The organism is Pseudomonas sp. MOIL14HWK12:I1, from assembly GCF_000510705.1.
GTDB classification, from domain to species: domain Bacteria; phylum Pseudomonadota; class Gammaproteobacteria; order Pseudomonadales; family Pseudomonadaceae; genus Chryseomonas; species Chryseomonas oryzihabitans.
Window position 1 is genome coordinate 333 of sequence record NZ_KI783310.1, and the last position, 57,384, is coordinate 57,716.

The 57,384-nt window shown below is 67.5% G+C and carries 45 protein-coding genes; 19 read left to right on the plus strand and 26 right to left on the minus strand.

The genetic code is table 11. The features are described from left to right. Positions 1-313 precede the first annotated feature (313 nt). The gene (locus tag PSEK12I1_RS0123095; RefSeq protein ID WP_027598214.1) at positions 314-2,251 is read left to right on the plus strand and encodes an autotransporter domain-containing SGNH/GDSL hydrolase family protein; all 1,938 of its coding nucleotides are present in this window, start codon (positions 314-316) and stop codon (positions 2,249-2,251) included. A gap of 51 nt (positions 2,252-2,302) precedes the next feature. Here the strand turns inward: PSEK12I1_RS0123095 and PSEK12I1_RS0123100 are convergent, their stop codons facing one another. From PSEK12I1_RS0123100 to PSEK12I1_RS0123120, 5 genes are all read right to left on the minus strand, one after another. Then, entirely contained in the window at positions 2,303-4,627 is a 2,325-nt protein-coding gene (locus PSEK12I1_RS0123100; RefSeq protein WP_027603060.1) for a bifunctional diguanylate cyclase/phosphodiesterase, read from the minus strand. After that, positions 4,614-5,663 (minus strand): spermidine/putrescine ABC transporter substrate-binding protein, encoded by a 1,050-nt coding sequence (locus tag PSEK12I1_RS0123105; RefSeq protein ID WP_027603061.1) that lies wholly within the window; start codon positions 5,661-5,663, stop codon positions 4,614-4,616. The genes PSEK12I1_RS0123100 and PSEK12I1_RS0123105 overlap by 14 nt, the downstream gene beginning before the upstream one ends. 154 nt (positions 5,664-5,817) lie before the next feature. Next, on the minus strand, positions 5,818-6,447 hold the full coding sequence (locus tag PSEK12I1_RS0123110; protein WP_027598217.1) for a phosphatase PAP2 family protein: 630 nt from the start codon (positions 6,445-6,447) through the stop codon (positions 5,818-5,820). A gap of 170 nt (positions 6,448-6,617) precedes the next feature. After that, on the minus strand, positions 6,618-7,808 hold the full coding sequence (gene metK, locus PSEK12I1_RS0123115; RefSeq protein WP_027598218.1) for a methionine adenosyltransferase: 1,191 nt from the start codon (positions 7,806-7,808) through the stop codon (positions 6,618-6,620). 116 nt (positions 7,809-7,924) lie between these two features. Next, positions 7,925-8,923: a metalloregulator ArsR/SmtB family transcription factor gene (locus tag PSEK12I1_RS0123120; protein WP_027603062.1), complete on the minus strand. Its 999-nt coding sequence runs from the start codon at positions 8,921-8,923 to the stop codon at positions 7,925-7,927. A 213-nt stretch (positions 8,924-9,136) separates the two neighbouring features. Between PSEK12I1_RS0123120 and PSEK12I1_RS0123125 the strand changes: the two genes are divergently transcribed. From PSEK12I1_RS0123125 to tkt, 5 genes are all read left to right on the plus strand, one after another. Further along, on the plus strand, positions 9,137-9,778 hold the full coding sequence (locus PSEK12I1_RS0123125) for a paraquat-inducible protein A (protein WP_027603063.1): 642 nt from the start codon (positions 9,137-9,139) through the stop codon (positions 9,776-9,778). After that, complete coding sequence (locus PSEK12I1_RS0123130) at positions 9,775-10,416, plus strand: paraquat-inducible protein A (protein ID WP_115945141.1); 642 nt, start codon at positions 9,775-9,777, stop codon at positions 10,414-10,416. Before PSEK12I1_RS0123125 ends, PSEK12I1_RS0123130 begins: the two co-directional genes overlap by 4 nt. Next, on the plus strand, positions 10,400-12,046 hold the full coding sequence (locus tag PSEK12I1_RS0123135) for an intermembrane transport protein PqiB (RefSeq protein ID WP_027598222.1): 1,647 nt from the start codon (positions 10,400-10,402) through the stop codon (positions 12,044-12,046). Before PSEK12I1_RS0123130 ends, PSEK12I1_RS0123135 begins: the two co-directional genes overlap by 17 nt. Beyond that, positions 12,043-12,642, plus strand: a complete 600-nt coding sequence (locus tag PSEK12I1_RS0123140; RefSeq protein ID WP_027603064.1) for a membrane integrity-associated transporter subunit PqiC — start codon at positions 12,043-12,045, stop codon at positions 12,640-12,642. Before PSEK12I1_RS0123135 ends, PSEK12I1_RS0123140 begins: the two co-directional genes overlap by 4 nt. An 83-nt stretch (positions 12,643-12,725) precedes the next feature. Continuing rightward, on the plus strand, positions 12,726-14,723 hold the full coding sequence (gene tkt / locus PSEK12I1_RS0123145) for a transketolase (protein WP_027603065.1): 1,998 nt from the start codon (positions 12,726-12,728) through the stop codon (positions 14,721-14,723). A 69-nt stretch (positions 14,724-14,792) separates the two neighbouring features. Here the strand turns inward: tkt and tssI are convergent, their stop codons facing one another. From tssI to nrdH, 7 genes are all read right to left on the minus strand, one after another. Beyond that, a complete protein-coding gene (gene tssI / locus PSEK12I1_RS0123150) occupies positions 14,793-16,658 on the minus strand; it encodes a type VI secretion system tip protein TssI/VgrG (protein ID WP_027603066.1) in 1,866 nt (621 codons plus the stop codon). 87 nt (positions 16,659-16,745) lie between these two features. Then, positions 16,746-17,282, minus strand: a complete 537-nt coding sequence (locus PSEK12I1_RS0123155; RefSeq protein WP_027603067.1) for a methylated-DNA--[protein]-cysteine S-methyltransferase — start codon at positions 17,280-17,282, stop codon at positions 16,746-16,748. After that, entirely contained in the window at positions 17,279-18,817 is a 1,539-nt protein-coding gene (locus tag PSEK12I1_RS0123160) for a DNA-3-methyladenine glycosylase 2 (protein WP_027603068.1), read from the minus strand. The genes PSEK12I1_RS0123155 and PSEK12I1_RS0123160 overlap by 4 nt, the downstream gene beginning before the upstream one ends. 506 nt (positions 18,818-19,323) lie before the next feature. Further along, a complete protein-coding gene (gene nrdF, locus PSEK12I1_RS0123165; RefSeq protein WP_284670313.1) occupies positions 19,324-20,304 on the minus strand; it encodes a class 1b ribonucleoside-diphosphate reductase subunit beta in 981 nt (326 codons plus the stop codon). A 10-nt stretch (positions 20,305-20,314) separates the two neighbouring features. Further along, positions 20,315-22,456: a class 1b ribonucleoside-diphosphate reductase subunit alpha gene (nrdE, locus tag PSEK12I1_RS0123170; RefSeq protein ID WP_084627814.1), complete on the minus strand. Its 2,142-nt coding sequence runs from the start codon at positions 22,454-22,456 to the stop codon at positions 20,315-20,317. Beyond that, positions 22,438-22,842, minus strand: coding sequence for a class Ib ribonucleoside-diphosphate reductase assembly flavoprotein NrdI (gene nrdI / locus PSEK12I1_RS0123175; protein WP_027598230.1), 405 nt, complete (start codon positions 22,840-22,842; stop codon positions 22,438-22,440). The genes nrdE and nrdI overlap by 19 nt, the downstream gene beginning before the upstream one ends. A gap of 10 nt (positions 22,843-22,852) precedes the next feature. Continuing rightward, positions 22,853-23,077 carry a glutaredoxin-like protein NrdH gene (gene nrdH, locus PSEK12I1_RS0123180; RefSeq protein WP_007161291.1) on the minus strand — a complete coding sequence of 75 codons (225 nt, stop codon included), beginning with the start codon at positions 23,075-23,077 and terminating at the stop codon, positions 22,853-22,855. A 464-nt stretch (positions 23,078-23,541) separates the two neighbouring features. On the opposite strand from nrdH, the gene epd reads away from it, so the two are divergent. From epd to fba, 5 genes are all read left to right on the plus strand, one after another. After that, positions 23,542-24,585: an erythrose-4-phosphate dehydrogenase gene (epd, locus tag PSEK12I1_RS0123185; protein ID WP_027603070.1), complete on the plus strand. Its 1,044-nt coding sequence runs from the start codon at positions 23,542-23,544 to the stop codon at positions 24,583-24,585. 27 nt (positions 24,586-24,612) lie between these two features. After that, entirely contained in the window at positions 24,613-25,776 is a 1,164-nt protein-coding gene (locus PSEK12I1_RS0123190; RefSeq protein WP_027598233.1) for a phosphoglycerate kinase, read from the plus strand. Positions 25,777-25,781: 5 nt separating this feature from the next. Further along, a complete protein-coding gene (locus tag PSEK12I1_RS0123195) occupies positions 25,782-25,973 on the plus strand; it encodes a hypothetical protein (RefSeq protein WP_007161288.1) in 192 nt (63 codons plus the stop codon). Next, positions 25,970-26,299, plus strand: coding sequence for an MliC family protein (locus PSEK12I1_RS0123200; protein WP_027598234.1), 330 nt, complete (start codon positions 25,970-25,972; stop codon positions 26,297-26,299). The genes PSEK12I1_RS0123195 and PSEK12I1_RS0123200 overlap by 4 nt, the downstream gene beginning before the upstream one ends. Before the next feature lie 118 nt (positions 26,300-26,417). Further along, on the plus strand, positions 26,418-27,482 hold the full coding sequence (gene fba / locus PSEK12I1_RS0123205) for a class II fructose-bisphosphate aldolase (protein ID WP_007161286.1): 1,065 nt from the start codon (positions 26,418-26,420) through the stop codon (positions 27,480-27,482). A gap of 58 nt (positions 27,483-27,540) precedes the next feature. Here fba and PSEK12I1_RS0123210 read toward each other — a convergent pair whose 3' ends face one another. From PSEK12I1_RS0123210 to PSEK12I1_RS0123220, 3 genes are all read right to left on the minus strand, one after another. Then, a complete protein-coding gene (locus PSEK12I1_RS0123210) occupies positions 27,541-29,751 on the minus strand; it encodes a hypothetical protein (protein WP_027603071.1) in 2,211 nt (736 codons plus the stop codon). 151 nt (positions 29,752-29,902) lie between these two features. Beyond that, a complete protein-coding gene (locus PSEK12I1_RS0123215) occupies positions 29,903-30,856 on the minus strand; it encodes a nucleoside hydrolase (RefSeq protein WP_027603072.1) in 954 nt (317 codons plus the stop codon). 56 nt (positions 30,857-30,912) lie between these two features. Continuing rightward, positions 30,913-31,167 (minus strand): YebG family protein, encoded by a 255-nt coding sequence (locus tag PSEK12I1_RS0123220; protein ID WP_007161283.1) that lies wholly within the window; start codon positions 31,165-31,167, stop codon positions 30,913-30,915. A 316-nt stretch (positions 31,168-31,483) separates the two neighbouring features. Here PSEK12I1_RS0123220 and PSEK12I1_RS0123225 point away from each other — a divergent pair, with 316 nt between their 5' ends. Both PSEK12I1_RS0123225 and PSEK12I1_RS0123230 read left to right on the plus strand, forming a co-directional pair. Continuing rightward, on the plus strand, positions 31,484-32,977 hold the full coding sequence (locus PSEK12I1_RS0123225; RefSeq protein ID WP_027603073.1) for a lipid II flippase MurJ: 1,494 nt from the start codon (positions 31,484-31,486) through the stop codon (positions 32,975-32,977). Between the two features lie 286 nt (positions 32,978-33,263). Continuing rightward, a complete protein-coding gene (locus PSEK12I1_RS0123230; protein WP_169886925.1) occupies positions 33,264-34,478 on the plus strand; it encodes an NAD(P)-dependent oxidoreductase in 1,215 nt (404 codons plus the stop codon). Positions 34,479-34,521: 43 nt separating this feature from the next. Here PSEK12I1_RS0123230 and PSEK12I1_RS0123235 read toward each other — a convergent pair whose 3' ends face one another. Further along, positions 34,522-35,214 carry an HAD family phosphatase gene (locus tag PSEK12I1_RS0123235; protein ID WP_027603075.1) on the minus strand — a complete coding sequence of 231 codons (693 nt, stop codon included), beginning with the start codon at positions 35,212-35,214 and terminating at the stop codon, positions 34,522-34,524. A 408-nt stretch (positions 35,215-35,622) separates the two neighbouring features. Between PSEK12I1_RS0123235 and PSEK12I1_RS0123240 the strand changes: the two genes are divergently transcribed. Beyond that, positions 35,623-35,832, plus strand: a complete 210-nt coding sequence (locus tag PSEK12I1_RS0123240; protein ID WP_007161279.1) for a cold-shock protein — start codon at positions 35,623-35,625, stop codon at positions 35,830-35,832. Between the two features lie 87 nt (positions 35,833-35,919). Here PSEK12I1_RS0123240 and mdtD read toward each other — a convergent pair whose 3' ends face one another. Continuing rightward, a complete protein-coding gene (gene mdtD, locus PSEK12I1_RS0123245; RefSeq protein ID WP_007161278.1) occupies positions 35,920-37,353 on the minus strand; it encodes a multidrug transporter subunit MdtD in 1,434 nt (477 codons plus the stop codon). A 71-nt stretch (positions 37,354-37,424) separates the two neighbouring features. Further along, positions 37,425-38,312, minus strand: coding sequence for an acyltransferase (locus PSEK12I1_RS0123250; protein WP_027598239.1), 888 nt, complete (start codon positions 38,310-38,312; stop codon positions 37,425-37,427). A gap of 106 nt (positions 38,313-38,418) precedes the next feature. On the opposite strand from PSEK12I1_RS0123250, the gene PSEK12I1_RS0123255 reads away from it, so the two are divergent. Then, positions 38,419-39,675: an HD-GYP domain-containing protein gene (locus tag PSEK12I1_RS0123255; protein ID WP_027603076.1), complete on the plus strand. Its 1,257-nt coding sequence runs from the start codon at positions 38,419-38,421 to the stop codon at positions 39,673-39,675. A 7-nt stretch (positions 39,676-39,682) separates the two neighbouring features. Here PSEK12I1_RS0123255 and PSEK12I1_RS0123260 read toward each other — a convergent pair whose 3' ends face one another. The 4 genes from PSEK12I1_RS0123260 to PSEK12I1_RS0123275 all read right to left on the minus strand — a co-directional run bounded on the left by PSEK12I1_RS0123260 (position 39,683) and on the right by PSEK12I1_RS0123275 (position 43,906). Further along, a complete protein-coding gene (locus PSEK12I1_RS0123260) occupies positions 39,683-40,297 on the minus strand; it encodes a glutathione S-transferase family protein (RefSeq protein ID WP_037007333.1) in 615 nt (204 codons plus the stop codon). Positions 40,298-40,405: 108 nt separating this feature from the next. Then, a complete protein-coding gene (locus tag PSEK12I1_RS0123265; RefSeq protein WP_027603078.1) occupies positions 40,406-41,782 on the minus strand; it encodes a HAMP domain-containing sensor histidine kinase in 1,377 nt (458 codons plus the stop codon). Then, positions 41,779-42,453: a response regulator gene (locus PSEK12I1_RS0123270; RefSeq protein WP_027598241.1), complete on the minus strand. Its 675-nt coding sequence runs from the start codon at positions 42,451-42,453 to the stop codon at positions 41,779-41,781. Before PSEK12I1_RS0123270 ends, PSEK12I1_RS0123265 begins: the two co-directional genes overlap by 4 nt. A 124-nt stretch (positions 42,454-42,577) precedes the next feature. After that, the gene (locus PSEK12I1_RS0123275) at positions 42,578-43,906 is read right to left on the minus strand and encodes a sorbosone dehydrogenase family protein (protein WP_155951396.1); all 1,329 of its coding nucleotides are present in this window, start codon (positions 43,904-43,906) and stop codon (positions 42,578-42,580) included. A 441-nt stretch (positions 43,907-44,347) separates the two neighbouring features. Here PSEK12I1_RS0123275 and PSEK12I1_RS0123280 point away from each other — a divergent pair, with 441 nt between their 5' ends. Further along, positions 44,348-45,391 (plus strand): glycoside hydrolase family 5 protein, encoded by a 1,044-nt coding sequence (locus tag PSEK12I1_RS0123280; RefSeq protein WP_027598243.1) that lies wholly within the window; start codon positions 44,348-44,350, stop codon positions 45,389-45,391. 77 nt (positions 45,392-45,468) lie between these two features. Then, the gene (gene gcvH, locus PSEK12I1_RS0123285) at positions 45,469-45,852 is read left to right on the plus strand and encodes a glycine cleavage system protein GcvH (protein WP_007161270.1); all 384 of its coding nucleotides are present in this window, start codon (positions 45,469-45,471) and stop codon (positions 45,850-45,852) included. A gap of 79 nt (positions 45,853-45,931) precedes the next feature. On the opposite strand, the gene PSEK12I1_RS0123290 is transcribed toward gcvH, so the two are convergent. From PSEK12I1_RS0123290 to PSEK12I1_RS0123305, 4 genes are all read right to left on the minus strand, one after another. Continuing rightward, positions 45,932-46,246, minus strand: a complete 315-nt coding sequence (locus PSEK12I1_RS0123290) for a DUF2388 domain-containing protein (protein WP_007161269.1) — start codon at positions 46,244-46,246, stop codon at positions 45,932-45,934. Positions 46,247-46,333: 87 nt separating this feature from the next. Then, entirely contained in the window at positions 46,334-50,680 is a 4,347-nt protein-coding gene (locus PSEK12I1_RS0123295; protein WP_027603080.1) for a PAS domain S-box protein, read from the minus strand. A 37-nt stretch (positions 50,681-50,717) separates the two neighbouring features. Further along, positions 50,718-52,499 (minus strand): GspE/PulE family protein, encoded by a 1,782-nt coding sequence (locus PSEK12I1_RS0123300; protein WP_027598246.1) that lies wholly within the window; start codon positions 52,497-52,499, stop codon positions 50,718-50,720. A 189-nt stretch (positions 52,500-52,688) separates the two neighbouring features. After that, entirely contained in the window at positions 52,689-54,038 is a 1,350-nt protein-coding gene (locus PSEK12I1_RS0123305; RefSeq protein WP_027598247.1) for an inorganic triphosphatase, read from the minus strand. A 170-nt stretch (positions 54,039-54,208) separates the two neighbouring features. On the opposite strand from PSEK12I1_RS0123305, the gene argE reads away from it, so the two are divergent. Beyond that, complete coding sequence (gene argE / locus PSEK12I1_RS0123310) at positions 54,209-55,369, plus strand: acetylornithine deacetylase (RefSeq protein ID WP_027603081.1); 1,161 nt, start codon at positions 54,209-54,211, stop codon at positions 55,367-55,369. A gap of 163 nt (positions 55,370-55,532) precedes the next feature. Next, a complete protein-coding gene (gene argA / locus PSEK12I1_RS0123315; protein ID WP_007161264.1) occupies positions 55,533-56,831 on the plus strand; it encodes an amino-acid N-acetyltransferase in 1,299 nt (432 codons plus the stop codon). Positions 56,832-57,384 lie beyond the last annotated feature (553 nt).

The following is a 57,384-nucleotide window of genomic DNA, read 5'->3' on the forward strand; positions in this document are numbered from 1 at the left end:
GGCGCAGCCTTTTCCACTGGGCTCGCTGCCAGGGGGCCCTCACCCCAACCCTCTCCCCGGCGGAGAGGGTGCTATCCGAGCGGGCGATCAGCCTCATCGTCCCGATGAGCGTCGCCACGGATTGACCAGCAGACTCGACAGTCATGGCAGGCCGCTCCGGTCGAATTGCCGACAGCCCTCTGACCTGCCGTTCAAGCCGAACAAATGTCTTCCAGGTTTTTGTTTACACCCAGATACAACGTCACAAAAACCGTCTAGCGTGGGGCCACACGCCCTGACGCGTGCCCCGATAACAACAATCAAGGATGCAGGCATGACATCTTTCCTCAGGCAACGCCTGCCGCTGGCCATCGCCCTGGCCACGGCGCTCGCGGCAACCGCCCAGGCGGCTCCCAATCCCTACAGTGGCTTCACCGTGTTCGGCGACAGCCTGCTCGATGCCGGGCAATTTCCCGATACCGGGGTCACGGGCGCCAGCCTCAGATTCACCAACCGCGTCGGTCCCGGCTACAGCCCGGCCAGCGGCGCGGTGACCGGACCGGTGTCCTCGATCCTGCTCGGCCAGCAACTGGGCTTCGATGTCCGTACCCTGGACGCCTCGACCTCGCTGATCAATCAGCGGATCGGCCTGAGCGATGGCGACAACTGGGCCACGGGTGGCTACACCACGGCGCAGATCCGCGATTCCATCACCGCTCGCAACGGCTCGGTGGTGGCGGTGGGTGGCCTGACCCTGCGCAGCCGTGACGGCTACCTGCCCGGCCTCGCCAGCCAGGGACTGAGCCTGGATCCCAACACCCTGTTCTATATCAGCGGCGGGGGTAACGACTTCCTCCAGGGACTGGTCACCTCGCCGGCCACCGCGGCGGCCGCGGCCAATCGCCTGGGTGACGGCGTGGCTGCGCTGCAGCAGGCCGGCGCCCGCTATATGGTGGTCTGGCTGCTGCCCGACATCGGCCAGACCCCAGCCCTGGCCGGTTCGCCGCAACAGGCGGCCAGCTCGGCCCTGAGTCGGGTCTACAACCAGGCGCTGGTGGCGCGCCTGGCCGGTATCGACGCCGAGATCATCGGTCTCAACGTGCCCCAGCTGCTGGCCGAGGTGGTGGCCGAGCCGGGCCGCTATGGCCTGGCCAGCGGGCAGAATCTGACCGGCACCTGCTTCAGCGGCGACAGCTGCACCCGCAACCCCACCTATGGCCTGGGTGCGGCGGCGGCCGATCCCAGCCAGCTGCTGTTCAACGATCGCGTCCACCCGACCATCACCGGCCAGCGGCTGATCGCCGACTACGCCTATTCGCTGCTGGCGGCGCCCTGGGAGGTCACGCTGCTGCCGGAGATGGCCCAGTCCACCCTCAGGGCGCACCAGGACGGCCTGCACCAGCGCTGGCTGGGCGACTGGCATGCCTGGCAGCCGGTGGGGCGCTGGCAGGGCTATGTGGATACCAGCGCGCGGCGCCTGGACGTCGACGACCAGCGCAGCACCGCCGGCGGCGATGGCAACGGCTACAGCCTGGACCTGGGTGGCAGCTATCGGCTCAGCGAGGAATGGCGCCTCGGCGTGGCCGCCGGTGTCGCGCGCCAGCGCCTGGAGCCCGGCGCGGCCGATTCCAGCTATCGCCTCAACAGCTATCTGCTCAGCGCCTTCGCCCAGTACCAGGGCGAGCGCCTCTGGGGCGATCTCACCGCCACCGGTGGCCGGCTGGACTATGACGACCTGAGCCGCCGTTTCGCCCTCGGCCCGACCACCCGCAGCGAGCAGGGCGACACCGACGGCGATCTGCGCGCCCTCTCGGCGCGGCTGGGCTACGACCTGGCGGCGGCCGGCAGTCCCTGGCACCTGAGTCCCTATCTCAGCGCCGACTATGCCCGCGTCCAGGTGGATGGCTATCGCGAGCGCGGCAACGACGCCACGGCGCTGGAGTTCGACGACCAGTCGAGCACCTCGCGGCGGCTGGGGCTGGGTCTGCAGGGGCGCTGGCAACTCGCCCCGGCCACGGCGCTGTTCGCCGACCTGGGCCGCGAGCGGGAATTCGCCGATGGCACCCGCGACGTGACCATGCGCCTGAACAGCGTGCCGGGTCTGGACTACACCCTGGACGGCTACCAGCCCGACAGCGACCGCACCCGACTGAGCCTGGGCGTGGTCCAGCGGCTGACCCCGGAACTGACCCTGCGCGGTGGCTACAGCTATGCCGGCGCGGGCGATAGCCATCAGCAGGGCGTGGGCCTGGGCCTGTCACTGGACTTCTAACCGCCGCGCTGCGGGCAAGGCCCGCTGACAGGGTGTCAGCGGGCATTGCGGCTAGACCCGGCTGGGATCGCCCAGGCGCTGGCGCTGCCAGTCGCGCAATTCGTCCAGACGGCGCGGCGGGCAAACCAGAAAGCCTTGCAGAAGATCGCAACCGGCCTGTTGCAGGCAGAGCTGCTTGAGTTCGGTGTCCACGCCCTCGGCGATCACCTGGGCGTCGCGGGCATGGCAGAAGGCGATGAGCGCATCCAGGCTGGCCTGGTTGCCGGGCTGGCTGAGGCGCTCGACGATGAGCCGGTCGAACTTGATGGTGTCGGCGGGATAGTCGGTGACCTGCTGGATCGAGGTGTAGCCGACGCCGAAATCGTCGATGGCCACGCGAAAGCCCTCGGCGCGCAATTCATGCAGCAGCCCCAGGGTCCGCTCGTTCAGCTCGGCGGCGAAGGTCTCGGTGAATTCCAGTTCCAGGCGGGCCGGATCGACACGGTGGTGGCGGACCCGCTCGCGCAGATAGGGCACGATGTCGGCCTGATCCAGTTGCGCCGACGACAGGTTGATGGACAGCACCAGGTCGCTGCCCAGAACCTCCTGCAGCGCCGGGTATTCGCGGCAGGCCTGGTCCACGACCCAGCGATCGATCCAGCGAAAGTGCCCCTGGCGTTCGGCGATGGGGATGAATTCCGCCGGTGACACCGGGCCGAGGCGCGGCGAATTCCAGCGCAGCAGGGTTTCGGCGGAACGCACCTGGCCGTTGCTGTCGACCGCCGGCATGTAGACGAGATGGAATTCCTCGTCCGGGTTCATGCGCCGCAGGTGCTCGTCCAGCAGATCCTGGCGGCGCTGGCGCGCGGCCAGTTCCGGGGTGAAGTGCACCAGGCGGTTGCCGCCTTCGTTCTTGGCCCGCTCCAGGGCCAGGTCGGCTTGGGCCAGCAGGTCGGCCAGGTCCAGCGGGGCCTCGGGGGTCGCCAGGCCGATACTCAGGGTCACCGCATAGCGCCGCTCGCCAACCAGGGTGCCGTTGTCGTGGTTCTGCTGCAGCTGCTGGCCCAGGGCGAGGGCGTCGGTCGCCGCCGCCGGGCCGCGCAGCAGGATGGCGAATTCATCGCCCGCCAGGCGCGTGAACACCAGCTCGTTGTCCGCCTGATAGGCTTCCAGCTGCTGCTGGGTCTGCCGGGCCACGGCCTGCAGCAGCTCATCGCCCACTTCGTGGCCGAATCTGTCGTTCACCGACTTGAAGTGATCGAGGCCGAAATAGAGCAGGGCGATATGGCGGCCGTCCGGCTTGCCCGCCAGCCAGGATTCACCCATGAGCTGGAAGTAGCGACGATTGCCGATCTGGGTGAGGACGTCGGTGCGCAGGGCCGTGCGCAACTGCGCCAGGATGGTCAGGTTGTTGTCGTGCAGGCGCTTCATGTTGGCGCCCAGATGGCCGATCTCGCCGGGTTCGTCGCCGGTTTCGAGGGCCTGGCGCTGGCCTTCCAGCACCTCGGTGAGCTGACTGTCCAGCCGCGCGATGGGCCGGGTGATATAGCGGCGGATCAGCAGGATCAGGACCAGGATGCAGGCCAGGGTCACCAGCAGGCCGCCGCTGAAGTAGGCGATCGCCAGACGGCGCAATTCCCGGTCCAGGTGCCCCGGATCCGGGGTCAGGCGTACATAGAGATCGGGCGACAGGCGCTCGACGGCGGTGAAATCGCTGGTGCGGACGGGCAGCGTCCGGCTGAATTCCAGGGGCGCGCCATAGCTTTGCTCGAGGGTACGGCGCATGGCCTCCATCCGGTCCGGGCTGACCGCCAGTTGCAGCGTCATCGCCAGCCCGCGCTGACCCGGCAGGGGCGGTCCGGCGGTGCTCGGCAGCAGTGAAGTGGTCGCCACCAGCAGTGATCGCCCCTGTTCGTCGAGCAGATAGTCGCGCCGCTCCAGCGGACCGCTCGGCTCCTGGGTCAGGCGTTCGAGCAGTTGCCGCTGGGCAGCGCTCAGTTGGGCGAAGGGGTCGCCACTGCGTTCGTAGTAGTAGGCCAGGCTGAGGTCGGGGCGGGCGATGGCCAGGGAGATATGGCTGGGCGCATCGTCGCCGGCCAGCTGGCGCACCGCCAGTTGCAGCTGGGTACCCAGGGCTTCGTTGCGATAGGGCACCTCGGTCTGCCGCAGGAAGTTGCCCAGGGCGGCGCTGTTGGACAGGGCATAGAGCAGGTTGCGGCTGAAGTGGTCGTACTCGCGATAGGTGGTTTCCAGCGCCGCCAGGTCATGGTTGACCCGCGAGCGTTCGAGGCCGATCACCGCTTCGCGCTGGACCGTGTAGCCCAGACCGACCAGGGTCAGGCTGCAGAGCAGGGCGACCGGCAGGATCAGCAGCAGGGCGCGTCTATTGAGCGTCATGGCGACCTACCAGAGCACTGCCGATGCGTTGCCGGGTCTGGAAGGTGTCGGGCGGACCTTCGCGAAAGACCTGGCTGCGGGCGAGCACCTCATCGGGGGGAAACAGGCTGGGATCCTGACGCAGGTCTGCCGACAGCAGCCGCAGGGCGCCGGCATTGGGGGTTGCCAGGTGCAGGTCCTCGGTCGCCAGCACGGCATTGCGCGGTTCGTTGAGGAAATCGATGAAGCGCCAGGCGGCGGCCTGGTGCCGTGAGCTGCTGAGCAGGGCCACGCAGTCCACCCACAGCAGGCTGCCCTCGCGCGGCGTGACGAAGCGCCAGGGCTGCCCGGGCGTCGCGGCATTGAGCAGGTGCTGGTCGCCGCTGTAGCCCAGGGCCAGCTCGATGCGATCGCTGTAGGCCGGATTGTGCAGGGCGCTGACCACATACTGATAGGTCAGCACCGCCGGGGCCTGGGCCTTGAGCAGCGCGAAGCTGCGTCTGAGCAACTCGGGGTCGTCGCTGTTGATGGCGGCGCCGAGGGTGATCAGAGGCGCTACCAGGAGGTCGTCGTGGTCTTCGAGCATGGCGATATGGCCGTGCAGGGCCGGCTCCGGCTGCAGCAGCGGCTGCCAGGACGAGGGCGCCTGGGCCAGGCGATCGCTGCGGTAGAGCAGGCCCAGGGTGCCCCAGACGTAGGGCACGGCATAGTCGCCGCAACTCTGGCGCCAGCGCGGATCGAGCTCGCTCAAATGAGGCAGGCGCTGGGGATCGATGCGCATCAGCAGGCCGTCCTGGCCGAGGCGGGTGGCGCTGACCTCGTTGATCACCACCAGGTCGAGATCGGCATCGCCGCGTGCCAGGGTGGCATCGCGCACGTCGCTACTGTCGAAATGGATTTCCTGCACGGGCGAATGAGCCTTGGCCCAGCGCTGCAGTAGGGTGTCGCTGAAATAGCCTTCCCAGGTATAGAGCCGCAAGGGCTCGGCAGCCGCCACGGGTGACGCGGGCAGCCCGGTGAGCACCAGGCTGCAGACAAGGGGGATGCAGTAGCGCATGCGGACGACTCGGCGGCAAGGACTGACTTAACTAGGAGGGGCCGCAAGGCCCTGACGTTCACCCCGCGAACGTCGGGGCTCTTGCCAGTCTAGGAGTCATCCGCGTATTCGCCAGCCGCGGGCGCCGTCTATTGCACGCGCTGAGTTCTGACCTTCAGTTCTGCAGCGGCGCCACCCCGGCGCGCTGATGGGCGCGGGTCCAGGGATTCTGCTCGTCGGCGAATTTCACCGCCAGACGCTCCAGCACCCGTTGCGTGGGCGCATTGGTGCCATGCAGCAACAGCAGGGGCAACAGCAGCAGGCTGGCGCCCAGCGCGGCCTGACGCGGCTTGAGGTTGACCTCCTGGCCCCGCAGCAGCCACAGCAGGCTGCCGCTGGCGGCGTAGCCGATGGGCAGGCCGGTCACCACTTCCGAGATCGAGTGATAGCCCAGCACCACCCGCGAGACGGCGATGAGCAGGGCGCACAGCGCGCCCAGGGCGGCCGCGGTCAGCCGCAGCGACGGCCGCGCCCGGCTGGCCAGCAGCCAGCCGAGGACCGGCAGCACGCTGCCCACCAGCATGGAGTGACCGCTGAAGCCGGTGAAGTCCAGGCGCGGAATGCCCAGGCCCCAGCCAAAGAAGGCGATCTTCGACAGGGCCACGCTGAGACTGGCCGCACCAAACAGCAGCAGCCAGAGCAGTGCCGCCCGCGCCGACAGACCGGCCAGCAGCCAGAGCGCGATCAGCACGGCGCAGGGAAGCATCACCGAGGAATCGCCGAAGTTGGTGATGAACAGCCACATGGATAAGCACACTCCTGGAGAAGACGAGGCATTCTGACCACCGCACGCCCAGAGGTTGCATCGCCCGTGCCAGCCTGTGGACTGGTGCAAGAAAGCGCTGGGACCCCGGTTGCAGACCCAGAAAAAAGCCCCGGCACCGGAGGTGGCGGGGCTGTCTGCCGGGAGGCGTGTTACAGACCGGCGGCGGCGCGCAGGGCGGCGGCGCGATCGGTGCGTTCCCAGGTGAAGGTGGTGAAGGTGTCATCGCCCACGGTGATTTCCTGGGGATGGCGACCGAAGTGACCGTAGGCCGCGGTGGCCCGGTACATCGGGTGCAGCAGGTCGAGCATGGTGGTGATGGCGTAGGGGCGCAGGTCGAAATGCTCGCGCACCAGCTGCACGATCTTCTCGTCGCTGATCTTGGCGGTGCCGAAGGTGTTGATCGAGATGGAGGTGGGCTGGGCCACGCCGATGGCGTAGGACACCTGGATCTCGCAACGATCGGCCAGGCCGGCGGCGACGATGTTCTTGGCCACGTAGCGACCGGCGTAGGCGGCGCTGCGGTCGACCTTGGACGGGTCCTTGCCGGAGAAGGCGCCACCGCCGTGACGGGCCATGCCGCCGTAGCTGTCGACGATGATCTTGCGGCCGGTCAGACCACAGTCACCCACCGGGCCGCCAATGATGAACTGGCCGGTCGGGTTGATGTGGAACTGGGTGTCCTTGTGCAGCAGCTCGGCGGGGATGACGTGCTTGACGATCAGCTCCATCACGGCTTCGCGCAGGTCGGCGTACTTGACCTCGGGATTGTGCTGGGTGGACAGCACGATGGCGTCGATGCCGACCACCTTGCCGCCGTCGTAGCGGCAGGTCACCTGGGACTTGGCGTCCGGACGCAGCCAGGGCAGCAGGCCCGACTTGCGCGCCTCGGCCTGACGTTCCACCAGGCGGTGGGAGAAGGTGATGGGCGCGGGCATCAGCACATCGGTCTCGTTGCAGGCGTAGCCGAACATCAGGCCCTGGTCACCGGCGCCCTGGTCTTCCGGCTTGCTGCGATCGACGCCCTGGGCGATGTCCACCGACTGCTTGCCGATGATGTTGACGATGCCGCAGGTGGCGCCGTCGAAGCCCACGTCCGAGCTGTCGTAGCCGATGTCGACGATGACGTCGCGCACCAGTTGCTCCAGGTCGACCCAGGCGGAGGTGGTCACCTCGCCGGCGACGATGGCCACACCGGTCTTGACCAGGGTCTCGCAGGCCACGCGGGCGTGCTTGTCCTGGGTGATGATGGCGTCGAGCACGGCATCGGAGATCTGGTCGGCGATCTTGTCCGGATGGCCTTCGGACACGGACTCGGAGGTGAACAGGGAATATTCGCTCATCGAATGGTTCCTAAATTACCAAGGGATAGGGGCCCGCAGGCCGGTCGAGACAGCAGTTTCCTTGCTGGACATGACGCCCTTGAGCGTCGGGTCCACCCGCCACTGGCCGGTTGGCCTCATGACGGGGTGTTTCCCTGATCCGGGCGCGCGAACTGGCGCACCTGGATCTGAAAGCCGTTGCGCAGGCCGAGGTAGAGGCTTTCGCCCGCCTGCAGGCCGGCGGCCTGGGCCCAGCGCGCCAGTTCGTCCTGGTCGAAGCCGAGCCAGAGATCGCCACAGGCCGCGCGCGCCCAGGTCTGGTCGTGGGGGCAGAGGTCGGTGATCACCAGACTGCCGCCCGGTGCCACGCGCCGCGCCAGCTGCTGCAGCGCCTCCGCCGGCGCGGCGAGGTGGTGCAGGACCATGTTGAGGACCACGCAGTCGGCCGCTGGCAGCGGCTCGGCGAGGGCGTCGGCCAGTTGCAGTTCGACATGGGCAAGGCCGTCACGCTGGCAGCGCTGGCGCGCCAGTTCGAGCATGGCCGGGCTGTTGTCCACCGCCACCACCCGGGCGAAACGCCGCGCCAGGTCCGGCAGGAAGGCGCCGTCGCCCGGGCCCACTTCCAGGGCGCAGCCACGCGGATCCAGGGCCAGGGCGTCCAGCAGGCTGAGCAGGCCGTCGCGATACTGCGGCAGGCTGGCGATCAGGTCCTGCTGGGCCTGGAATTTTTCCGCCACCCGGGCGAAGAAGTCGCGACTCACCGCCGCGCGCTGGGCATGCACCTCGCCGATCCGCGTCTGCACCGCACTGGGCAGGGCCAGGGCGTCCACCTCTTCGAGCAGGGCGGCGTGCAGGGCGCCCCCCAGGCTGCCGGGGCGGGGCAGGGCGCGGCGATAGAAGATGGCGTTGCCCTCGCGGCGGGTGGCCACCAGTTGCGCCTGGGCCAGCACCTTGAGGTGGTGGCTGATGCCGGACTGGCCGGTGGCGAAGATCTGCGCCAGTTCCAGCACGCCGAAGGAGGCGCTGTGCAGGGCGCGCAGGACGTTCAGGCGCAGGGGATCGCCGCCGGCCTTGCACAGGGCGGCGAGGGTATCTCCTGGTTCTTGGCCGAGCGCCGGCACGCGGAGCGGATTCATGGGGCGCTAGTCTAGAGACCCGTCCCGGGCCTCGCAAGAAAAGCATCAAAAAGTTTTGATACTTGTCCATGGCGGTGGGCCGCGCATACCTTCGTCGAGGAAGGTAAGATGCCGGGGCCTTTTGCTCAGCGGTCTTCGCAACGTTGCGGTAACGACCGCGAGACTCGCGCGTCCAACCTGCAGCCCTCTTCCAGGAGCGTCACCGGGTAACCCATGTCCGTCCAGCCACCGTCCCCTTCCGCGCCTGCCGCCGGCACGCGCCTGGTGATCTGCGAGCACTGCGATTCGGTGCATCGCCTGGAGCCGCTCGCCGCTGGCGAGCGGGCGCACTGTCTGCGCTGTGGCGCCTTGCTCTATCGTGCCAGCCGCCTGGACATCCAGGGTCTGCTGGCGCTGGCGATCGCCGCGGCGGTGCTGTTCGTGATCGCCAATGTCGGACCCATCCTGCAACTCAGCTTTCGCGGCCTGCACAGCGAGGCGACCCTGCTGGAATCGGTGGTCGCCATGAGTCGCGGCTTCGCCGGCCCCATGGCGCTGGTGGTGGCCATGACCCTGTTCGTGGTGCCACTGCTGCAGATCCTGCTGCTGCTCTGGGTGCTCGGCTTCGCCCAGCTCGGCCGCCGAGCCCCCGGCTTCGCCACGGCCATGGTCACCCTGCACTACCTGCGGCCCTGGAGCATGATCGAGGTCTTCGTGCTTGGCGCCCTGGTGGCGGTGATCAAGCTCGCCGGCCTGCTGCACGTGGTGGTGGGGCTGGGGCTGTTCGGCATGGTCGGGCTGATGGTGGTCCTCTTGATCATCGCCAAGCGCGACCTGCACCCGCTGTGGGACGCCGTCGGGGAGCGCGAGTCTTGAGCGCGCCGCAGTTGCCGCCGCGCGCCGACGAACTCGGCCTGTGCCTGTGCCACGTCTGCGGCAAGGTCTGCACCGCGCCGCGCCGGCACAAGGCCGGCTGCCCGCGCTGCGGCTCGGCGCTGCACCGGCGCAAGCCCAACGTCTATGCCAAGACCTGGGCCTATCTGCTCGCCGCGCTGATCCTCTATATCCCCGCCAATACCCTGCCGGTGATGTTCACCGGTACCCTGGGCCGCGGCACGGAAAGCACCATCCTCGAGGGGGTGATCGAATTCTGGGAGAACGGCTCCTGGGGCGTCGCCCTGGTGATCTTCATCGCCAGCGTGGCGGTACCCTCCATCAAGTTTCTGGTGCTCGGCACCCTGCTGGTGAGTTGCCAGCGCCGCAGCGACTGGGCCACCGCCCAGCGTGCCCGGCTCTATCGCTTCGTCGAGCTGATCGGCTACTGGTCGATGCTCGACGTGATCGTGGTGGCTCTGGTCTCGGCGCTGGTGCACTTCGGTGCCCTGAGTTCGGCGGCGCCGCGCCTGGGTATCGTGTTCTTTGGTTTCGTGGTGGTGCTGACGATGCTCGCCGCGATGAGTTTCGATCCCCGCTTGATCTGGGATGCAGAGGTGAACGATGACGGACAGGCATGAACCCGACGCCCTGGCGCCTACCCCCGAGGTACGCCGCAGTCGCTGGAGCGTATCGCTGATCTGGCTGGTGCCCATCGTGGCGGCCCTGATCGGGCTGTCCATGGTGATCCACAGCTGGGCCTCGCGCGGGCCGACCATCACGGTGACCTTTCTCACCGCCGAGGGCCTGGAAGCCGGCAAGACCCAGGTCAAGTACAAGAACGTGGTGATCGGCACCGTCAGCGACATCCAGCTGGCACCGGATCGCAACCGGGTGATCACCACCATCGAGCTGGAAAAGTCCGCCGAGGGCTTCGCCACCAAGGACGCGCGCTTCTGGGTGGTGCGGCCGCGCTTCGGCGTCAATGGCGTCTCGGGGGTCGACACCCTGGTGTCGGGCGCCTTCATCGGCGCCGACATCGGCGATTCCACCGAGTCCCATCGCGACTTCCGCGGCCTGGAGCAGCCGCCGGCGCTGATCCACGGCGCCTCGGGCAAGAGATTCATCGTCACCGCCGACGACATCGGCTCGCTGGACGTCGGCTCGCCGGTCTATTACCGGCGCATCCAGGTCGGCCGGGTGGTGTCCTTCCATCTCAACCAGGACGGCAAGGGCGTCAGCGCGCAGATCTTCGTCGATTCGCCCTACGACCGCTTCGTCACCGCCAACAGCCGCTTCTGGAACGCCAGCGGGGTCGATGTCTCGCTCAGCGCCTCCGGCCTCAAGCTCAATACCCAGTCGCTGGCCACGGTGGTGGCGGGCGGCATCGCCTTCGTCACCCCCGAATGGCCCAAGGATCCGCAGGAGGCCGACGAAGACCAGCGTTTCACCCTGTTCGACGACCAGGCCAGTGCCCTGGCGCCGCCGGATGGCGAGCCCTTCTATGTGCGGATGAGATTCCAGCAGTCGCTGCGTGGCCTCGCCACCGGGGCGCCGGTGGAATTCCTCGGCATGAACGTTGGCCGGGTGGTCTCCCTGACCCCCGACTACGAGGACGCCCAGGATCGCTTCTCGCTGATCGTCGGCGCGGTCATCTATCCCCAGCGGCTGGGCGACGTCGGCAAGCGCATCGAGACCAAGGACCGCGACGGCAAGCTGTTCGCCGGCTGGGTGGCCCGCGGTCTGCGCGCCCAGGCCCGCACCGGCAACCTGCTGACCGGCCAGCTCTACATTTCCGTCGACTTCGTGCCCAATGCACCCAAGGTGGCCTTCGATCCCCAGGCCAAGCCGCTGTCGATCCCCACCGTCACCGGCAGCTTCGATCGCCTGCAGGAGCAGATGGCCGGCATCGTCAACAAGATCGACAAGATCCCCTTCGATTCCATCGGCAAGAATCTCGACACCAGCCTGGCGCAGCTCAGCGGCACCCTCAAGCAGCTCAACGCCGGGGTCCTGCCGCAGCTGACCACCACCCTGATGGGCGTGCAGCAACTCACCGGCAGCGCCAGCCAGAGCCTGGGCGCGGATTCCCCGGTGCAGCAGAATCTGACCCAGACCCTGGAAGAGATGCAGCGCATGGCGCGTTCCCTGCGCGTGTTCGGCGACTACCTCGGCCGCCATCCGGAATCCCTGATCCGCGGTCTGGTGACCGATCCGCCGCCCAAGTTCGAACCGGGCTCCCGCGATCCCGCCAAAGGAAAACTGCAATGAAGCGCCTGACCTGCCTGGCTCTGCCCCTGCTGCTGGCCGCCTGTTCGTCCAAGGCGCCGCTCAACTACCACACCCTGACCAGCGCCGCGGAGCCCGCCAGCCAGGCGCGCGCGGCGGACTTCCGCTTCGCCCTGCAGGGCGTCTCGGTGCCGCCCCAGGTGGATCAGCCGCAACTGGTGGTACGCCAGGGCGAGGGCATCGCCCTGCTGGAAAACGAACGCTGGATCGCGCCCCTGGCCGACGAGGTGCGCAGCGCCCTGTCCGCCGACCTGTCCCGGGACCTCGGTACCCTGGACCTGGGCGATGCCCCGCGCGGCAGCGGCGCCCCGGTGCTGCGCATCAAGGTGGATCTGCAGCGCTTCGATTCGCGGCCCGGGCGCGGCGTCCAGCAGGACGCGCTCTGGACCCTGCGCCTGGCCGAACCGGGTGGCGAGCGGGTGCTCACCTGCGGCAGCCGGATCAGCCAGCCCGCCGGCGCCTCCTATGCCGAGGTCGTCGCGGCGCACCGCCAGGCCCTGGCGACCCTGGCCAGGCGCATCGAACCGATGGCGCGCGCCTTCGTGGCCGACGGCGCGACAGTCTGCCCGGCGGGCTGAGGCGACCGCGCCGATTGCTGGAAGTGCCCTGGCTGGGCCAGAATGATGGCCCTTTCGCTCTGCCTCTGCCAGGAGACACCGCAATGCCCAGCCGTCGTGATCGAGCCAACGCCATCCGTGCCCTCAGCATGGATGCCGTGCAAAAAGCCAACAGCGGCCACCCCGGCGCCCCCATGGGCATGGCCGACATCGCCGAGGTGCTCTGGCACGATCAGCTCAAGCACAACCCTGGCAACCCCCAGTGGGCCGACCGTGACCGCTTCGTGCTGTCCAACGGCCACGGCTCCATGCTCATCTATTCGCTGCTGCACCTGTCCGGCTACGACCTGTCCATCGACGACCTGAAGAATTTCCGTCAGCTGCACAGCAAGACCCCGGGCCACCCCGAATACGGCTACGCCCCGGGCATCGAGACCACCACCGGTCCCCTGGGCCAGGGCATCGCCAACGCCGTGGGCTTCGCCCTGGCGGAAAAGGTCATGGCCGCCCAGTTCAACCGCGATGGCCACCAGATCGTCGACCACCACACCTACGCCTTCCTGGGCGATGGCTGCATGATGGAAGGCATCTCCCATGAGGTCTGCTCCCTGGCCGGCACCCTGGGCCTGTCCAAGCTGATCGCCTTCTATGACGACAACGGCATCTCCATCGATGGCGAGGTCGAAGGCTGGTTCACCGACGACACCCCCAAGCGCTTCGAGAGCTACGGCTGGCAGGTGATCCGCAACGTCGACGGCCACGACGCCGACGAGATCAGGACCGCCCTGGACACCGCGCGCAAGAGCGACAAGCCCACCCTGATCTGCTGCAAGACCGTGATCGGCTATGGCGCGCCGCACAAGCAAGGCAAGGAAGAGTGCCACGGCGCACCCCTGGGCAACGACGAGATCCAGGCCGCCCGTGAACTGCTCGGCTGGTCCCATGCGCCCTTCGAGATCCCCGCCGACATCTATGCCGAGTGGAGTGCCAAGGAGCGCGGCGCCGCCGCCGAAGCCGAATGGAACGAGCGCTTCGCCGCCTACGCCCAGGCCCATCCGCAGCTGGCCGCCGAATTCAAGCGCCGCATGGCCGGTGACCTGCCCGCCGATTTCGCCGAGCGCGCCGCCGCCTTCATCCAGGACGTCGCCACCAAGGGCGAGACCATCGCCAGCCGCAAGGCCAGCCAGAACGCCCTGCAGTTCTTTGGTCCGCTGCTGCCCGAGCTGCTCGGCGGTTCCGCCGACCTGGCCGGCTCCAACCTGACCCTGTGGAAGGGCGCCAAGGGCGTCACCGCCGAAGACGCCAGCGGCAACTATGTCCACTATGGCGTACGTGAATTCGGCATGAGCGCCATCATGAACGGCGTCGCCCTGCACGGCGGCCTGGTGCCCTACGGCGCCACCTTCCTGATGTTCATGGAATACGCGCGCAACGCGGTGCGCATGTCGGCGCTGATGAAGCAGCGGGTGCTCTATGTCTTCACCCACGACTCCATCGGTCTCGGCGAAGACGGTCCGACCCACCAGCCGGTGGAGCAACTGGCCTCCCTGCGCTACACCCCCAACCTGGACACCTGGCGTCCGGCCGATGCGGTGGAATCCGCCATCGCCTGGACCGCGGCCCTGGAGCGTCGCGACGGTCCCAGCGCGCTGATCTTCTCGCGCCAGAACCTGGCCCACAGCGTGCGTGACGAAGCCACCCTGGGCAACGCCGCGCGCGGCGGCTACGTGCTCAAGGACTGCGTCGGCGAACCCGAGCTGATCCTCATCGCCACCGGCTCCGAAGTCGGCCTGGCGGTGCAGGCCTACGAGCGCCTGAGCGCCGAAGGGCGCCAGGTGCGCGTGGTCTCCATGCCCAGCACCAGCGTCTTCGACCGCCAGAGCCCCGAGTACCGCCAGCAGGTCCTGCCGGTAGAAGTCGGTGCCCGCATCGCCATCGAAGCCGGCATCGCCGACTTCTGGTACAAGTACGTCGGTCTCGACGGTCGCATCATCGGCATGCACACCTACGGCGAATCCGCCCCGGCGGCCGCGCTGTTCGAGCACTTCGGCTTCACCCTGGACAACGTCCTGGCGGTGGCTGGCGAGTTGCTGGAAGACTGAGTCCTGCCGCGCTAATAGAAAAAGCCACGCTGAAGCGTGGCTTTTTTATGCCCGGGATTCAGCGCCTGCTCAGGGATTCACCCGGATGCTCGGCCCTGCCAGGGTGACCCCGCCGGCCTCCAGCTGCATGAAGCTGCCGCCGGCCTTGAGGGTCAGGCGGGCGCCGGCTTCCAGGACAATCTTCTGGCCGGACTGGAGCCGGATCTCGCTGCCGGCCTCGACCAGCAGACTGCCGTCCAGCCGCAGGTGCTGACTCTCGCCGATGTCCAGGTGGTCGTCGGCGCGCACCTCGCTGCGGCGCTCGCCCCGGGTGATGCGGTGTTCCTCGGCGTGGAATTCGCTGTAGCTGTTGCCGCGGATGCGCTCATGACGCTCGTGGCCGATCTCGCTGCGGTGATCATGGCCGATGCGTTCGTCCCAGTCGCGCTGGGCATGGACATGGATCTCTTCCTGACCCTCTTGATCCTCGCTGCGCAGTTCGTTGTATCCACCGCCGCCGGGGCTGCTCAGGCTCTTGAAGGTGGTGCGGGTCTTGTCCCGGGGCAGCTCCAGCGGTGGGCGATGCTCGGCGTGGTACAGGCAGCCGATCACCAGGGGTTGGTCGGGATCCCCCTCGAGAAAGCCCACCAGCACCTCCATGCCGATCCGCGGCACCGCCAGGGCGCCGTGGCCGTCACCCGCCCAGCCGCTGGCGACCCGCAGCCAGCAGCTGGTGCGCTCATCGGCCCGGCCCTGTCGATCCCAGTGGAATTGCACCTTGATCCGGCCCAGGGCATCGCAATGGATGTCATCGCCGGCCGGTCCGGTGACCACGGCGCTCTGGGCGCCCAGCAGCCTGGGCTTGGGATGGCGCAGGGGCAGGCGGAAGGGCTGCGTCCAGGGCCGGGCGACAAAGCTGTTGCGATAGCCCTGGCGCCAGCCGTCGGCCGGGATGGCGTCGGTGGCGTCTTGCTCCAGGACCTGGGGCTGGCGACCCTGGTGCTGGATCTCGGTCAGCAACCAGAGCTGATTCCAGTCGGCGCGCGGGTGCTGTTCCAACGGCAGGAAATGCCCGCTCACCAGGCTGGGCTGGTCGCTCGCACCCTCGGCCTGAACGGCGTCCCCTCGCAGGCGCTCCAGGCGCCGGCTGCTCAGGCGCTGGCCGGTAGCGCGATCGGTGAAGCGGCCGGGAAAGCCATAGTCTTCCAGCGCGGGCTGGGCCGCGGTTTCCGCATTGCTGTGCAGGCGCAGCCGAGGTTGCAATGGGTCGTGATCGCGTAGGGTCGCGGCGCTGCTGCGGATCTGCAGGCCGACCGCCAGGCGACTGATCACGGGTTCGTCCGTCACCAGACCACTGCCGGGTCGATAACGGGTGGCGCCCAGCCGCGCAAAGCCGGTGGCGTCATCGCCAAACACCAGCACATGACCGTCGCGGCGATGCTGGTGGTGGAAGTGCAGGCCCTCTTCTTCGCAGAGGCGGGTGAGAAAGGCCAGATCGCTTTCGCCGTACTGCACGCAGTAGTCGCGCGGCGGATAGCGCGTTGGCCCCAGGGCGAAGCGATAGTCGCCGTCGAGGATGCCGTGCTCCTCGAGCAGCTGCGCCAGGATCTCGGGCACGCTGCGTCCCTGGAAGATGCGGGAATTGACGCGGTGGGCCAGGGCAGCCAGGCGCGGCACCAGTTCGGCGCGATAGCGGGTCAGGCGCCGGCCCGTATCGCCCTGGGCCACGGCGGCGAGCTGGCCGTGGATGCCCTGGTCACCCGGACCCAGGGCGAGAAAGGCGGGCCGCTGCAACAGCGCTTCCAGCGGCCAGTCCGGGCGCTCGCTGACCAGCTCGAGCTGGAAGCGATAGGGCTGGCCGATGGCCTCGCGGCCGTCGAAGGCGAGCACCTGGAAATCCTGGGCGACGCCGTCCAGCGTTAGGGTGAAGGTCGGGGTATTGGCTGAGCTGAACATCGCATCGCGTCCTTGCGAATCGAAAGCTCCAGTGTGCGCTACAGGGTTGCACCGGCTCAAGCGCCGAAAGGTGCATTCTAGAGCCTTTTAACAGGCAGATTCTGGCGCAGTGCCAGGCTGGGAGGCGGTGAAGAGATCCTGCGGCGGCGGCAGCGCGCCTTCCAGTTCCAGCAGGAATTGCTTGGTCGGTAGGCCGCCGCCAAAGCCGGTCAGGGCGCCGGACGCCCCTATCACCCGGTGGCAGGGCAGCACGATGGGCAGCGGATTGCGCCCGTTGGCGGCGCCCACCGCGCGCATCGCCTGGGGTCGGCCGAGATGGCTGGCGAGTTGACCATAGCTCCAGGTCTGGCCGTGGGGGATCTCCGCCAGGGCCTGCCAGACCGCCAGCTGGAAGGGGGTGCCGCGCGGTGCCAGGGGTAGCTCGAAGGTCCGGCGCTGCCCGGCGAAGTACTCGCCAAGCTGCACGCAAGCCAGGTCGAGGATCGGGTGATCGGCAGCGCTCCAGCTGGCGTCACGCTTGGCCAGGTAGCGATTCTCGGGAAACTCCACCACGCGCAGGCCACTGTCGTCGGCGGCCAGGGTGAGCGTACCTATGGGGCTGTCCAGCAGGCAGTAGGCGATCATCGGGGCGACTCCTTGGCGAGACGGGTGGGAACGGGTTCGGCGGGGGCGTCGGCGGGCGCCTTCCAGGTGGCTTCGCGCCAGACCTGCATCACCCCGTAGGCACGCCAGGGCCGCCAGGCTTCGGCGCGGGCGTACAGGGCCTTGGCGGTCAGGCGCTCGCCGGGCGGCGCCAGCCGCTTCTGCAGCACCAGGTCTTCCACCGGGCAGGCATCGGGATGGGCCAGGGCGCGCAGGGCGATGTACTGGGCGGTCCAGGGCCCTATGCCCTTGAGCGCGATCCAGCGCCGGGCGAAATCGTCCAGGGTGCGCCCGGTGTCGAAGTCCACCTCACCGGCGCGCAAGGCCCGGGCCACGGTGCCGAGGGTGCCGGCGCGGGCGCGGATCAGGCCGAGGCCGGTGAGGTCTTCCAGGGCGGCATCGGCCAGGGCATCCACCGTGGGAAAGAAGTGATGCAGACCGGCTGGCGGTCGACTGGCCTCGTGACCAGGCTCGCCCCAGGGACGACCGAAGCGCTGCACCACCCGGGCGGTCATGGTGGTCGCTGCCACCACGCTGACCTGCTGGCCGATGACGGCGCGCACGGCGATCTCGAAGCCGTCCCAGCCACTGGGCAGGCGCAGGCCCGGGCGGCGCGCCACCAGTTCCGCCAGGGTCGGATCGACCGCCAGACCCTGGGCGATGGCTTCGGGATCGGCGTCCAGATCGAACATGCGGCGAATACGCGCCACCGCGGCCTGCAGCTCTCCAGGGGCGGCACCGTGCAATTCCAGGCGCAGCGCCGGCGTGTCGGCGTCCCAGGCCGAGACGCGCAGCCAGCCGGGCTGTTCGGGGGTACCGATCACCCGGGCGTAGCTGGTGTCGTCCAGCACCTCGACGCCGGGCAGGGCGTGGCCGCGGAGAAAATCCAGCTGGGCCGCGAAGTCGTAGGGCGGTCGATAGGCCAGGCGCAGGACCAGCACCGGCGAAGCCGCGGCCTGACCCTTGCGCACCTGACTGGGGGCCAGGCCGTAGGCGTCGCGAAAGGCGGTGTTGAAGCGCCTGAGACTGCCGAAGCCGGCGGCCAGGGCCACCTCGGTGATGGGTAGCCGGGTCTCGCTGAGCAATTGCTTGGCGAACAGCAGTCGGCGGGTGGTGAGCACCGCCAGGGGCGCGGCGCCCAGGCGCTCGACGAACAGCCGGCGCAACTGGCGTTCGCTGAGGTCGAGGCGGGCGGCGAGGGCGGGCAGGCCGCCGTCGTCCAGGCCTTCGTCCATCAGTCGCAGGGCCCGCGCCAGGGTGGCGTCGTCGCGTTGCCAGTGGCCGCCGGCGGGGGAGAGCTCCGGGCGGCATCTCAGGCAGGGGCGATAGCCCGCGGCCTCGGCGGCTGCGGCGCTGGGGTAGTAGCTGACGTTTTCCGGGCGTGGCGGTTGCGCCGGGCACACCGGCCGGCAGTAGATGCCGGTGGTGAGCACCGCGGTGTAGAACAGGCCGTCGAAACGCGGATCCCGCGCCAGGCGGGCGCGTTCGAAGGCGGGAATATCGGGAAAGGCGTTCATGGCGGCAGGTTAGCACCGCCGGGGAGGGGTGACTGGCCGTTTTCGGACGGGACCGCTGAGGTGGGCGAGGCATCTTAATCGCGGCCATGGGCCGCTCCTACAGGAGCATCAGGCGTTTGTAGGAGCGGCCCATGGCCGCGATAAGCCGTATTACTTAGCATCGTAGCGTGGAAAACGGCGCAGCCTTTTCCACTTGGGCTTCGTCGCGAGCGGCACCCTCACCCCAACCCTCTCCCAGGGGGAGAGGGGGCTTGCCGGAGCAGGCCGGTTCAGCGTCGTAGCGAGGAAAACGGCGCAGTCTTTTCCACAAGAGCTTCGTCGCGAGGGGCACCCTCACCCCAACCCTCTCCCAGGGGGAGAGGGGGCTTGTCGGAGCAGGCGGCCGGCTCAGCACCGTAGCGTGGAAAACGGCGCAGCCTTTTCCACTGAGGGCTTCGTCGCCCGGGGCGGCCTCATCCCAACCCTCTTTCGGAGGAAGAGGGTGCTTGACGAAGCAGGAGGCTGGCTCAGAAATCCCAATCCTCGTCTTCGGTACTCACCGCCTTGCCGATGACGTAAGACGAACCCGAGCCGGAAAAGAAGTCGTGGTTCTCGTCGGCGCTGGGCGACAGGGCGGCGAGGATCGCCGGGCTGACGTCGGTCATGCTGCTGGGGAACAGGGCCTCGAAGCCCAGGTTCATCAGCGCCTTGTTGGCGTTGTAGTGAAGGAATTTCTTCACGTCCTCGCTCCAGCCGACGCTGTCGTAGAGGTCCTCGGTGTAGGCCACCTCGTTGTCGTAGAGATCCTGCAGCAGCTCGTAGGCGAAGTCCTTGACCTGCTGGCGACGCTCCGGGCTTTCCTTGGCCAGGGCCTGCTGGAATTTGTAGCCGATGTAGTAACCGTGCACCGCCTCGTCGCGAATGATCAGGCGGATCAGATCGGCGGTGTTGGTCAGCTTGGCGCGGCTGGACCAGTACATCGGCAGGTAGAAGCCCGAATAGAACAGGAAGGACTCCAGGAAGACGCTGGCCACCTTGCGCAGCAGCGGGTCCTCGGCGTGGTAGCGCGCGAGGATCAGGTCGGCCTTGGTCTGCAGATAGGGATTCTCCTCGCTCCAGCGATAGGCCTCGTCCACGTCCGGCGTCGAGCAGAGGGTGGAGAAGATCGAGCTGTAGGAGCGCGCATGCACGGCTTCCATGAAGCCGATGTTGGCGATCACCGCTTCCTCGTGGGGGGTGACGGCGTCGGCCAGCAGGGTCGGGGCGCCCACGGCGTTCTGGATGGTGTCCAGCAGGGTCAGGCCGGTGAAGACGCGGATGGTCAGCTGCTGTTCCTTGGGCGTCAGGGTCGCCCAGGAGGGGATGTCGTTGGACAGCGGGATCTTTTCCGGCAGCCAGAAGTTGCCGGTCAGGCGATTCCACACCTCCAAGTCCTTCTCGTCCTGGATGCGGTTCCAGTTGATGGCGTTGATGCGATTCAGGCGCGGGGCGTTCATAGCTGCATTCATGACCTTTTCCTCACAGGCTGCAGGACACGCAGCCCTGCACCTCGGTGCCTTCCAGGGCGGCCTGGCGCAGGCGGATGTAATAGAGCGTCTTGATGCCCTTCTTCCAGGCGTAGATCTGCGCCCGGTTGATGTCGCGGGTGGTGGCGGTGTCGCGGAAGAACAGCGTCAGCGACAGTCCCTGGTCGACATGGCGGGTGGCCTCGGCATAGGTGTCGATGATCTTTTCCGGGCCGATCTCGTAGGCGTCCTGGTAGAACTCCTGGTTGTCGTCGGCCAGGTAGGGCGCCGGGTAGTAGACGCGGCCCAGCTTGCCTTCCTTGCGGATCTCCACCTTGGCGACGATGGGGTGGATGCTCGAGGTGGAGTGGTTGATGTAGGAGATCGAGCCGGTCGGCGGGATGGCCTGGAGGTTGCGGTTGAACAGCCCGTGCGCCATCACCGAGGCCTTGAGTTCCTGCCAGTCCGCGCGGGTCGGCAGGCGGATGCCGGCCACCTCGAACAACTCGGCCACCCGCGGGGGGCGCGGGGTGAAGTCGCCCTCGGTGTACTGATCGAAATACTCGCCGCTGGCGTACTTGGAATCGGCGAAGCCCTGGAAGCTCTGGCCGCGCTCGATGGCCAGGCGATTGGAGGCGCGCACCGCATGGTAGGTGACGGTGTAGAAGTACAGATTGGTGAAATCCAGGCCTTCGGCCGAGCCGTAGTGGATGTGCTCGCGGGCCAGGTAACCGTGCAGGTTCATCTGCCCCAGGCCGATGGCGTGGGAGGCGGCGTTGCCGGCGGCCACCGAGGGTACGCAGCGAATGTCGCTCATTTCCGAGACCGCCGTGAGGCCGCGGATGGCGGTTTCCACGGTGCGGCCCAGATCCGGCGAATCCATGGTGCGGGCGATGTTCAGCGAGCCCAGGTTGCAGGAAATGTCCTGGCCGACATGCTCGTAGCCCAGGTCTTCGTCGAAGCGGCTGGGGGTGTTGACCTGGAGGATCTCCGAGCAGAGGTTGCTCATGTTGATGCGCCCGGCGATGGGATTGGCGCGATTCACCGTGTCTTCGAACATCAGGTACGGATAGCCGGATTCGAACTGGATCTCCGCCAGGGTCTGGAAGAATTCCCGGGCGTTGATCTTGCGCTTGCGGATGCGCGCATCGGCCACCATCTCCGCGTACTTGTCACTCACGCTGATGTCGGCGAAGGGCACGCCATAGACCCGTTCCACGTCGTAGGGCGAGAACAGGTACATGTCGGCGTTGCGCTTGGCCAGCTCGAAGGTGATGTCCGGGATGACCACGCCAAGGGACAGGGTCTTGATGCGGATCTTCTCGTCGGCGTTCTCGCGCTTGGTATCGAGGAATCTCAGGATGTCCGGGTGGTGGGCATTGAGATAGACGGCCCCGGCGCCCTGGCGCGAACCCAGCTGGTTGGCGTAGGAGAAGGCGTCTTCCAGCAGTTTCATGATCGGGATGATGCCGGAAGACTGGTTCTCGATGCGCTTGATCGGCGCCCCCACCTCGCGCACGTTGCTCAGCAGAAAGGCCACGCCGCCGCCACGCTTGGACAGTTGCAGCGCCGAATTCACCGCGCGGCCGATGGACTCCATGTTGTCTTCGATGCGCAACAGGAAGCAGGACACCAACTCGCCGCGCTGGCGCTTGCCGGCGTTGAGAAAGGTCGGCGTGGCCGGCTGGAAGCGCCCGCTGATCATCTCGTCCACCAGGGACTCGGCCAGGCCCTCGTCACCACGGGCCAGACTCAGGGCGACCATGCACACCCGATCCTCGTAGCGCTCCAGGTAGCGCTGGCCATCGAAGGTCTTGAGGGTATAGCTGGTGTAGTACTTGAAGGCGCCCAGGAAGCTCTGGAAGCGGAATTTGTAGGCGTAGGCGCGCTCGAACAGCGCCTTGACGAAGACCGGCGCGTATTGCTCCAGCACCGCCGCCTCGTAGTAGCCCTTGTCCACCAGATAGCCGAGTTTCTCGTCCAGGTTATGGAAGAACACGGTGTTCTGGTTGACGTGCTGCAGGAAGTACTGGCGCGCCGCCTGGCGGTCCTTGTCCAGCTGCAGCTCGCCGTTGGGGCCGTAGAGATTGAGCATGGCGTTGAGCGCGTGGTAGTCCGCCTCGCTGCCGGTCGGGGTCAGGCCTGACGTTGCCAAAAGTCGTTCACTCCCGTGCGCACCCGGTCGACGTCTTCCGTCGTGCCGAGCAATTCGAATTGGTAGAGCAGGGGTACCGCGCATTTCTGGGCGACGATGCGTCCGCCCAGGCAGTAGCCCTCGCCGAAGTTGGTGTTGCCGGCGGCGATGACGCCGCGGATCAGAGCGCGATTGTGCGGATCGTTGAGAAAGTGGATCACCGGTTTGGGCACCGCGCCCTTGCTGCCGCCGCCGCCATAGGTCGGCAAGACCAGGATGTAGGGCTCGCGGGCCTTGAGCGGTTCGGCGGCGGGATCCTGGGGGATGCGCCGCGCTGGCAGTCCGAGTTTCTCGACGAATCTGTGGGTGTTCTCCGAGGTGCTGGAGAAATACAGCAGCTCGCCCATGGTCCTGGCCTCAGGCCACCAGCTGGCCGAGCTTGTCCGGGCGGAAGCCGGCCCAGTGGTCGTCACCGGCCACCACCACCGGCACCTGGCGATAACCCAGGGATTCCACGGTCTGGCGCGCCTTGGCGTCCTGCTCGATGTCCACCACCTGGTAGGCGATGCCCTGGCGATCCAGGGCGCGATAGGTGGCGTTGCACTGCACGCAGGCGGGCTTGCTGTAGATGGTGATGGTCATGGCTGACTCCTGTCCGTAGTGGGGCGAACTCAAAGGAAAAAGCCTGTCGCCAGCCGGGATCTGCCGGGGCGGCATGGGTCCTTTCCTTTGAGTTCGACTTGGGCCTCAAGTTCGGTCCAGATACTACATATGGTGTTTTTGAATTTCTACACCACAACAAGTGGGGATTTTGATCTGGGTCATGGCTCTGCTCTATCACGCCTGGATGACGATTTCAGTCAGGCCATGGCCGCTGAACCAGGTAGTCCCTCCGCCCCTGGGGCTACCTGCGGACCTCTCCCTGCAGACCGCCAGACGCCGTGGCTGCGGCAGGGGCGTCTGGCCAGAGGGTGGATTTCTTTCCTGTCTGCCAAGGAGAGCGCCTTTTTGTAGTGCGAAAGTCGACCGGACTACGCTCGCGACTCCCATTCGTCGTCGAACCGCCGCATAATCGGCCTTTCGCTTGCGCCCGAGTCCGTTCACGCATGAGTTCCGCTCGCTATCGCCTCGCTCTCAACGGCTACGGTCGCATCGGTCGTTGCGTGTTGCGCGCCCTGCACGAGCGCGGTGCGGCGAGCGAGCTCGCCATCGTCGCCCTCAACGATCTGGCCGACCGGCCCAGTCTCGAATACCTGACCCGCTTCGACTCCACCCATGGCCGCTTTCCCGGGCGGGTGGCGCTGGACGGCGAACGCCTGCGCATCGGCGACCAGGCCCTGGAGATCCGTCGCGAGGCGGAGCCCGAGCGGGTGGACTGGCGCGCACTGGACGTCGATCTGGTACTGGAATGCTCCGGCGCCTTCAGCACCCGTGCCGAGGCCGGGCGCTTTCTCGCCGGCGGCGCACCGCGGGTGCTGTTCTCCCAGCCCATGGTCAGCGAGACCGACGTCGACGCCACCGTGGTTTATGGCGTCAACCAGCAGGCCCTGCGCGGTGACGAGACGCTGGTCTCGAATGCGTCCTGCACCACCAACTGCAGCGTCCCGGTGCTGAAACTTTTGCACGAGACCTTGGGTCTGGAGTACGTCTCCATCACCACGATCCACTCGGCCATGAACGACCAGCCCGTGATCGACGCCTACCATGCCGAAGATCTGCGGCGGACGCGGTCGGCGTTCCAGTCGATCATCCCGGTGGCGACCGGCCTGGCGCGCGGCATCGAACGCCTGCTGCCCGAGCTCGGCGGGCGCATCCAGGCCCGCGCCGTGCGCGTACCCACGGTCAACGTCTCCTGCCTGGACATCACCTGCATCGTCGGCCACGACACCACGGCGCCGGCGCTCAACACCCTGTTGCGTGACGCCGCCCAGAGCGGTCCCCTGGCCGGGCTGATCGACTACACCGAGTTGCCCCACGCCTCCTGCGATTTCAACCACGATCCCCATTCCGCCATCGTCGATGGCAGCCAGACCCGCGTTTCCGGCCCCCGGCTGGTCAATCTGCTGGTGTGGTTCGACAACGAATGGGGCTTCGCCAACCGCATGCTCGACGTCGCCGGCCATTGGCTGCGCATCGCCAAGCCCACCTGAAACAAGCACAACTAAGGGATTGCCTGTATGTCCGTGTTGAAAATGAGCGACCTCGATCTGAAGGGTAAGCGCGTCCTGATTCGCGAAGACCTCAACGTTCCGGTGAAGGAAGGCCAGATCAAGAGCGATGCCCGCCTGGTCGCCGCCCTGCCGACCCTCAAGCTGGCCCTGGAAAAAGGGGCCGCGGTGATCGTCTGCTCGCACCTGGGTCGTCCCACCGAAGGCGAGTTCAGCGAGGAAAATAGCCTGGCCCCGGTCGCGGCTTACCTGAGCAAGGCCCTGGGCCGCGAGGTGCCCCTGGTGAAGGACTACCTGGACGGCGTCCAGGTGGAGCCGGGTCAGCTGGTGCTGCTGGAGAACGTGCGCTTCAACGCGGGCGAGAAAAAGAACGCCGATGAGCTGGCGAAGAAATACGCCGCCCTGTGCGACATCTTCGTCATGGACGCCTTCGGCACCGCCCACCGCGCCGAGGGTTCGACCCATGGCGTGGCCAAGTTCGCCAAGGTCGCCGCGGCCGGTCCGCTGCTGGCCGCCGAGCTGGACGCCCTGGGCAAGGCGCTGGGCAATCCCGCCCGCCCGATGGCCGCCATCGTCGCCGGCTCCAAGGTCTCCACCAAGCTGGACGTGCTCAACTCCCTGGCGCAGATCTGCGACCAGCTGATCGTCGGCGGCGGCATCGCCAACACCTTCCTCGCCGCGGCCGGCTACAAGGTTGGCAAGTCGCTGTACGAAGCCGATCTGGTGGACACCGCCAAGGCCATCGCCGCCAAGGTCAGCGTGCCGCTGCCGGTGGACGTGGTGGTCGCCAAGGAATTCGCCGAGACCGCCCAGGCCACTACCAAGTCGATCAACGACGTGGCCGACGACGACATGATCCTCGACATCGGCCCGGTCAGCGCCCAGCAATTCGCCGACCTGCTCAAGTCGGCCAAGACCATCCTCTGGAACGGTCCGGTGGGCGTCTTCGAATTCGACCAGTTCGGCGAAGGCACCCGCACCCTGGCCCAGGCCATCGCCGACAGCGACGCCTTCTCCATCGCCGGGGGTGGCGACACCCTGGCCGCCATCGACAAGTACGGCATCGGCGAGAAGGTTTCCTATATCTCCACCGGTGGCGGCGCCTTCCTCGAATTCGTCGAGGGCAAGGTTCTGCCGGCCGTCGAAGTCCTCCAGCAACGCGCCCAGGAGTAATCGCCATGCGTACGCCGCTGCTCGTCTGTTCCGCTGTCCTGATGCTGGCCGGTTGCGCCGGTGGCAATGCCGACAAGGCCTGCGCGGTGTTCGCGCCGCCACCGGCGGCAGCCGCCACGCCCACGGCGCAGAATGGCGAGCGGGTCGATACGCTCAATGGCAACGCCAGCCGTCCTGCCAGCGGTTGCGCCCAGTGAAGGGGCGCACGCTCGCCCTCGGTCTGCTGGGTCTCGCCGTGCTGACCGGCTGTGCCGGTCGCGGCGCGCAGCAGACGGGCGGCTGGACCCACTGGGTCTGTGATTCCAAGGCGGCCTTCGACTGGCGCTATGTGGATCGCAGCCAGTCCATCGTCGACCTCAAGCTGGAAGGCGATGGGCTGATCCGCCATCTCAACCGCGAACCGGCCACTGATGGCCAGTCCTATACCGACGGGCTGGTGGCTTTGCATATCCGCGGCGACCAGGGACTCGTCTACTGGATCGCCAACAACGACCTCATCGGCCGCGGCTGCCGGACGCCTTGAAGCGGCGAATGTCAGCTGAACCGATTAATCCAGGGCGGCCAGGGGTCGGCCGCTTGAACCCTGCCAGCCGCTCATGCAGGCTGGCGCCACCACCGCCTTTGTAGGGAGATAATCACCAATGGCACTCGTCAGCATGCGTCAGCTGCTGGATCACGCCGCCGAATTCGGCTACGGCGTCCCGGCCTTCAACGTCAACAACCTCGAGCAGATGCGCGCCATCATGGAAGCCGCCGACAAGACCGATTCGCCGGTCATCGTTCAGGCCTCCGCCGGTGCCCGCAAGTACGCCGGCGCTCCCTTCCTGCGTCACCTGATCCTGGCCGCGGTGGAAGAATTCCCGCACATCCCGGTGGTCATGCACCAGGACCACGGCACCAGCCCCGACGTCTGCCAGCGCTCCATCCAGCTGGGCTTCTCCTCGGTGATGATGGACGGCTCGCTGATGGCCGACGGCAAGACGCCGTCCGACTACGACTACAACGTGCGCGTCACCCAGCAGACCGTGGCCTTCGCCCATGCCTGCGGCGTGTCCGTGGAAGGCGAGCTGGGCTGCCTGGGCAGCCTGGAAACCGGCATGGCCGGTGAAGAAGACGGCGTGGGCGCCGAAGGCACCCTGGATCACAGCCAGCTGCTGACCGATCCGGAAGAAGCCGCCCAGTTCGTCAAGGCCACCAAGGTCGACGCCCTGGCCATCGCCATCGGCACCAGCCACGGCGCCTACAAGTTCACCAAGCCGCCGACCGGGGACACCCTGTCGATCCAGCGCATCAAGGAAATCCATGCGCGTATCCCGGACACTCATCTGGTCATGCACGGCTCCAGCTCGGTGCCCCAGGAGTGGCTGAAGATCATCAACGAGTACGGTGGCGACATCAAGGAAACCTACGGCGTGCCGGTCGAGGAGATCGTCGAAGGCATCAAGTACGGGGTCCGCAAGGTCAACATCGACACCGACCTGCGTCTGGCCTCCACCGGTGCCATCCGCGAGTTCATGGCCAAGAATCGTAGCGAGTTCGACCCGCGCAAGTACCTGGCCAAGACCGTCACCGCCATGCGCGACGTCTGCATCGCCCGTTACGAAGCCTTCGGCACCGCTGGCCAGGCCTCCAAGATCAAGCCGATCTCCCTGGACGCCATGTTCGAGCGCTATGCCCGCGGCGAGCTGGATCCCAAGGTCAACTGATCCCGCGCTGCAGGAAAAGGCCCCGTATGGGGCCTTTTTTTATGGCCCGCAGCCAGGCTCAGGCGCTTTGTTGCAGCGACGCCTGATCGGCTTCGGCGGCCAGGCAGGCGCGGGCGAGGAGCAGCCAGAGACGCTGGTGCAGGGTGTTGAGCGCAGGCAGCAGCTCCGCGCTGTGGCGATAGACCGCGGAGAGGGAATCCTCGGCGAGATCGAGCCGGGGGCAGTGACGCTGCAGGTAGTCGCCCAGGCTGACCGTGGCGATGGCGGGAGGCAGGGGCAGGTCGCAGGCCAGCCAGTCCGCGACCCGGCGTCGATAATCCTGCTTGGCGAATTCGCACAGGGCATTGATCTGACTGGGGCCCTGCGGTCGCCGCTGCAGGGTGCGGTATTCCTTCACCAGCAGGCGCGCCTCGCGCAGGCGCTCCACGTCCGGATAGCGCTCGGCCAGGGTGAGCAGCAGCCGATAGAGCTCGGCAGCCTGCTCCTGGCCGGGCAGACGCTGGGCCAGGGCCCGTTCGATGCGCTGCCGATAGAGCGGCGCCACGGCCAGCAACTGCTGGCGCGCGGCGGTCTGCCAGGTATCGATGGCCCGATACTCCTGCAAGTGCTCCTGGTTGAACGCCCCTTCGCCGTGAACGACGTGGGCCAGTCCATGACTGTGCAGCTCTTCGTAGAAGGCCAGCAGGCAGCGCCGCTGGCTTTGCTTTTCCGCTTCCTGCCAGGCGTCCGCAGTGCCGGCGGCCAGCAGCAGGATGCGTTCGCGGACAGTGTCTGCCTCAAGGGCGCGGGTGGTCCGCTCCAGCGGCAGGTGCAGGGGTAGCCAGGGGCAATCGGGCCAGGCATGGCCACTCCAGCGCTGCAGGTCCGTGTCACTGTCCTGGACCGGTTCCGGAACCAGCGTGGCCACCGTGGCCGCTGGCTCCGCCTCGGGCTGGCGGCCGGCCAGGCGATGGACCAGCAGGGTCAGGGCGCGGCCATGCGCATCGGGCTGCTCCAGCAGGGCACTGGCAGGGCGCCGGTCGTCCAGCAGTCCGGGGAGCGGATGCCGCTCGGCCCAGGCGATCCGCTGCCGATCCGCCGGATGACGACCCCAGTAGCGGCTGCTGGCGGAGGTCGGCGTGGGGGAGAGCGTCTGGCGAGCCAGCAGGGCCGCGTGCAACTCCAGCAGATTGCCGACCAGGCCCTGGGCCGCGGGTGCCGTCAGGCTGCGCCGTCTGGCTTCACGCCAGGCCTGCTGGGCCAGGCGCGTCTGGCGCGCCGTTGTGCGAAAGGCCGCGCTGCCGCCCAGCAGGACCTGGTAATGATCGGCGCGGGCTTCCCGGCGCTGGCTGGCGGTGTGGGTGAGGCGCTGGCCGCTGGCAAGGAGCAGGCGGGCCCAGCCACGGGCGACGCGGGCGAGGAGCCCTCGGGACGCCGCCTGGCCGAGGCGTTCCAGTTGCGCGAGGCAGGCATTGAGCAGGGCGCCCCCCAGACGATCCAGAGCGCTCACCTGGTGCCCCAGCACATGGGCGAGGCTGGCCAGGTACTGATCGCGGGTGAGTGCCGTCATCAGCGGCAGACCCAGGCGCAGCGTCCGGGTCCTGACCGCGAAGCGGATGTCGACCTCCGCCGTCAGCAGCAGGCGCCGAGGCGGGCAGACCCCCATGGCCTGGCAGAGCGCTGCGATCAGCGAGTGCAGCGCCGGCTCCTGGGCTGGCGTCAGCGGCCGTTCGGCGGCGGCTTCTGTTCCTCGGCCCGGGCGCGGCGCCAGAAAGCCCAGGGCCAGCCAGGCGCCCAGGCCGGCCAGCGGCAGGGCCAGGCCACAGGCGACGACGATATCCTGGTGCAGCAGAGTGATGAAGGCCGCCAGGGCACAGATCGCCAGCAGCAATCCGGCCAGGCCCGGCAGCAGATAGAGCAGGCTGAGCGTCAGGCCGAGGAGCACGGCCGCCAGCAGTTGCAGGCGCTCACCCAGGGAGAAGGCCGGGCGCGGCAGGCCCGCTGCCTGCAACGCGGCCAGACGCGCCTGCAGATCGAGGTCCTGGGCGACGGGGGGGGATTCCTGGCGTTCGACCAGATGGACATCCAGTCCCGTATCCCGCAGCCGCTCGACCCATTCGTGGGCTTGCGCGCTGGCCAGATCCCGCTTGAGGATGCCCCTGGCCGGGGGCAGCAGGCGCTCCACCTGCTCCGGTGCCAGCTTGAGCTGATAGAGCAGGCTGATCCTCAGGGTGTCGGGGGAAACATCGTCGCGGCAGCTGCCGCTGAGCAGGAGATCGTAGCGAGCCATGGGCAATCCTTTGCGCAGTCGTCCGCCGGGGCGGTAGGTAGAAATCCAGAGCGGCTTTCTACCTCACTGCTGCAATCGCGTTGCGTGCATGGCTCTCAGTTGCGCGGCCCCGGGCCGCTCTGGCACGCCCTTCTGGCGGATTCGTGACCGATTACCGCTCCGCTGCGGTCAGGACCTCTTCCATCCAGGCCACCATGGCGGCGCCATCCATGCCCAGGCAGACCGTGACCAGCGGATTGCCGGACCAGCGCCCGTCCAGGTAGGCGCGCCCCTCGGGGGCGAAAAAGGTCTGGCCTTCCGCCAGGCCTTCGGTGCCGACGCTGAGGTGACCGCGAGCGGTGTGGAACAGCTCGGGGCGGCGCAGATAGGCGAGGGCGCAGCTGTCGTGGGGATGGCAGCCGTCGATGTCCTTCACGCTGCGGTAGAAGTCCGCATAGAAGTCATAGCTGCGGGCGAGCACCTCGCCGAGGGCGCCCTGGCGCGCCGCGATGCGCTGCAGGCGGGGCGGATCGAGCACGGCGCGGTGGGTGGCATCGAGGCCGACCAGGGTCAGCGGCCAGGGAGCGGCGAAGACCCGCGCCGCGGCATGGGGGTCGGAAAAGATGTTGGCTTCGGCCACCGGCGTGACGTTGCCCGGCTCGACGATGGCGCCGCCCATCACCACCACTTCGCGAACGCGCTGGGCGACCGTGGGATCCAGCGCCAGGGCGAGGGCCAGGTTGCCCAGCGGCCCGACCGCCACCAGGGTGATCTCGCCCGGTCGCAGGCGGGTCTGCTCGACGATGAAGCGCGCCGCATCCAGGGCGTGGGGTGTCTGGCTCGGCGCGGGCAGCTGCTGGTTGCCCAGGCCATCCTGGCCATGCACGTGCAGGGCGTGGTTGCCGGCCGGCTTGACCAGGGGCTCGGCCACCCCAGCCGCGACGGGCGTGTCCCGGCCGGCCAGCTCGGTGAGCAGCAGGGCGTTGCGGGTCGCCGTGGTGACCGGCACATTGCCGAAGGTGGTGGTCAGCCCAATCACCTCGAAGGCGGGATCGGCAAACAGCAGGGCGATGGCCTGGGCGTCGTCCACGCCAGGATCGGTATCGAAGATGATGGGAAGGGACAAGAGGCTTTCTCCGGCTCAGATCTCTTCCCAGGCTACCCGAGGGGCAGCGCCCCTTGCTAGCTGGGCAGGTCCAACTCGCCCAGGGCATCCGGCTGGTTGCGAAACGCCCGGGCGAAGACCTCGCGATTGCGGGCCATGAACAGCCCCAGGTCTTCGCACTGCTTCTCGGCAAGACCGGGTACGGCCTTGTCCAATACGCTGGCGAGCGACTCGGCCAGCTCCAACATCTTGTCGTGACGATCGGCTTCGGCTTTATCCATGAACAGGCGCTCCGGATCTCGGCTGCTGCGATACAACACTTCGACGGCCATGCGTCACCTCGTATTCTGTATCTGGTTATATATACAGTAGTTGGCTTGTCGCGGGATTGCAAGGACTACCGCTCGGCGGTCAGCCTTCGGTCACTCATGGCAATTTGCCAATCGTTCGACATTTCCGCGTGTCTCCAGATTTGCCTCGGGAAACTTAAGCGCGGAAGCTGGTCTCTGAGTCTGGACCAAACGGGCATCACTGCCCGCCTTTATCCGGATCACCTCCGGCTCACGGAACGAGACCGCCAATGCCTGCCATCTTTATCCGTCCGCTTATTGCCGCGCTTGGCCCGTCTGGGTCGATCGAGGTGCGGGCGTGAGTTCGACCCTCATCATCCTGGCCATCACGGTCGCCAGCTTTCTGCTGGGGTTCCTGCGCGACCTGCTGATCGCCCGCCAATTCGGCGTGAGCTGGGAAGCCGACCTGATCTTTGTCGCGCTCATCCTGCCGGTGTTCTTCGAGAGCTTCTTCGGCCTCGCCCTGCGCGATGCCATGATTCCCTATCTGCAACGCATCCGCGACCGCTGCAACGCCCAGTACGAGCAGGTCGGTCGCTGGCTGTACTGGCGCATCGGCCTGTTCGGCCTGCTGTTGTCGGTGATCGGCGTCCTCGCCAGTCCCTGGCTGATGCATGCCCTGGCGCCGGGCTGGAGCGACGAGCAGGTCGAGACCGGCAAGCTGGTCTTCGCCGTCGGTACCCTGCTGATCTGCGTGCAGGCCGTCCTCTATTGCCAGGGCGCGCTGCTCAACCTCGATCGCATCTTCATTCTGCCGATGACCCGCACCCTGATGCTCAATCTGGGCGCCATCCTGGCCATCGTCATCCTGCAGCCGAGCGGTATCGCGCTGTTCACCGGCATGCTGCTGCCCCAGGTGCTGCTGATCGTCATCCAGCACCGCCGCCTGGGCTATCTCGGCGAGCGCTCGGTGGCCTTCGAGAAGCCCGAAGGCAGTCCCTTCGCCGTGACCTTCGCTCCCGTGCTGCTCGCCGCCGGCGCCCAGCAGGGTTGCATGCTGGCGGAGCGTTTCTTCGCCTCGCTGCTGGCGGAGGGCAACATCACCATGCTGTCCTTCTCCTACCGCATCGTGACCATTCCGCTGACGCTCTATGCGCTGTCCATCCTGGCGATGATCTTTCCCGAGCTGACCCGCAGCTGGAACGAGGGCAATGCCGACAAATACAGCGCGCTGATGCGCAAGGCGCTGCTCGGGACCCTGCTGTTCCTGGTGCCGGCGGCCGTGGTGCTGTTCAGCTACTCCGAGCCGGTGGTCAAGGTGCTGCTGGAGCGCGGGGCTTTTGGCGCCGAGCAGAGCGCGGCGACCGCCACCCTGGTGGTGGCCTATGCCCTGGGTCTGCCCTGGATGGGGCTGGCCCTGCTGTGGGGGCGTGCCCTGCTGTCGCAGCAGCGCGCCCGCACCTTCCTCTACGCCACCCTGGCCAGCTCCTTCATCACCGTGGCCCTGGACGCTGTTGTCTATCGGCCATTCGGTGCCCAGGGACTGGCCTATTCCTTTACCACCGGAGCCTTCCTGCAGGCGGTATTCATGGCGCTGGCGCTCTATCGCCACTCCCTGGCCGGCCTGCACCTGTCGCTGCTGCTGCGCTGGTTCAGCGCGGGCAGCGCAGTGGCCCTGCTGAGTTTCCTGTTGCCCAAGCCGGTCGGCCTGCTGGAGCTGATCGTCAGCGTCAGCGTGGCCATGCTGGGCTTCCTGGTGCTGTTGCTGGTCCTGGGCGAACGTGACCTGTTCCGCCGCGGCTATTGGGCGCGCGGTGACTCGGGCACGGGGCGCGCTGAACCGACGAGTTGAACGGCCGTCGCTGGACGGCAAGGAAAAAGGTGGCGATCTGCAGCCATTGGTCGCTATCTGTTACGAAGTCATGAATTTTTGATTTGGCTTCGAGTCGCACGGAAAGATTGATCCCAGTCAAAGAATTTCTGATGGAAGCTTTTTTCCATTTGCAAGAGATCGGACATGTAGTTGGGGTCGGCACTTCGCATGGTGGCTTTGCTCGCTACCGACATTCTCTTTGAAAGGAATCGATCCTATGTCCTCCCAATCCCCTGTCACCCGTATCGGCATCGTCGGTACCGGCATGATCTCGCGCTGCCTGGCTCGGCTCATCAGCCGTCACTATGACGACATGACCGTGACCCGCGTCCTGACCCGCCGGCCCATCGCCACGGTCACCGACTATCCGCTGACCGAGGCGCTCACCCAGTCGGTGGCGGATCTCATCGATCATTGCGACCTGCTGGTGGAGTGCAGCGGCGACCCCTACCACGGCACCGAGATCATCGAGCGCGCCTTCGAAGCCGGCATCAAGGTGGTCACCATCAATGCCGAACTGCAGGTGACGACCGGTTCCTACCTGGCCGGCAAGGGTTTCCTGACCGAGGCCGAGGGCGATCAGCCGGGTTCGCTGGCGGCGCTGCACGAAGAGGCCGTGCAGATGGGCTTCAAGCCGCTGGTCTACGGCAACATGAAGGGCTATCTGAACCACAACCCGACGCCGGAAGACATGGCCTACTGGTCCGCGCGCCAGGGCACCAGCGTCGACCAGACCACCTCCTTCACCGACGGCACCAAGGTGCAGATCGAGCAGGTGGTGGTGGGCAACAACTATGGCGCCACCATCACCCGCCAGGGGCTGGAAGGCCTGAATTCGACCAACCTGCAGGACAGCGCCAACATCCTCGCGCAGATGGCCGAGCAACTGGGCCAGCCCATCGTCGACTACGTGATCCCCAGCGGCTACTCCGCCGGTGGCGTCTTCGTGGTCGGTCGCCATGACGAAGACCAGGCCGGTGCCATCGAGTACTTCAAGCTGGGCAAGGGCCCGTACTACGTGCTGGTGCGCCCCTTCCACCTGTGCTCCCTGGAGGTCGGCAAGACCCTGAGACGCGTCATCGCCGGCGGCAAGATCCTGCTCAACAACTCCACCACACCGACCCTGAGCGTGGCCGCCATCATGAAGAAGCCCATGGCGGCCGGCGACGTCATCGAGCGCGGCATCGGTGGCTACAGCGTGCGCGGCGAAGCGGTCAAGATCGCTGAGTGCCCGGATCACCTGCCGATCGGCCTGCTCAAGCACAGCGTGCTCAAGCGCGCCCTGGAGCCGGGTCAGATCGTCACCTTCGACGACGTCGAACTGACCCCCAGCCGCGCCCTGGACATCGTCCTGCAACAGCATCGCGAGGCGATCCATCGCCAGCTGCTGGAAACCCAGCTGAGCGAGTCGGCCTGGAACGCCAGCGCCGACCTGGCACCGGTCGCGCTGCCCAAGGCGGTGGGTGCGGTCCTGTCCTGATTTCGCCGAGGCGGAACGCGAAGGGGCCCTGAGGGCCCCTTTTCTATTGCCCGCTGCTGGCGGCGGCGCGGAGGCGGGCGACGGTCGCGGGGAGTTCGTCCATGTGCGCGATCAGCGCGGTCACGCCCAGCGCGCTCAGGGTCTCGCCATGGCTGGGCGGAATGTGGCTGGCGCCGGTAAAGCCGATGACGCGCATGCCGGCCGCCAGCGCCGCGCGCACGCCGGTGGCGCTGTCCTCGATCACCAGGCAGCGCTCCGGCGCGACGCCCATCGTCCTGGCGGCCAGGAGGTAGACATCGGGTGCCGGCTTGGGCTGGGCCACCATATCGGCACTGAAGATATGGCCCGCCACCCGCTCGACCAGATCGGCCCGGCGGACCGAGGATTCGACGCTGTGCCTGAGGCTGTTGGAGGCGACCGCCAGTGGCAGGTCGATGCTCTCCAGGGCACGCTTCACCCCGGGAATGGCTTCCACGCTGGTGGAGATCAGCGTTTCCGCCTGGGTGCGCAGGTCGCTGAACAGCGCGGGCGGCAGGGTGATGCCGAAGCGCTGCTCGACCAGGGCGAAGATGTCCCGGGTGGTCAGGCCAAAGGTCCCGTGCAGCAGGGCTTCGAGTTCGGCGCGCGGTGCATGGGCGGCCAGGCCGTCGAGGACGACGCGTTCGGCGAGGATTTCGCTGTCGACCAGCACGCCATCGCAATCGCTGATCAGCAGTTCCACAGGGGTGACGTTCATCGGTATTCCTTGCAGGGGGATTTCATGGTCGGGCCGTGGGCCCGGGCCATTCGAAACGGCGGGAAAGAAGCGCGGAAGCAGGACTGGCGAGGGTTTGCGCCGCTGTCCGAGTGGTCGAAAACCGGCTCCACAGTACCTTGCATGGCGCGACAAATTACCTCTTGTCAAAAACGATTTCGGTCTCCGGAGGGTAATCGCTTTCCAGAAAAATATGGCGTAGAGTTCGAGAACTGTGTTTGCTTGGGTCGCCGTCGATCGTGACCTGAGGCGGTAGGCTTTCCGTCCACCCCTTGCTGCTCGATTCTTGTTACTCCTTGCAACTCAGTACCGGGTGCCTGGTCTATGCAACGCGCTGCCGCGCCAGCACCTGTCATAACAAACCCGTTATTCCAAGGAGCAACACCCGTCATGTCGAATCGTCAGAACGGCACCGTCAAATGGTTCAACGAAACCAAAGGCTACGGCTTCATTACTCCCGAGAGCGGTCCGGACGTGTTCGTTCACTTCCGCGCAATCGAAGGCAAAGGTTTCAAGACCCTGGCTGAAGGCCAGAAGGTCAGCTTCGAAGTCGTGCAAGGCCAGAAGGGCATGCAGGCAGAGCACGTACAGGTCATCTGACACCTGACGTCGCCCGAAGCTCACGAAAAACCCCGGCCAGGCCGGGGTTTTTCGTTTATGGCGTGTCGAGCGGTGCTATAGCCCGCTTCACTCGACGTTCTGCGCGCTCTTTTCCGGTTCGGCCGCCAGCGGCTTGACCCGGCGCCCGGTCTCCCGCGAGGCCTGCAGGAAGATCGCCGCCGCCAGCATCGAGAGCGCGCCGACGCAGAGAAAGGTCGCGCGAAAGGCGGACAGCACCTCGGTATCGCCATAGTCGTCCTGGAAACCGCCCAGCAAGGCGGCCGCACAGGCCACGCCAAAGCTCATGGCCAGTTGCATCACCACCGACAGCAGGCTGTTGCCGCTGGCCGCCTGCTGGTCGTGCAGGTCGATGAGGGTAATGGTGTTCATGGCGGTGAACTGCATGGAATTCACCGCGCCGAGGATGCCGAGGTGGATGAGCAGCCAGACGAAGGGCGTCGAGGGACCGATCAGGGCGAGGCTGGCGATCAGGCAACCCAGCAGCAGGGTGTTGCCCACCAGCAGGCGGCGATAGCCGAGGCGCCCGATCAGCGGACCGGCGATGGGCTTGGCCAGCATCGCCGACAGCGCCAGGGGCATCATCAGCAGGCCGGCCTGGGTCGGCGAGTAGCCGAGGCCCACCTGGAACAGCAGCGGGATGAGAAAGGGCAGGGCGCCGCTGCCGAGGCGGGCGAAGAGATTGCCGAAGATGCCCACCGCGAAGCTGCGGATGCGAAACAGCTCGGCGGAGAACAGTGGCTGGTCGTGGTGCAGGGCGCGCAGCCAGTAGGCCACCATGCATGCCATGCCGGCCATCAGCAACAGCACCACCCGCACATGGGGCAGGTGCAATTCGCCGAGGCCTTCCAGGGCGATGCTGATGAGGATCATGGAAGTGCCGAAGAGCAGGAAGCCCAGGCCGTCGAAGCGTTGCGGCAGGGGGCTGCGCAGATCCGGCAGCAGGCGGCGGGTGGCCAGGCAGCCGAGGATGCCCACTGGCAGGTTGATCAGGAAGATCCAGTGCCAGGACACGGCTTCCACCAACCAGCCACCCAGGGCCGGGCCGGCCAGAGGGCCGATCAGGCCGGGAATGGTGATGAAGCTGAGGATGCGGACCAGCTCGCTGCGCGGATAGACGCGCAGGATCACCAGGCGCCCCACCGGCAGCATCAGCGAACCGCCGAGGCCCTGGATGACCCGGGCGGCGATCAGCAGGTTGAGGCTGGGCGCCAGGGCGCAGAGCAGCGAGCCAAAGGTGAAGAGGGCGATGGCGGTGAAGAAGACGCGGCGACTGCCGAAGCGATCGGAAATCCAGCCCGAGGCGGGAATCAGCAGCGCGACAGTGAGCAGGTAGGCGATCACCACCCCCTGCATGCGCAGCGGATTCTCGCCGAGGTCGGCGGCCATGCGCGGCAGGGCGGTGTTGACGATGGTCGCGTCCAGCGACTGCATGAAGAAGGCCACGGCGATCAGCCAGGGAAGCCAGCGGGCCGTGGTGGTATCCAGGGTCGGGGAGGGCATGGGAGGTCCTTGTCGAGACAGCCGACTACCCGCTCTCTGACTGTCTGGCGGCGGCAGGGTGCCCCGCTCCTTCAGCGCGAGCGGGAATCTAGCAGCGCCTCGATCCGCTGGTCCTTCTCTGCCCAGAGCGTGCTGACCCACTGCTGGAAGCCTGCGCGAAATTCCGCATCTTCGCTGTAGTCACCCGCCCAGCGCGCCGGATCCAGAGGTCGCGCGCGAATATCGATGATAACGCGTTTGACTCGTCCGCAGAGCAGGTCCCAGAAGCCGGGCACGCGACCGTCGGGATAGACCAGGGTGACGTCCAGCAGGGTGTCCAGCTGCTCGCCCATGGCGGCGAGGACGAAGGCCATGCCGCCGGCCTTGGGCTTGAGCAGGTGGCGATAGGGCGACTGCTGCTCCGCATGCTTGGCGGCGGTGAAGCGGGTGCCTTCCAGGTAGTTGACGATGGTCACCGGCTGGCGGCGGAATTTCTCGCAGGCGCGGCGGGTGATGGCCAGGTCCGCGCCCTTGAGTTCCGGGCGGCGGGCCAGCTGGGCGCGGGTGTATCTCTTCATGAAGGGGTAGTCCAGCGCCCACCAGGCGAGCCCCAGGAAGGGTACCCAGATGAGCTCCTTCTTCAGGAAGAACTTGAAATAGGGCACCTTGCCGTTGAAGGTCTCGATGAGCGCGGGGATATCGACCCAGGACTGGTGATTGCAGATGACCAGGTAGGAGCGGTCACGGCTGAGCGCCTCGGTGCCGCGGATGTCCCAGACGGTGGGGGTGAGGCGGGCGAAGATGGCCTTGTTGATCTCGGCCCAGGTCTCGGCGATGGCGGTGACCACCCGGGAGCAGAGGTCGCGCAGCGCGACAAGGGGCAGCAGCTTGATCAGGGCGAATACCAGTAGCGGACCGATCATGACCAGGGTGTTCAACAGGAGCAGCGCAGAGACGGTGATACCGGTCAGGAGGTGCATGGATTCTCTCGTCTAGAACTTGGGGCGATAGTCTTTGGCGTGACATAGCATTTTGCGATCATCCGCCTCTGGATGGCTGCTGCCGATCCGCTGCGAAGTGAACGCCATGCTCAAAAAGGTTACCAGTGCCGAGGTCTGCCTCGGCATGTACATCCACAAATTCGAAGGCAGCTGGATCGACCATCCGTTCTGGAAGGCGCGCTTCCTGCTGCAGGAGCCACGCGACCTGCAGAAGATCCAGGACAGCGCGGTGACCGCGGTGTGGATCGATATCGCCAAGGGCCTGGATTGCCGGTCCCCGAGCGAATGCTCGCCCGCCCTGGAACCGGTGGCGGTCCCTGAGCCCGTTGCCGCGTCGGTCGCTGCCCCCGAAGCGCTCCCCGCTGCCGCTCCGACCCCGGAGACGGGCACCGCACCGGTCGCCGCCATCAGTTGTCCGCAGGAAATGGCGCAGGCGTCGGCGGTCAGCGCCCACGCCAAGCAGGAGGTGGCGCGGCTGTTCCAGGACGTGCGCCTGGGCCAGGCCATCGAGCTGAGCGAAGTGGCGACCGTGGTCGAGCAGATCTCGGCGTCGGTGTTGCGGCACCCCACGGCACTGATCAGCCTGACGCGGCTGCGCACGGTCGACGAGTATACCTACATCCATTCGGTGTCGGTCTGCGCCCTGATGACGGCGGTGGCGCGGCAGATGGACCTGCCGGCTGAGCAGGTGCTGCTGGCCGGTCAGGCCGGTCTGCTGCACGACGTGGGCAAGATGCGCACCCCCGTCGAGGTGCTCAACAAGCCGGGCAGGCTGACCGAGGCCGAATTCGCCGTGATGCGGCTGCATCCCGAGGAAGGCGTCGCCCTGCTGCGGCAGTGGGGCGCATCCGCGGAGGTCATCGACGTCTGCCTGCACCATCACGAGAAATTCGATGGCAGCGGCTATCCCCATGGGTTGGCCGGCAACCAGATCAGTCTGCTGTCGCGCATCGCCGCGGTCTGCGACGTCTATGACGCCGTCTCCTCGACCCGGCCCTACAAGACCGCCTGGAGTCCGGCCGAGGCGATCCGGCGCATGGCGGAGTGGAAGGGGCACTTCGATCCCCGGGTGTTCCAGGCCTTCGTCAAGACGCTGGGCATCTATCCGATCGGCTCCCTGGTGCGGCTGAGCAACGAGCAGCTGGCGGTGGTGGTCGAGCAGCACCCGGACAGCCTGCTGACCCCGCGGGTGCGGGTATTCTTTTCCGCGCGTTCGCGCACGCCGCTGCCGCAGCGGTTGCTGGATCTCGCCCGGCCGCCCGCCGACGAACGCATCGTGCGGCGGGAAGATCCGCAGGAGTGGGGCTTTCGCAATCTGGAGCGGCTCTGGCAGCAGGCCTAGCGCCGGCTCAGGGGCGGGTCGCCTGCAGCGAGGGCCGCTCGCCGGTACGGGCGTACCAGGCGGCGATGCGCGGACAGTCGCTGCGCCAGGCCCAGGTGGGGATGCGGAAGTCCAGATAGCCGAGCAGGCAGGCCATGCCCAGGCTGGCCACGTCGAATTCGCCCTCCAGTTCGGCGATGGCCTCGCGCTCGAAGTAGTCCAGCGCCCGGGCGATCTTTTCCTGCTGGTTGTCCAGCCAGAGCTTCCACTGCATGCCCGGTGGGCGCATGAAGCTCTCGTAGCGGATCTGCACCGCGGCTTCCATCATGGCGTCGCACAGCGAGGCCAGGGTCAGGCGCCGCCAGCGCTCCGGGCCCTGCCGCGGGATCAGCGGGGTGCGCGCGTGCAGGGTATCCAGGTAGTCGAGGATGACGCGGCTGTCGTGCAGGCAAGTGCCATCGGCCAGGCGCAGGGCGGGAATCTTGCCGGCGGGGTTGGTATCGAGGACGTCGCGATTGGGGTTGAGCGGCGTCTGCTGGACGATTTCCACCTCCACCTGCTCGATCAGGTCCGTCTCGTGGAGCATCACCACGACTTTGCGACCGAAGGGCGAGGCGGGAGTGTGGTACAGGATCATGGACATGGGCCGGGCTCTCCAGAAGGCAGGACTGCATTCGCTTGTGGCGAATCCCTGCACTGTAAGCCCTAGGCCGTCCCGGGTAAAAGATGGCCTTGGTCGTAGGTGGCCGGATCAGGCCAGGCCGGGTAGCTCGACGTATACCCCCAGCCCGCGTCCCTGCAGGCCTTCGCCCAGGTGCAGGCTGCCGCCATGGATTTCGACGATGCGCTTGACGATGGGCAGCCCCAGGCCGCTGCCGACGTTCTGGCCAGCGCTCTCGCTGCGGTAGAAACGAGTGAAGATCACCGCCCGTTCTTCCGGACTGACCCCGGGGCCGCTGTCGCAGACGTCGATACGTACCTGGCCGGGCACCTCCTCGACGACCCGGACCAGCACCTGGCCGCCGCTGGGGGTATAGCGGATGGCGTTGCCGACCAGGTTGGTGAGCAGCACGCCCAGCCAGGTGGGAATACCCGACAGCCTGACCTCCTGATCCTCCAGCACCAGGTCGATGTTCTTCTCGATGGCCAGGGGCGCGAGTTCCGACAGGGTGTCCGCCGCCAGCCGGCCGAGATGGACGGGGACGAACTGCTCCTGCAGGGCGCCGCTGTCCAGCCGCGCCAGGAGCAGGATCTGCTCCATCAGCTGGCTGATGCGTTCGGCGCTGCGACGCACCTGCACCAGGCCACGGGCATGGGCCTGGGGATCGCTGGACCTCAGGGCGACCTGGGTGTGGGTCAGCAGACTGGCGAGGGGGGTGCGGATCTCGTGGGCGGCGTCGCTGGTCAGCCGGCGCTCCGCCTCCAGGGCCCCGTCCAGGCGTTCCAGCAGGGCGTTGATCTCCTCCACCAAGACCGCGGCTTCCAGCGGCACCCGGCTCAGCGGTAACGGCTCCAGGCGCTGGGCGGAGCGCTGCTTGATCTGCGCGGCCAGCTGGCGCAGGGGCTCCAGACCGCGGGTGACGCCGAACCAGATGAGGGCGGCCAGCACCGGCAGGGCCAGGGCCAGGGGAAACAGCGAGCCGAGCAGCAGCAGGTTGGTGGCGCCGCGGCGATCGGCCAGGTTTTCGTAGATCCAGATGCGCCCCTCGCCGCTGCTCAGCCGCAACACGCGCCAGTGCTGCCCCTCGGCCAGCAGGCTGCTGAAGCCGGGCGGCTGGTCGGCCAGGCCGGCCGGCGGCGCCGGGGTGCCGAGGCGCTGGTCGCCGGCCTGCAGCAGATAGCCCAGGGCGTTGCGCCGCTTGAACAGCGGCAGGTCGGCGATGGCCGTGCGGCTGCGCTCCAGGGCCCGGGCCGCGGGCGGCAGACTGCGGTCACCGCCCTCGCCCAGGGTGGCCAGGTGCAGGGCGGCCGAGCCGAAGTCGAGCATGTCCTCGTCGGCCAGGCGATTCACCTGGCGCAGGACCAGCTGGTAGGTCACCAGGGCGGCGATCAGCCAGCAGGCGAAGATGCCGCACAGCAGCAGCGTCAGCAGCCGCCGGCGCAGCGAGACGGCCGGGCCGTCGGTCATGGAGCCGGCCGCTCGGGCTGGTCGATACCGTAGCCGATGCCGCGCACGGTGCGGATCAGGCTGGTGCCGAGCTTGCGTCTGAGGTGATGGATATGGACCTCGATGGCGTTGCTCTCGACGTCACCGTCCCAGCCATAGAGCGCCTGCTCCAGGCGATTGCGCGAGAGCACCTTGCCCATGTTTTCCAGCAGCAGGCGCAGCAGGGCGTATTCCCGCGGTGCCAGCTCCACCGGCTGGCCGGCCAGGGTCACCCGGTGGGTGGCCGGATCGACCCGCAGCTCGTTGTGCTCCAGTTGCGGCAGCGCCCGGCCGGCGCTGCGGCGGGTGAGGGCGCGGACCCGGGCGAGCAGTTCGTCCAGGTCGAAGGGTTTGGTCAGGTAGTCGTCGGCGCCGGTGTCCAGGCCGGTGACCCGGTCGGTGACCTTGTCGCGGGCGGTGAGGATCAGCACCGGGGTGGCGTCGCCGCGCTTGCGCAGCGCGGCCAGGACCTCGAGTCCCGAGCGGCGGGGCAGGCCGATGTCGAGCACCACCAGATCGAAGGGATCGGTTTCCAGCGCAGCCTGGGCGGCCTGGCCATCGGTCACCCAGTCGACGGTATCGCCTTCCAGGGCCAGGCCGGCGCGGATGCCGTCGCCCAGCAGCATGTCGTCTTCGGCCAGCAGTATTCTCATCGGATTTTCCCAGGCGGTTGAGCGGTTTTACCGCTCCGGGCCGGCCTCGGCAAGAGCGGTGACCATCTCCAGGATGGTCAGCCTCCAGCCTAGGCCAGGGCGCTTAAGGCCGGATTAACACGGCTCAGGGACGCTGGGCGCTGACCCGCCAGATCGTATTGCCGACATCGTCGGCCACCAGCAGGCCGCCGTGGCCATCGTTGACCACCCCGACCGGACGTCCCTGGGCCTCTTCCTTGCCATTGAGGAAACCGGTCAGCAGGTCGCGCGGCGGGCCGCTGGGCTTGCCGTTCTGGAAGGGCACGAAGACGACCTTGTAGCCGCTCTTGGGATCGCGATTCCAGGAGCCGTGCTGGCCGACGAACATGCCCTGGCGAAACGCCGTCGGCAACTCGCTGTCGGCGCTCGCGAAGGCCAGGCCCAGGGAGGCGGTGTGGGTACCCAGGGCGTAGTCCGGGGTCAGCGCCTTGGCCACCAGATCCGGGCGGGGCGGCTGTACCCGGCTGTCCACGGTCTTGCCCCAGTAGCTGTAGGGCCAGCCATAGAAGCCGCCGTCCTGCACCGAGGTGGCATAGTCCGGCACCAGGTCGCTGCCGATCTCGTCGCGTTCGTTGACCACCGTCCACAGTTTGCCGGTGCTGGGCTCCCAGTCCAGTCCATTGGGGTTGCGCAGACCGGTGGCGAACAGGCGTTTCTGGCCGCTGGCGCGATCCAGCTCCCAGATGGCGGCGCGGCCTTCCTCGATATCCAGGCCGTTTTCGCCGACGTTGCTGTTGGAGCCCACGGTGAGATAGAGCTTCTTACCGTCGCGACTGGCGATGACGTTCTTGGTCCAGTGGTGATTGATGCCCGCCGGTAGCTCGGTGACCGTCACCGGCTGGCCTTCCAGGCGAGTCGCACCGGGGCGATAGGAGAAGCGCACCAGGGCATCAGCATTGGCGACATAGAAGTCCTCGCCCACCAGCACCATGCCGAACGGCGAATGCAGCTGTTCGGCGAAGACGGTGCGGGTCTCGGCGACGCCATCGCCGTCGGCATCGCGCAACAGGGTGATGCGGTCGGCGCTGGGCACCCCGGCGCCGGCCTTCTTCATGAACAGACCCGCGATCCAGTTCTTGATCCCGGGAAAGCCCTCGCGCTTGGGCGCATTGCTTTCCGCCACCAGCACATCGCCATTGGGCAGCACATAGAGCCAGCGCGGATGGTCCAGGCCACGGGCGAAGGCCTGGACCTGGGTGCCGGGCGCGGCAGTGGGCTTGCCGCCTTCGGGCCAGCCGACCGCCGGGGCCACGTTGATGGTCGGCAGCAGTGTCTTGTGGGGTTCCGGCAGGGTCGGCGTCGGCCCATAGCCGGCTTCGCGTTGCAGGCGCGCGGTCTCGCCGCAGCCGAGCAGGGTCACGGCGGCCAGGGTCAGGGCCAGGGTACGCAAGGGATGGGGCGTGCTCAGGGGCATGGCAGGGCTCTCGCGAGGGGCTCGCAGGATAGAGCCCGGCTGCCGGCGAACGTTCCGGGGCCGGCCCCATGGCCATTCTGGGCATCTGTGCAGTCCGGTTTTGAAAATGACTCTTTTTGCCAAGTCGGTCTTTTTGAGTGCTCGGGCGCTGCACTCGTTCTTTCGCGGATATGGAAAGTCCTGCCGATTCAAGGTGTTAGCGAGACTGCGCCGAGGTCTGCGGAAAAGCGCCGGCTATCTGACGTAAATCAAAGCGTAACCATCTGTTTTTGAACGAAAAAATTCACTAAAGCTAGCGCAGCTGACGCCGATAGCTGCCCCAACAATGACGACGAAGTCGCACCCAGTGGCGCCGCAAGCGGACGCGGCCGCCTGAACTCGCCTACGCCAGGACCCGCTAGCTTGCGGGGGCGGGGAGTCTTTCTTTTCACAGGTGCAGTCATGCAATCCCTTACCCGGCGCTTGCGCCAGTTTTCCCTGCGGCTGGCCGGTACCCTGGCCCTGAGCAGCGCACTCCTGGGTTCGGCCCAGGCGGTCGACCTGGTCGGTCTCAACTTCTCCGGTGCCGGCTTCGCCAGCCAGGTGCTACCCGGCCTCAACAACCGCAACTACATCTTTCCCAGCGAACAGCACTTCAAGGACTGGAGCGCCAAGGGCATCAAGCTGGTGCGCTTTCCGATCATCTGGGAGCGCATCCAGCCCAACCTGAATTCGATGCTGGATCCGGACTATGGCGCCCTGGTCACCCAGACGCTGAATTACGCCCAGAAGTATGGCGTCAAGGTGATCCTCGACCTGCACAACTATGCGCGCTATCGCGGCGAGGTGATCGGCGCGGGCAAGGTCACCTACTTCAACTACTGGGACGTGACCTATCGCCTGGCCTTCCGCTTCGGCAAGCACCCGGCGCTCTTCGGTTACGACATCATGAACGAGCCCCACGACGCCGTGGCCTTCTGGCCGACCGCCGCCCAGCACGGCATCAACGGCATCCGTACCGTGGACAGCGTCCACCCCATCATCGTCGAGGGCAACGGCTGGTCCAGCGCCGCGCGCTGGCCGCAGTGGAACGATCCGCTGCTGGCGCTCAAGGACCCGGCCAACAAGCTGATCTTTTCCGCCCACGTCTATTTCGACAATGACGGTGGCGGCCAGTACGCCAGCAAGGACATGAGCGGCTTCGACCCCATGGTCGGGGTGAATCGCGTCAAGCCCTTCGTCGACTGGCTGAAGAAGAACGGCAAGCAGGGCTACATCGGCGAATTCGGCGTGCCGGACGACGATCCGCGCTGGCTGGTGGCCATGGACAACATGCTGGCCTATCTCAAGCAGCACTGCATTCCGGCCAGCTACTGGGCCGCCGGTCCCGGCTGGGGCAACTACAACCTGGCGGTAGAACCCATCAACGGCGTGGATCGACCCCAGTGGGCGACCCTGAAGAAGTACGTCGACAGCAGCAGCTGCGCGAGCATCGGTCCCAAATAAGCCCGGCCAGCGATGGCGGTCCCCGGGGTCGGCAGGCTACCCTTGCCTTTTAACCGTGCCAGCCCCGAGGACCTCTCATGAGCCAGATTCCCGCCGACCTGCGTTATGCCGCCAGCCACGAATGGGCCCGTCTGGAAGCCGACGGTAGCGTGACCGTCGGCATTTCCGACCATGCCCAGGAAGCCCTGGGCGATGTGGTCTTCATCGAACTGCCGGAAGTCGGCAAGACCCTCGCCGCCGGTGACCAGGCCGGGGTGGTGGAATCGGTGAAGGCGGCCTCGGACATTTATGCCCCGGTGGGCGGCGAGGTGATCGCTGTCAACGAGGCCCTGGCCGACGCCCCCGAGCAGGTCAATGGCGAGCCCTATGGCGCCTGGTTCTTCAAGCTCAAGCCGCAGGATGCGGCCGAGCTGGACAAGCTGCTCGATGCCGACGGCTATCGCGCCGCCAGCGAGAGCTGAGGCGCCATCCGCCGCCCGGACCCCGAGCAAAAAAGAACCCCGCGCGGCGTGGCCGGCGGGGTTCTTTTTTGCCTGGCCCTTACTGGGTCAGGATACGCATGGCGAGATCGCTGTCGCTGGCCTTGAGGCCCGGCTCGGCGGCGCGCATGTCGCGCAACGCGGCCTCCAGGTAGGGGCCACGGATCTGGCCGTTGCTGGCCAGGTAGGAGCTGGCGTCGTCCTGGGTGGCGGCGACGATCTTGTGGTCGTCACGGCTGGTGGTATAGAACGAGCCCGAGGTCGCCCCGAGGGTCGCGGCATGCCGCCAGAACCGGGCATCCGCATTGGCGGCGGTGGTCGCGGCCAGCAGCGGCAGGCCGATCAGGGAAACCAGAGCAAGCTTCTTCAGGCGCATGGATGAGATCTCCTTCTTGAGGTTTCCTATAGAGAGCTCAGACGTCCTTTGAGTTCCAGCGCCCTGTGCCGGCTTCTTCGCCGGCGCCTAGTGCTGGATCATGCTGTGGATGCGCTCTGCCAGGGCATCGATGTCGAAGGGCTTGATCAGCATGTCCATGTTCTCACCGAGGAATTCGCCGCGCACCTTGGCGTTCTTGGCATAGCCGGTGATGAACAGCACCTTGAGCTCGGGGCGCTGGCCACGGGCGATCTCGGCGAGCTGGCGGCCGTTCATGCCGGGCAGGCCGACGTCGCTGATGAGCAGGTCCAGCCGCTGATCGCTCTCGATGATCGGCAGGGCGCCATCGGCATCGCTCGCCTCCAGCGCGGTGTAGCCCAGCTCCGCGAGCACCTCCAGCACGATCATGCGCACCGCGTATTCGTCCTCCACCACCAGCACGGTCTGGCCGGCCTCGGCGCGGGGCGCGACCTTGAGCGTCGGCTGATCGGTGGCGGCGGCCGCCACCTCCGGATGGCGCGGCAGATAGAGACTGATGGTGGTGCCCTGGCCCTGTTCGGTGTCGATGCGCGCGGTGCCGCCGGACTGCTTGACGAAGCCGTAGATCATCGACAGGCCGAGCCCCGTGCCCTGGCCGGCCGGCTTGGTGGTGAAGAAGGGTTCGAAGGCCTTGGCCTTGACCTCCGGTGGCATGCCGGTGCCGGTGTCGGCCACGCTAAGGCGCACATAGTCGCCCTGGGTCAGGGATTCGCGGGCCGCCGCCTCGGCGTCGAGGCTGAGGTTGGCGGTGGCGATGCACAGCTCGCCGCCGGCGGGCATGGCGTCGCGGCCATTGATGACCAGGTTGAGCAGGGCGTTTTCCAGCTGGTGGGTATCGCTGTGGGCCAGCCAGGCGACCGGCGCCAGATCCAGGCGCAGGGCGACGTTTTCGCCCACGGTGCGCACCAGCAGGTCCTGCAGCGAGGCGACCAGCTGGTGGACGTCCACCGGCTGCGGGTCCAGGGTCTGGCGGCGGGCGAAGGCCAGCAGCCGGTGGGTGAGGGCGGCGGCACGGTCGGCCGAATTGACCGCGGCGTTGATGTAGCGATCCAGGTCCTGGGTGCGGCCGTTGGCGATGCGCAGACGGATCAGGTCGAGGGCGCCGACGATGCCGGTGAGCATGTTGTTGAAGTCGTGGGCGATGCCGCCGGTGAGCTGGCCGATGGCTTCCATCTTCTGCGACTGGCGCAGGGCTTCCTCGGTGCGCTCGCGTTCGTAGATCTCGGCGATCAGCCGCGCATGGCTGCGCCCTAGTTCCTGGGTACGCTCGGCGATGCGCTGCTCCAGCTGGTCGGTGGTCTGCCGTGCCTCGGTGACGTCTACGCCACAGCCCACCAGGCCATGGAATTCGCCGTCGAGCTCCAGGCGCGGGGTGCCCTCCAGGCGCAGCCAGCGCCATTCGCCCTGGGCGTTGCGCACCCGCACCTCGGCGCGCAGGGCGCTGTGGGTGGCGACGGCCTGCTTGAAGGCGCCTTCGAAGGCCGGGCATTCGCTGTCCGGCAGCAGGGCGCTCCAGCCCTGATCGTGCAGATCGGCGTCGTGCAGATCGAATTCGCTGGCGAAGCGCTGGTTGACGAATTGCAGCTGGCCGTCGGCGTCGCAAGCCCAGATCAGCACCGGGGCGCTGTCGGCCATGAGCCGGAAACGGCCCTCGCTCTCGCGCTGGGCGTCCTGGGAGCGCTGCCGGCAGATGGCCGACCAGAGCCGGTCGGTGACGTCGCGCAGAAATTGCACCTCGCCTTCCGTCCACAACCGGGCGCGCTGGTCATGGGCGACGAACAGTGCGCGCAGGCGACCGTCTTCATAGAGCGGGATGTCCACCAGCGCCGCGATCTCCAGGTCGAGCAGGCGCTGCGCATTGGCCTGGGCGCGCGGGTCCTGGCTGACGTCGTCGATCACCAGGGGCGCTTCGCCCTCCTGGCTGCCCAGGCTGTCGGGGGCGAGCAGCGGATAGGCCAGGGCTTGGTCGAAGTGGCCATTGGGCGTCCACATCTGGTGCGGGACGAAGGTGCCGCGATTCTCGTCCAGACGGGCATAGCCGACCCGGCGCAGGCCCAGTCGGGTACCCACCAGTTCCAGGGCCGCGGCCACCCCGGCGCTTTCCGGGTCGCCTTCGCGCAGGCGGTCGCCCAGTTCGATGAGGGCGTGCTGGCGGGCTTCGGCGGCGCGGCGCTCCTCGATCTGCCGGCGCAGCTGGCGATTGGTCTCGCTGATGCGATCGGCGTCATGGCGTTCGCGGGTGATGTCGCGGGCGATGCCCACCAGCCGCCGCTGGCCGCCGGGCTCCAGGCGTTCGCGGCCGCGGATGCTCAGCCACACCGGTTCGCCCTGGCGCGGACTGCGCACGCGAAAGGTCAGCCGCAGGTCATAGGCATTGCCGCCGCCCTGGATGGCCGCGCTGACATAGGCCCGCACCCGGGGCGCGTCGGCGGGGTGCAGGGCGCGCAGCAGCGCCGCGCCGCGCAGGGTGCAGCGGCGCTCCGTGGCCCCGACCAGATGGGCGAGGCGCGAATCCCAGCTGATCAGGTCGCGGTCGATGTCATAGTCCCAGACGCCCAGGTCGGCCACGTCCATGGCCAGGGCGATGCGCTGCTCGGCCAGACGCAGGGCGTCGGCTGCGGCGGTGCGCTCGATGACGATGCGGATGCGCTCGGCCACCTCGCGTACCAGGGCGACGTCGCCGATGGTCCAGTGGCGGGGCGTGTCGGCATAGAGGAACAGCAGACCCACCAGCTGTTCTTCGGCGAGCAGGGGCACCACCAGGCCGGCGCGCACGCCATGCTCCACCAACTGGGTGCGCATCTCGCCCAGGCGACTGTCCTGGGTGCTGTCTTCCACGCTGACGATGATGCCGCGGCGCAGCTCCTCCACCGCCGAGGTGTGCCAGTGCGCCAGGCTGGGCAGGTTGAGACGGTGGGTTCGGCCCTGTTCGAGCCAGTCGCTGTCGATGGTCAGGCTGCCGTCGCGGCCGACCCGGGCATAGCCGATGCGCTGCACGGCGAGCAGGTGGCCGAGGCTGTCGCCCAGTACCGAGGCGACTTCGCCGGTGTGGGTCACGCCATGCAGCAGGTCGCCCAGTTCGAGCAAAAAGCGCTGGCGGTCATGGCTGCGGATGCGTTCGCTGAGGTCGACGAAGGTGCAGATGGCGCCCTGGACCTCGCCGTCGCGCCAGAGCGGCTGGGCGCGCCATTCCACCGGCAGCAGACTGCCGTCCTCGCGCAGCAGGGCGTCGGCGGACAGGTGCAGGGTGGCGCCTTCGCTGGCGGCGCGCTGCAGGGCGCGGGCGCCATCCTCGCTGCGGGCGGAGCTGAGCCGGGTGTCCAGGCGCTCGCCGAGGATGTCGCGGTCCTCGGGCAAGCCGAGCATCTGCCGGAAGGCGCGGTTGCAGAGGGTGGCACGGCCCTGGCGATCCAGGGCGCAGAAGCCCTCGTGGGTCGATTCGAGCAGCAGGTGGGCGAAGGCCTCGCTCTCCCGCAGCGCCGTTTCCGCCCGCTTGCGGCTGTCGATGTCCTGGGCCACGCCCACCCAGTGCTCGATCTCGCCGCTGGCATTGGTGAAGGGCATGGTGCGGGTTTCGAACCAGCGATAGTGACCCTCGGCATCGCGCAGCTGCAATTCCAGGCTGCCGGCGACGCGTTGCTCGCGCACCTCGCGCCAGCGCCGCAACAGCTGCGGACGCTGCTCGGGATGGATGGCGCCGGCCCAGAGATCGGGGTCGGCGACCACGCTGGCCGGACTCAGGCCGCTGTATTCGTACCAGTAGCGATTGGCGTATTCGAAGCTGCCATCGGGCCGCGCGAACCAGATGATCTGCGGATTGACGTCCATTAGCGCGCGGTAGTGGGTTTCGTCGAGGGTGCTGTGCCGCGCCGGCGAGGCCGCCTGCAGCCGCGTCTCGAACAGGCGCAGCACCTGGCGCGCCAGGCGTTCGAGGCCGCTCAGGCGTGCGGCGTTCAGCTCGCGCGGTTGCCAGTCGAGCACGCAGAGGGTGCCGAGAAAGACGCCTTCGGCCGTCCGCAGCGGGGCGCCGGCATAGAATCTCAGCCCGGCCGGATCGGTCACCAGGGGATTGTCGGTAAAGCGCGGATCCTGGCTCAGGTCCTCGATCTGCCGCGCTTCCCGGGCGTCGTGCAGGTGCTGGCAGAAGGACAGCGCCAGGGGAATTTCCGCCACGCCCAGGCCGCGTTCGGCGATGAACAGCTGCTGCTCCTCGCCAAGCAGGTTGACCGCGGCGATGGGCGTCTCGCAGAGGGTGGCCGCCAGTTCCACCAGGTCGTCGAGGGCCGGCTCCGGCTGGCCGTCGAGCAGGCCGCAGGTGGCCAGGAGCGCCTGGCGGCGACGACGCTGCTCGGCGTCCTCGGCACCCACGGCAGGGTTCACGACGGTTGTCTGCACGGCTGGCTATCCTTGTTCCGCTCGCGGGCTGCTGGACCTAACGTTCGCTCTGGGGCGTGACGCGCAGGACTTCTTCCACGGTGGTGAAGCCGGCGGCGATCTTTTGCGCACCGGACAGCCGCAGGCTGCGCATGCCTTCCTTGAACGCCTGCCGCCGCAGCGCGGTGATGTCGGTATCCGCCGTCACCAGTTCGCGCAGACTATCGGAGAGGGTGAGGATTTCGTATACCCCGGCACGACCGCGATAGCCGGTGTCCCGACATTCCGGGCAACCCACCGGCTGCATGGCGCCGGTGGGCAGCGGGGCGTTCCACGGCTTGGTCAGTTCCTGCCAGGCGGCCGGGTCCAGTTCGGTGGGCGTCTTGCAGGCCGGGCAGAGGGTCCGCACCAGCCGCTGGGCCATGACGCCGAGCACCGTGGCGCGGATCAGGTAGTAGGGCACGCCCAGTTCGATCAGGCGACTCACCGAGCTGGGTGCGTCGTTGGTGTGCAGGGTGGAAAGCACCAGGTGCCCGGTCAGGGCCGCCTGGATGGCCATCTCGGCGGTTTCCAGGTCGCGGATCTCGCCGATCATGATGATGTCCGGGTCCTGCCGCATCAGCGCCCTGACGCCACTGGCGAAGGTCACCTCGATGTTGGGCTGCACCTGCATCTGGTTGAAGGCGTCCTCCACCATCTCGATGGGATCTTCGATGGTGCAGACGTTGACCTCGGGCGTGGCCAGCTGCTTGAGGGTGGTGTACAGCGTGGTGGTCTTGCCCGAACCGGTGGGACCGGTGACCAGGATGATGCCGTTGGGTTGCCCGGTCATGCCGGCCCAGCGGCGCAGGTCGTCGGCGGAAAAGCCGAGCTGGTCGAAGCTCTTGAGCAGCACGTCCGGGTCGAAGATCCGCATCACCAGCTTTTCGCCGAAGGCGGTGGGCATGGTCGACAGGCGCAGTTCGACTTCCTTCTCGCCGGCCATGCGCGTCTTGATCCGGCCGTCCTGGGGCTTGCGCTTCTCGGCGACGTTCATGCGCCCGAGGTTCTTGATCCGGCTGACCACCGCCAGGGTGACCTGGGCCGGGAACTGGTAGACGGTGTGCAGCACCCCGTCGATGCGAAAGCGCACCGCACCCTGCTCGCGACGCGGCTCGACGTGGATGTCGCTGGCGCGCTGCTGGAAGGCGTACTGGAACAGCCAGTCGACGATGTTGACGATGTGGGCGTCGTTGGCATCCGGCTCGCCATCGGCGGCGCCGAGATTGACCAGCTGCTCGAAGTTGCCGACGCCGCTGGTCTTCTGCTCCACCGCCGAGGCGCCGGTGACCGAGCGCGCCAGGCGAAAGAATTCCTGGGTGTAGCGGGTGATGTCCGCCGGGCTGGCCACCACGCGCTTGATCGGCCGCTGCAGCACATGGGTGAGGTTGCTTTCCCAGCTGTGCACGAAGGGCTGGGCGCTGGCCACCGTCACCTCGTCCGGGCTCACCGCCACGGCGAGGATCTTGTTGCGCTGGGCGAAGGCGTAGGACATCAGCGGGGTGACCGAGGCCACGTCCACCTTGAGCGGATCGATGCGGTAGAAGGGCTGGCCGGAATACTCGGCGAGCCAGCGGGTGAGGCTGTCCAGATCCAGCTTGCGCCCCGGGCGACTGAGGTCGTCCACGCTCTGCGCCGCCAGGAACTCCAGCGGATGCTGCTGCGGATTGGCCGAACCGCGGCGCAGGAGCAGGCACTGTTCGGCGGTCTGCTGGTCGATCCGCTGCTGGCTGACCAGCTCGCGCAGGATGTCGCCCAGGTCGAGCCAACGATCAGCGGAAGGGGAAGCTATGGCGGACATCTGGACTCCTTGAAAAGGTGGTCGCACTCGGGGTGGCGCCCGGTGCCTGACCGGGGACGACCCGCCTGCGCTACCCGCCAGGTTGGTCGCCTCCTCCAGCATAGCGATTTTGTATTAAGGAATCGCTCGCGGCCTTGTGCCATCAGGATGGACGGCCGGATGCGCCAGCCGTTCCCGCCATTCGGCGGCTCAGGCCAGGGCTTTCCAGGGCGCCAGGCCATGGACCAGGCGCGCCTGCTCGGCCACCCCGGCGAGATCGCCATGGGCGCTCAGCGGCGCCAGCTTGCCCAGTTCGCCATACAGCCGATCGGCTTCGGGCAGGTCCAGCGCGCCCCGCGCCAGGTGCAGCCAGACCTGCATGCGCTCCAGGCGCGGCAGCTGCTGCTCGATCAACTCGGGTTCGGTGATGGCGCGCAGCAGCGGCAGCTCGGCCGCTTCCAGGGCGAGGAAGCGCGGCAGCCACTGGCCCAGGGGCGTCGCGCCCTGGCGTTCGCCACGGCCGGTGCGGCCCTGGGTCCAGGCGCGCTCGTGCAGCCAGCGCGCGGCGCGCAGGGAGAACAGGCCCCAGCGCGGCTGCTCCAGTTCGGCGGCGAAGCGCTGCGGTGCCTGGCGGCGGGCTTCCTCGTCGTCCTGGCCGATGGCGGCAAGCGGGCGCCAGTCGGCGAGCAGCTCGTCGAGGGTCTGGCGCAGGTCGCGGCTGGTGGCCCGCGGCGCGGCCTGACCAAGGCTGCCGAGCAGGGCGCGCAGGTCGATCAGCTGGTGCACCCAGTCCACCAGCAGGCGCCAGTGGCCGTTCCAGCGATACTGTTCGGCCAGGCGCTGGCTGCCGGCCAGCAGGTGTCCGCCGAGGCGGGCGACGGCCTCGTCCAGCGGCGTCTCGGCGTCGAGTTCCGGCGCAGAGAGATAGAGGGTGTAGCTCGCCGCATCGTGCAGGCGATAACCGCGCTCGGCCTTGCTGATGTCGCAGGGCATCAGCGGGAATTCGGCGGCTAGTTGCTCGGCCAGTTCCAGCAGCGCGGCCGGTTCGCCCTGGCGCAATTCCAGCTCGACCTCGGCGATGGCCTCGCGCTGGTCGCCGGCACGCACCTCGCCCTGGTCGAGGGCGACTTCGATGATGGTCCGGGCCTTGCCCCGGCCCCAGGCGATCTCCGCGGCGTCGCGGACGAAATCGGTGTCGAACACCGGCTGCAGGCGGCGCAGGTCCAGGTCGGCCAGTTCCGCCGGCCAGCAGCTGTCGTCGAACAGCGCGGTGTCCAGGGTGGCATCGGCCAGCGGCCATTCCCACTCGTTGCGCTCGGACAGCCCGGCCAGGCTCTGGCCGCGACTCTTGAGCGTCTGGATGAAACGCTCGCCATCACGCCGCACACGCAGGGCGACCTTGGCATGGGCCAGGTCGCGGGTGTCGGTGTCGTAATAGCAGTTGGACAGCTCGTGGCGCTGCCAGCCGTCCTTGCAACGCTTCTTCAGCAGCGGATGAGCGCGCAGGGCGTCGAGGGTCGCCGCACTGGCGCGCAGCTTGATTTCGGTTTCTTTGGCCATTGGAGGATCCTGGCGCCGGAAGAGAACGGTCCGGCTCCGTGCCGAGCGCGTCATGACGACGGACGGCGAGAACGTGGGCGCTAGTTTAGCCCGTCCCGCCCCCCTGGCGCATGAAGGTTTCATCGCGCGGCGGATGGCGCCATGATGGAGGCGTGACCAGGAGACCCCGCATGACCCTGCCCGCGCTGAAAGCTCTGTTCTCAACCCTGATCGCCGAAAGCTCGGTGAGCTGCACCCAGCCGGCGCTGGACCAGTCCAACGCCGGCGTCATCGCCCGCCTGAGCGACTGGTTCGGCGCCCTGGGCTTCGCCTGCGAGACCCAGGAGGTAGCACCCGGCAAATTCAACCTGATCGCCACCCTGGGCAGCGGACCGGGCGGTCTGGTGCTGGCCGGCCATACCGATACCGTACCCTATGACGCCGCCCTCTGGCAGGCCGATCCCCTGCGTCTGCGCGACGCCGACGATCGCTGGTACGGCCTGGGCAGTTGCGACATGAAGGGCTTCTTCGCGCTGATCCTCGAGGCGGTGCGCGACCTGGATCCGCGCCAGCTGCGCCAGCCGCTGATCGTGCTGGCCACCTGCGACGAGGAATCCTCCATGGATGGCGCCCGGGTACTGGCCGAAGCCGGCCGCCCCCTGGGGCGCGCCGCAGTGATCGGCGAGCCGACCGGATTGCGGCCGATCCGCCTGCACAAGGGCATCCTCATGGAGCGCATCGACATCCTCGGCCAGAGCGGCCACTCCTCCGATCCGAGCCTGGGTCACAGCGCCCTGGACGCCATGCAGGCGGTGATGGGGGAGCTGCTCGACCTGCGCGCCCAGTGGCAGCGCGAATACCGCAATCCGCTGTTCCTGGTGCCCCAGCCGACCCTCAACCTGGGCTGCATCCATGGCGGCGACAATCCCAACCGCATCTGCGGCCAGTGCGCCCTGGAATTCGACCTGCGCCCCCTGCCGGGCATGCAGCCCGAAGCCCTGCGCCAGGCCATCCGCGGGCGGCTGCTGCCGGTCGCCGAACGCTTCGGGGTACGGATCGACTACCAGCCGCTGTTTCCCGCCGTACCGCCCTTCGAGCAGCCCGCCGAGGCCGAACTGGTGCGCCTGGCCGAGCGTCTCACCGGTCATAGCGCCGAGGCCGTGGCCTTCGCCACCGAGGCGCCCTATCTGCAGGCGATCACCCAGGAGGTACTGGTGCTCGGCCCCGGCGACATCAGCTGCGCGCACCAGCCCGAGGAGCACCTGGCGCTGGCGCGGATCGCGCCTACCGTCAAGCTGCTGCAGCAGCTGATCGGCCACTACTGCCTGGGCGCGGCCGCAGCGGTCCGATGAACAGACCCGCGCGTCCGGCGTGACTTTTTGTAAACTCCAGACGGTCTACTGAGGCTGTCTGCCCATCCGCTCCCTGTCGAGGAACCCCCGTGCTGCGACGACGCTGAACGCCCTGCCTGCCCTCGTTCACCCTCCCGCCTATCCTCAAAGGGTCTTCGTCTCGATGCACGAATACGTCAACTGGCTTCGCCACGCCTCGCCCTATATCAACGCCCACCGCGACGCGACCTTCGTCGTCATGCTGCCCGGTGACGGCGTCGCCCATCCCAACTTCGGCAACATCGTCCACGACCTGGTGCTGCTGCACAGCCTGGGCGTGCGCCTGGTGCTGGTGCACGGCTCCCGTCCGCAGATCGAATCGCGCCTGGCCGCGCGTGGCATCGAGCCGCGCTTCTACAACGACCTGCGCATCACCGACGGCCCGACCCTGGAAGCGGTGATCGACGCCGTCGGCAGCCTGCGCAGCGCCATCGAGGCGCGCCTGTCCATGGACATGGCCGCCTCGCCCATGCAGGGCTCGCGGCTGCGCGTCGCCAGCGGCAATCTGGTCACCGCGCGCCCGGTGGGCGTACAGGATGGCGTCGACTTCCACCACACCGGCGAAGTCCGCCGCATCGACCGCCGCGGCATCGGCCGCCTGCTCGACGAGCGCACCATCGTGCTGCTCTCGCCGCTGGGCTATTCCCCCACCGGCGAGACCTTCAACCTGGCCTGCGAAGACGTCGCCATGCGCGCCGCCATCGACCTGGGCGCCGACAAGCTGGTGCTCTACGGCGCCGAACCGGGCCTGCTGGACGAACACGGCGCCCTGATCCGCGAGATCGGCCCGCAACAGATCCCCACCCATCTGGCGCGCCTGGGCAGCTCCTACCAGGCCGAACTGCTCGACGCCGCCGCCCAGGCCACCCGCGGCGGCGTACGTCGCTGCCACATCGTCGGCTACGCCGAGGACGGCGCCCTGCTCACCGAACTCTTCACCCGCGCCGGCAGCGGCACCCTGGTGGCCCAGGAACCCTTCGAGACCCTGCGCGAGGCGACCATCGCCGACGTCGGCGGCCTGATGGAGCTGATCCGCCCGCTGGAAGAACAGGGCATCCTGGTGCGCCGTTCCCGCGAGGTGCTGGAGCGCGAGATCGAGCAATTCAGCATCGTCGAACGCGAAGGCCTGATCATCGCCTGCGCGGCGCTCTATCCCATCGCCGACTCGGCGGCGGGCGAGCTGGCGTGCCTCGCGGTCAATCCCGACTACCGCCACGGCGGTCGCGGCGACGCCCTGCTGGCCCGCATCGAACAACGCGCCCGCGAGCGCGGCCTGAGCACCCTGTTCGTGCTCACCACCAAGACCGCCCACTGGTTCCGCGAACGCGGCTTCGAACCCAGCAGCGTGGAGCGCCTCCCTGCGGCGCGGGCATCTCTGTACAACTTCCAGCGCAATTCGAAGATCTTCGAGAAGGGCTTGTAGGGGTGCGCCCGTAGGTTGGGCTGAGACGGCTGCATCGTCGAAGCCAATACCGCCAAGCCCCTCCGTCATCGCGGCCATGGGCCGCTCCTACACATTCAAGGCACGCCTGTAGGAGCGGCCCATGGCCGCGATAGCGCCAGTCCCAACGGAAACCGCTACAAGGCGGAGCTGGCTCTTCCTGCATTGATGCCGGAAGGCGCCCTCGTCAACCATCGATTCGCCCGCTGGCGCCTAGGCTCGTAGCGTGGAAAACCGCGCAGCGTTTTCCACTAATGGGCTCCGTTGCTCAGTGGACAAGGCTTCGCCGTTGTCCACGCTACGGGCTACGGGCTACGGGCTACGGGCTACGGGCTACGGGCTACGGGCTACGGGCTACGGGCTGTTCAGGGTTCTTCATCCAGAACCTCCAGGCTGGCGAATCGCCCCGTTCAGGAGGGTGAACGCCAGTGTCGTGGAGTGTGTCGAGCCGCATGGATGCGGCGAGAGGTCCAGTGGGCCATGGACGGCCCATCTGGACCGACCCCGGAACGGCGCTGGCGTGAGCGAAACGTAG

Bases quoted from the DNA above. Each gene is read 5' to 3' on its own strand.
- PSEK12I1_RS0123260 (WP_037007333.1), bottom strand. From the start codon at position 40,297: ATGTCCATGATCCTGTACCACACTCCCGCCTCGCCCTTCGGTCGCAAA.
- PSEK12I1_RS0123305 (WP_027598247.1), bottom strand. From the start codon at position 54,038: ATGGCCAAAGAAACCGAAATCAAGCTGCGCGCCAGTGCGGCGACCCTC.
- PSEK12I1_RS0123290 (WP_007161269.1), bottom strand. From the start codon at position 46,246: ATGCGCCTGAAGAAGCTTGCTCTGGTTTCCCTGATCGGCCTGCCGCTG.
- PSEK12I1_RS0123250 (WP_027598239.1), bottom strand. From the start codon at position 38,312: ATGCACCTCCTGACCGGTATCACCGTCTCTGCGCTGCTCCTGTTGAAC.
- PSEK12I1_RS0123240 (WP_007161279.1), top strand. From the start codon at position 35,623: ATGTCGAATCGTCAGAACGGCACCGTCAAATGGTTCAACGAAACCAAA.
- PSEK12I1_RS0123235 (WP_027603075.1), bottom strand. From the start codon at position 35,214: ATGAACGTCACCCCTGTGGAACTGCTGATCAGCGATTGCGATGGCGTG.
- PSEK12I1_RS0123120 (WP_027603062.1), bottom strand. From the start codon at position 8,923: ATGAATCCGCTCCGCGTGCCGGCGCTCGGCCAAGAACCAGGAGATACC.
- fba (WP_007161286.1), top strand. From the start codon at position 26,418: ATGGCACTCGTCAGCATGCGTCAGCTGCTGGATCACGCCGCCGAATTC.
- PSEK12I1_RS0123230 (WP_169886925.1), top strand. From the start codon at position 33,264: ATGATCTCGCGCTGCCTGGCTCGGCTCATCAGCCGTCACTATGACGAC.
- nrdH (WP_007161291.1), bottom strand. From the start codon at position 23,077: ATGACCATCACCATCTACAGCAAGCCCGCCTGCGTGCAGTGCAACGCC.
- tkt (WP_027603065.1), top strand. From the start codon at position 12,726: ATGCCCAGCCGTCGTGATCGAGCCAACGCCATCCGTGCCCTCAGCATG.
- tssI (WP_027603066.1), bottom strand. From the start codon at position 16,658: ATGTTCAGCTCAGCCAATACCCCGACCTTCACCCTAACGCTGGACGGC.
- PSEK12I1_RS0123110 (WP_027598217.1), bottom strand. From the start codon at position 6,447: ATGTGGCTGTTCATCACCAACTTCGGCGATTCCTCGGTGATGCTTCCC.
- nrdI (WP_027598230.1), bottom strand. From the start codon at position 22,842: ATGGGCGAGCTGCTGTATTTCTCCAGCACCTCGGAGAACACCCACAGA.
- nrdF (WP_284670313.1), bottom strand. From the start codon at position 20,304: ATGAATGCAGCTATGAACGCCCCGCGCCTGAATCGCATCAACGCCATC.
- PSEK12I1_RS0123100 (WP_027603060.1), bottom strand. From the start codon at position 4,627: ATGACGCTCAATAGACGCGCCCTGCTGCTGATCCTGCCGGTCGCCCTG.
- PSEK12I1_RS0123300 (WP_027598246.1), bottom strand. From the start codon at position 52,499: ATGTCCGCCATAGCTTCCCCTTCCGCTGATCGTTGGCTCGACCTGGGC.
- PSEK12I1_RS0123160 (WP_027603068.1), bottom strand. From the start codon at position 18,817: ATGAACGCCTTTCCCGATATTCCCGCCTTCGAACGCGCCCGCCTGGCG.
- PSEK12I1_RS0123270 (WP_027598241.1), bottom strand. From the start codon at position 42,453: ATGAGAATACTGCTGGCCGAAGACGACATGCTGCTGGGCGACGGCATC.
- gcvH (WP_007161270.1), top strand. From the start codon at position 45,469: ATGAGCCAGATTCCCGCCGACCTGCGTTATGCCGCCAGCCACGAATGG.
- PSEK12I1_RS0123220 (WP_007161283.1), bottom strand. From the start codon at position 31,167: ATGGCCGTCGAAGTGTTGTATCGCAGCAGCCGAGATCCGGAGCGCCTG.
- argE (WP_027603081.1), top strand. From the start codon at position 54,209: ATGACCCTGCCCGCGCTGAAAGCTCTGTTCTCAACCCTGATCGCCGAA.
- metK (WP_027598218.1), bottom strand. From the start codon at position 7,808: ATGAGCGAATATTCCCTGTTCACCTCCGAGTCCGTGTCCGAAGGCCAT.
- PSEK12I1_RS0123095 (WP_027598214.1), top strand. From the start codon at position 314: ATGACATCTTTCCTCAGGCAACGCCTGCCGCTGGCCATCGCCCTGGCC.
- PSEK12I1_RS0123275 (WP_155951396.1), bottom strand. From the start codon at position 43,906: ATGCCCCTGAGCACGCCCCATCCCTTGCGTACCCTGGCCCTGACCCTG.
- mdtD (WP_007161278.1), bottom strand. From the start codon at position 37,353: ATGCCCTCCCCGACCCTGGATACCACCACGGCCCGCTGGCTTCCCTGG.
- PSEK12I1_RS0123125 (WP_027603063.1), top strand. From the start codon at position 9,137: ATGTCCGTCCAGCCACCGTCCCCTTCCGCGCCTGCCGCCGGCACGCGC.
- argA (WP_007161264.1), top strand. From the start codon at position 55,533: ATGCACGAATACGTCAACTGGCTTCGCCACGCCTCGCCCTATATCAAC.
- PSEK12I1_RS0123255 (WP_027603076.1), top strand. From the start codon at position 38,419: ATGCTCAAAAAGGTTACCAGTGCCGAGGTCTGCCTCGGCATGTACATC.
- PSEK12I1_RS0123140 (WP_027603064.1), top strand. From the start codon at position 12,043: ATGAAGCGCCTGACCTGCCTGGCTCTGCCCCTGCTGCTGGCCGCCTGT.
- PSEK12I1_RS0123105 (WP_027603061.1), bottom strand. From the start codon at position 5,663: ATGCGCTACTGCATCCCCCTTGTCTGCAGCCTGGTGCTCACCGGGCTG.
- epd (WP_027603070.1), top strand. From the start codon at position 23,542: ATGAGTTCCGCTCGCTATCGCCTCGCTCTCAACGGCTACGGTCGCATC.
- PSEK12I1_RS0123210 (WP_027603071.1), bottom strand. From the start codon at position 29,751: ATGGCTCGCTACGATCTCCTGCTCAGCGGCAGCTGCCGCGACGATGTT.
- PSEK12I1_RS0123155 (WP_027603067.1), bottom strand. From the start codon at position 17,282: ATGATCGCCTACTGCCTGCTGGACAGCCCCATAGGTACGCTCACCCTG.
- PSEK12I1_RS0123135 (WP_027598222.1), top strand. From the start codon at position 10,400: ATGACGGACAGGCATGAACCCGACGCCCTGGCGCCTACCCCCGAGGTA.
- PSEK12I1_RS0123265 (WP_027603078.1), bottom strand. From the start codon at position 41,782: ATGACCGACGGCCCGGCCGTCTCGCTGCGCCGGCGGCTGCTGACGCTG.
- PSEK12I1_RS0123195 (WP_007161288.1), top strand. From the start codon at position 25,782: ATGCGTACGCCGCTGCTCGTCTGTTCCGCTGTCCTGATGCTGGCCGGT.
- PSEK12I1_RS0123190 (WP_027598233.1), top strand. From the start codon at position 24,613: ATGTCCGTGTTGAAAATGAGCGACCTCGATCTGAAGGGTAAGCGCGTC.
- PSEK12I1_RS0123280 (WP_027598243.1), top strand. From the start codon at position 44,348: ATGCAATCCCTTACCCGGCGCTTGCGCCAGTTTTCCCTGCGGCTGGCC.